Origin of the sequence: Mesorhizobium hunchu, assembly GCF_040081975.1 — a bacterium.
Lineage (GTDB): Bacteria > Pseudomonadota > Alphaproteobacteria > Rhizobiales > Rhizobiaceae > Mesorhizobium > Mesorhizobium hunchu.
Window position 1 is genome coordinate 334,959 of sequence record NZ_JBEBMG010000001.1, and the last position, 55,502, is coordinate 390,460.

General features: G+C 65.1%; 59 protein-coding genes (1 of these 59 only partly in view). 26 read left to right on the plus strand and 33 right to left on the minus strand.

The window, feature by feature from the left end; genetic code table 11:
* Nucleotides 1-57 precede the first annotated feature (57 nt).
* The 4 genes from ABMA46_RS01660 to ABMA46_RS01675 all read left to right on the plus strand — a co-directional run bounded on the left by ABMA46_RS01660 (nt 58) and on the right by ABMA46_RS01675 (nt 4,358).
* A complete protein-coding gene (locus ABMA46_RS01660; RefSeq protein WP_348997539.1) occupies nt 58-813 on the plus strand; it encodes a gluconate 2-dehydrogenase subunit 3 family protein in 756 nt (251 codons plus the stop codon).
* A gap of 6 nt (nt 814-819) precedes the next feature.
* Entirely contained in the window at nt 820-2,586 is a 1,767-nt protein-coding gene (locus ABMA46_RS01665; RefSeq protein WP_348997540.1) for a GMC family oxidoreductase, read from the plus strand.
* Nucleotides 2,583-3,812 (plus strand): c-type cytochrome, encoded by a 1,230-nt coding sequence (locus ABMA46_RS01670; protein WP_348997541.1) that lies wholly within the window; start codon nt 2,583-2,585, stop codon nt 3,810-3,812. Before ABMA46_RS01665 ends, ABMA46_RS01670 begins: the two co-directional genes overlap by 4 nt.
* Before the next feature lie 120 nt (nt 3,813-3,932).
* Nucleotides 3,933-4,358 carry an OsmC family protein gene (locus ABMA46_RS01675; RefSeq protein ID WP_348997542.1) on the plus strand — a complete coding sequence of 142 codons (426 nt, stop codon included), beginning with the start codon at nt 3,933-3,935 and terminating at the stop codon, nt 4,356-4,358.
* Between the two features lie 73 nt (nt 4,359-4,431).
* Here ABMA46_RS01675 and ABMA46_RS01680 read toward each other — a convergent pair whose 3' ends face one another.
* The 7 genes from ABMA46_RS01680 to ABMA46_RS01710 all read right to left on the minus strand — a co-directional run bounded on the left by ABMA46_RS01680 (nt 4,432) and on the right by ABMA46_RS01710 (nt 9,929).
* Complete coding sequence (locus ABMA46_RS01680) at nt 4,432-5,067, minus strand: YceH family protein (protein WP_348997543.1); 636 nt, start codon at nt 5,065-5,067, stop codon at nt 4,432-4,434.
* Between the two features lie 54 nt (nt 5,068-5,121).
* Entirely contained in the window at nt 5,122-5,796 is a 675-nt protein-coding gene (locus tag ABMA46_RS01685; protein ID WP_348997544.1) for a hypothetical protein, read from the minus strand.
* Between the two features lie 98 nt (nt 5,797-5,894).
* The gene (locus ABMA46_RS01690; protein WP_348997545.1) at nt 5,895-6,674 is read right to left on the minus strand and encodes a succinate dehydrogenase iron-sulfur subunit; all 780 of its coding nucleotides are present in this window, start codon (nt 6,672-6,674) and stop codon (nt 5,895-5,897) included.
* Between the two features lie 12 nt (nt 6,675-6,686).
* Nucleotides 6,687-8,519, minus strand: a complete 1,833-nt coding sequence (sdhA, locus tag ABMA46_RS01695; protein WP_348997546.1) for a succinate dehydrogenase flavoprotein subunit — start codon at nt 8,517-8,519, stop codon at nt 6,687-6,689.
* A 2-nt stretch (nt 8,520-8,521) separates the two neighbouring features.
* Nucleotides 8,522-8,905 carry a succinate dehydrogenase, hydrophobic membrane anchor protein gene (gene sdhD / locus ABMA46_RS01700; protein ID WP_348997547.1) on the minus strand — a complete coding sequence of 128 codons (384 nt, stop codon included), beginning with the start codon at nt 8,903-8,905 and terminating at the stop codon, nt 8,522-8,524.
* Between the two features lie 7 nt (nt 8,906-8,912).
* Nucleotides 8,913-9,326, minus strand: a complete 414-nt coding sequence (gene sdhC / locus ABMA46_RS01705) for a succinate dehydrogenase, cytochrome b556 subunit (RefSeq protein ID WP_348997548.1) — start codon at nt 9,324-9,326, stop codon at nt 8,913-8,915.
* 210 nt (nt 9,327-9,536) lie between these two features.
* Entirely contained in the window at nt 9,537-9,929 is a 393-nt protein-coding gene (locus tag ABMA46_RS01710) for a hypothetical protein (RefSeq protein WP_348997549.1), read from the minus strand.
* Between the two features lie 258 nt (nt 9,930-10,187).
* On the opposite strand from ABMA46_RS01710, the gene ABMA46_RS01715 reads away from it, so the two are divergent.
* Nucleotides 10,188-10,538, plus strand: a complete 351-nt coding sequence (locus tag ABMA46_RS01715) for a hypothetical protein (protein ID WP_348997550.1) — start codon at nt 10,188-10,190, stop codon at nt 10,536-10,538.
* On the opposite strand, the gene ABMA46_RS01720 is transcribed toward ABMA46_RS01715, so the two are convergent.
* Both ABMA46_RS01720 and ABMA46_RS01725 read right to left on the minus strand, forming a co-directional pair.
* Nucleotides 10,522-11,724 carry a GGDEF domain-containing protein gene (locus tag ABMA46_RS01720; protein WP_348997551.1) on the minus strand — a complete coding sequence of 401 codons (1,203 nt, stop codon included), beginning with the start codon at nt 11,722-11,724 and terminating at the stop codon, nt 10,522-10,524. The two genes, ABMA46_RS01715 and ABMA46_RS01720, sit on opposite strands and share 17 nt — an antisense overlap.
* Before the next feature lie 74 nt (nt 11,725-11,798).
* Nucleotides 11,799-12,992, minus strand: coding sequence for a GGDEF domain-containing protein (locus ABMA46_RS01725; protein WP_348997552.1), 1,194 nt, complete (start codon nt 12,990-12,992; stop codon nt 11,799-11,801).
* A gap of 140 nt (nt 12,993-13,132) precedes the next feature.
* Between ABMA46_RS01725 and ABMA46_RS01730 the strand changes: the two genes are divergently transcribed.
* On the plus strand, nt 13,133-13,441 hold the full coding sequence (locus ABMA46_RS01730) for a hypothetical protein (RefSeq protein ID WP_348997553.1): 309 nt from the start codon (nt 13,133-13,135) through the stop codon (nt 13,439-13,441).
* Between the two features lie 94 nt (nt 13,442-13,535).
* On the opposite strand, the gene ABMA46_RS01735 is transcribed toward ABMA46_RS01730, so the two are convergent.
* Complete coding sequence (locus ABMA46_RS01735; protein ID WP_348997554.1) at nt 13,536-13,937, minus strand: hypothetical protein; 402 nt, start codon at nt 13,935-13,937, stop codon at nt 13,536-13,538.
* A gap of 296 nt (nt 13,938-14,233) precedes the next feature.
* A complete protein-coding gene (locus ABMA46_RS01740) occupies nt 14,234-15,172 on the minus strand; it encodes a tyrosine recombinase XerC (protein ID WP_348997918.1) in 939 nt (312 codons plus the stop codon).
* A gap of 70 nt (nt 15,173-15,242) precedes the next feature.
* Here ABMA46_RS01740 and rimM point away from each other — a divergent pair, with 70 nt between their 5' ends.
* Nucleotides 15,243-15,869 carry a ribosome maturation factor RimM gene (rimM, locus tag ABMA46_RS01745; protein WP_348997555.1) on the plus strand — a complete coding sequence of 209 codons (627 nt, stop codon included), beginning with the start codon at nt 15,243-15,245 and terminating at the stop codon, nt 15,867-15,869.
* Nucleotides 15,866-16,567, plus strand: coding sequence for a tRNA (guanosine(37)-N1)-methyltransferase TrmD (gene trmD / locus ABMA46_RS01750; RefSeq protein ID WP_348997556.1), 702 nt, complete (start codon nt 15,866-15,868; stop codon nt 16,565-16,567). The genes rimM and trmD overlap by 4 nt, the downstream gene beginning before the upstream one ends.
* Here trmD and ABMA46_RS01755 read toward each other — a convergent pair.
* Together ABMA46_RS01755 and ABMA46_RS01760 are read right to left on the minus strand one after the other, a co-directional pair.
* Nucleotides 16,560-17,309, minus strand: a complete 750-nt coding sequence (locus ABMA46_RS01755; RefSeq protein WP_348997557.1) for a sulfite exporter TauE/SafE family protein — start codon at nt 17,307-17,309, stop codon at nt 16,560-16,562. The two genes, trmD and ABMA46_RS01755, sit on opposite strands and share 8 nt — an antisense overlap.
* A 32-nt stretch (nt 17,310-17,341) precedes the next feature.
* A complete protein-coding gene (locus ABMA46_RS01760) occupies nt 17,342-17,587 on the minus strand; it encodes a hypothetical protein (RefSeq protein WP_348997558.1) in 246 nt (81 codons plus the stop codon).
* A gap of 75 nt (nt 17,588-17,662) precedes the next feature.
* On the opposite strand from ABMA46_RS01760, the gene rplS reads away from it, so the two are divergent.
* From rplS to leuC, 8 genes are all read left to right on the plus strand, one after another.
* Nucleotides 17,663-18,184: a 50S ribosomal protein L19 gene (gene rplS / locus ABMA46_RS01765; protein WP_348997559.1), complete on the plus strand. Its 522-nt coding sequence runs from the start codon at nt 17,663-17,665 to the stop codon at nt 18,182-18,184.
* Nucleotides 18,185-18,387: 203 nt separating this feature from the next.
* Nucleotides 18,388-18,807, plus strand: coding sequence for an organic hydroperoxide resistance protein (locus ABMA46_RS01770; protein ID WP_348997560.1), 420 nt, complete (start codon nt 18,388-18,390; stop codon nt 18,805-18,807).
* Nucleotides 18,804-19,292, plus strand: coding sequence for a MarR family winged helix-turn-helix transcriptional regulator (locus ABMA46_RS01775; protein WP_348997561.1), 489 nt, complete (start codon nt 18,804-18,806; stop codon nt 19,290-19,292). Before ABMA46_RS01770 ends, ABMA46_RS01775 begins: the two co-directional genes overlap by 4 nt.
* A 177-nt stretch (nt 19,293-19,469) precedes the next feature.
* A complete protein-coding gene (locus tag ABMA46_RS01780; RefSeq protein ID WP_348997562.1) occupies nt 19,470-20,270 on the plus strand; it encodes a transporter substrate-binding domain-containing protein in 801 nt (266 codons plus the stop codon).
* Nucleotides 20,271-20,329: 59 nt separating this feature from the next.
* Complete coding sequence (locus ABMA46_RS01785; protein ID WP_348997563.1) at nt 20,330-21,139, plus strand: amino acid ABC transporter permease; 810 nt, start codon at nt 20,330-20,332, stop codon at nt 21,137-21,139.
* 72 nt (nt 21,140-21,211) lie between these two features.
* Nucleotides 21,212-21,862, plus strand: coding sequence for a class I SAM-dependent DNA methyltransferase (locus tag ABMA46_RS01790; RefSeq protein WP_348997564.1), 651 nt, complete (start codon nt 21,212-21,214; stop codon nt 21,860-21,862).
* Between the two features lie 77 nt (nt 21,863-21,939).
* The gene (locus tag ABMA46_RS01795; RefSeq protein ID WP_348997936.1) at nt 21,940-22,068 is read left to right on the plus strand and encodes a hypothetical protein; all 129 of its coding nucleotides are present in this window, start codon (nt 21,940-21,942) and stop codon (nt 22,066-22,068) included.
* A gap of 67 nt (nt 22,069-22,135) precedes the next feature.
* Nucleotides 22,136-23,545, plus strand: a complete 1,410-nt coding sequence (leuC, locus tag ABMA46_RS01800) for a 3-isopropylmalate dehydratase large subunit (RefSeq protein WP_348997565.1) — start codon at nt 22,136-22,138, stop codon at nt 23,543-23,545.
* A 126-nt stretch (nt 23,546-23,671) separates the two neighbouring features.
* Here leuC and lpdA (ABMA46_RS01805) read toward each other — a convergent pair whose 3' ends face one another.
* The 13 genes from lpdA (ABMA46_RS01805) to ABMA46_RS01865 all read right to left on the minus strand — a co-directional run bounded on the left by lpdA (ABMA46_RS01805) (nt 23,672) and on the right by ABMA46_RS01865 (nt 37,409).
* Complete coding sequence (lpdA, locus tag ABMA46_RS01805) at nt 23,672-25,075, minus strand: dihydrolipoyl dehydrogenase (protein ID WP_348997566.1); 1,404 nt, start codon at nt 25,073-25,075, stop codon at nt 23,672-23,674.
* Between the two features lie 21 nt (nt 25,076-25,096).
* On the minus strand, nt 25,097-25,849 hold the full coding sequence (locus ABMA46_RS01810) for an SDR family oxidoreductase (RefSeq protein ID WP_348997567.1): 753 nt from the start codon (nt 25,847-25,849) through the stop codon (nt 25,097-25,099).
* Entirely contained in the window at nt 25,846-26,340 is a 495-nt protein-coding gene (locus tag ABMA46_RS01815) for a hypothetical protein (protein ID WP_348997919.1), read from the minus strand. Before ABMA46_RS01815 ends, ABMA46_RS01810 begins: the two co-directional genes overlap by 4 nt.
* A 26-nt stretch (nt 26,341-26,366) precedes the next feature.
* Nucleotides 26,367-26,771, minus strand: coding sequence for an MAPEG family protein (locus ABMA46_RS01820; RefSeq protein WP_348997568.1), 405 nt, complete (start codon nt 26,769-26,771; stop codon nt 26,367-26,369).
* A 55-nt stretch (nt 26,772-26,826) separates the two neighbouring features.
* Entirely contained in the window at nt 26,827-28,110 is a 1,284-nt protein-coding gene (gene odhB, locus ABMA46_RS01825; protein ID WP_348997569.1) for a 2-oxoglutarate dehydrogenase complex dihydrolipoyllysine-residue succinyltransferase, read from the minus strand.
* 39 nt (nt 28,111-28,149) lie between these two features.
* On the minus strand, nt 28,150-31,137 hold the full coding sequence (locus tag ABMA46_RS01830; RefSeq protein WP_348997570.1) for a 2-oxoglutarate dehydrogenase E1 component: 2,988 nt from the start codon (nt 31,135-31,137) through the stop codon (nt 28,150-28,152).
* A gap of 105 nt (nt 31,138-31,242) precedes the next feature.
* Nucleotides 31,243-32,154, minus strand: coding sequence for a succinate--CoA ligase subunit alpha (sucD, locus tag ABMA46_RS01835; protein ID WP_348997571.1), 912 nt, complete (start codon nt 32,152-32,154; stop codon nt 31,243-31,245).
* A gap of 16 nt (nt 32,155-32,170) precedes the next feature.
* On the minus strand, nt 32,171-32,665 hold the full coding sequence (locus ABMA46_RS01840; protein WP_348997572.1) for a DUF1579 family protein: 495 nt from the start codon (nt 32,663-32,665) through the stop codon (nt 32,171-32,173).
* Between the two features lie 4 nt (nt 32,666-32,669).
* The gene (locus tag ABMA46_RS01845; RefSeq protein ID WP_348997573.1) at nt 32,670-33,041 is read right to left on the minus strand and encodes a cupin domain-containing protein; all 372 of its coding nucleotides are present in this window, start codon (nt 33,039-33,041) and stop codon (nt 32,670-32,672) included.
* Nucleotides 33,042-33,044: 3 nt separating this feature from the next.
* Nucleotides 33,045-34,238, minus strand: coding sequence for an ADP-forming succinate--CoA ligase subunit beta (gene sucC, locus ABMA46_RS01850; protein WP_348997574.1), 1,194 nt, complete (start codon nt 34,236-34,238; stop codon nt 33,045-33,047).
* Between the two features lie 33 nt (nt 34,239-34,271).
* The gene (mdh, locus tag ABMA46_RS01855) at nt 34,272-35,240 is read right to left on the minus strand and encodes a malate dehydrogenase (protein ID WP_348997575.1); all 969 of its coding nucleotides are present in this window, start codon (nt 35,238-35,240) and stop codon (nt 34,272-34,274) included.
* Nucleotides 35,241-35,526: 286 nt separating this feature from the next.
* Nucleotides 35,527-36,732 carry a cell division protein ZapE gene (gene zapE / locus ABMA46_RS01860; protein WP_348997576.1) on the minus strand — a complete coding sequence of 402 codons (1,206 nt, stop codon included), beginning with the start codon at nt 36,730-36,732 and terminating at the stop codon, nt 35,527-35,529.
* 134 nt (nt 36,733-36,866) lie between these two features.
* Entirely contained in the window at nt 36,867-37,409 is a 543-nt protein-coding gene (locus ABMA46_RS01865; protein ID WP_348997577.1) for a protease inhibitor Inh/omp19 family protein, read from the minus strand.
* Between the two features lie 296 nt (nt 37,410-37,705).
* Between ABMA46_RS01865 and ABMA46_RS01870 the strand changes: the two genes are divergently transcribed.
* The 5 genes from ABMA46_RS01870 (at nt 37,706) to ABMA46_RS01890 (ending at nt 42,785) form a co-directional block, all read left to right on the plus strand.
* On the plus strand, nt 37,706-37,867 hold the full coding sequence (locus tag ABMA46_RS01870) for a DUF1328 domain-containing protein (protein ID WP_348997578.1): 162 nt from the start codon (nt 37,706-37,708) through the stop codon (nt 37,865-37,867).
* Nucleotides 37,868-37,999: 132 nt separating this feature from the next.
* Nucleotides 38,000-38,884, plus strand: coding sequence for a diaminopimelate epimerase (gene dapF / locus ABMA46_RS01875; protein ID WP_348997579.1), 885 nt, complete (start codon nt 38,000-38,002; stop codon nt 38,882-38,884).
* On the plus strand, nt 38,884-40,182 hold the full coding sequence (gene mtaB, locus ABMA46_RS01880) for a tRNA (N(6)-L-threonylcarbamoyladenosine(37)-C(2))-methylthiotransferase MtaB (protein WP_348997580.1): 1,299 nt from the start codon (nt 38,884-38,886) through the stop codon (nt 40,180-40,182). The genes dapF and mtaB overlap by 1 nt, the downstream gene beginning before the upstream one ends.
* 8 nt (nt 40,183-40,190) lie before the next feature.
* Nucleotides 40,191-42,092, plus strand: a complete 1,902-nt coding sequence (gene ftsY, locus ABMA46_RS01885; RefSeq protein WP_348997581.1) for a signal recognition particle-docking protein FtsY — start codon at nt 40,191-40,193, stop codon at nt 42,090-42,092.
* Between the two features lie 27 nt (nt 42,093-42,119).
* Nucleotides 42,120-42,785, plus strand: a complete 666-nt coding sequence (locus ABMA46_RS01890) for a septation protein A (RefSeq protein WP_348997582.1) — start codon at nt 42,120-42,122, stop codon at nt 42,783-42,785.
* Between the two features lie 4 nt (nt 42,786-42,789).
* Here ABMA46_RS01890 and lysA read toward each other — a convergent pair whose 3' ends face one another.
* The 3 genes from lysA to argH form a co-directional block, all read right to left on the minus strand.
* The gene (gene lysA / locus ABMA46_RS01895) at nt 42,790-44,058 is read right to left on the minus strand and encodes a diaminopimelate decarboxylase (RefSeq protein ID WP_348997583.1); all 1,269 of its coding nucleotides are present in this window, start codon (nt 44,056-44,058) and stop codon (nt 42,790-42,792) included.
* A gap of 34 nt (nt 44,059-44,092) precedes the next feature.
* Nucleotides 44,093-44,305 carry a hypothetical protein gene (locus tag ABMA46_RS01900; protein WP_348997584.1) on the minus strand — a complete coding sequence of 71 codons (213 nt, stop codon included), beginning with the start codon at nt 44,303-44,305 and terminating at the stop codon, nt 44,093-44,095.
* 91 nt (nt 44,306-44,396) lie between these two features.
* On the minus strand, nt 44,397-45,797 hold the full coding sequence (argH, locus tag ABMA46_RS01905; protein WP_348997585.1) for an argininosuccinate lyase: 1,401 nt from the start codon (nt 45,795-45,797) through the stop codon (nt 44,397-44,399).
* Between the two features lie 32 nt (nt 45,798-45,829).
* On the opposite strand from argH, the gene tlpA reads away from it, so the two are divergent.
* From tlpA to ABMA46_RS01930, 5 genes are all read left to right on the plus strand, one after another.
* Complete coding sequence (gene tlpA / locus ABMA46_RS01910) at nt 45,830-46,528, plus strand: thiol:disulfide interchange protein TlpA (protein ID WP_348997586.1); 699 nt, start codon at nt 45,830-45,832, stop codon at nt 46,526-46,528.
* 146 nt (nt 46,529-46,674) lie between these two features.
* Nucleotides 46,675-47,985 (plus strand): sn-glycerol-3-phosphate ABC transporter substrate-binding protein UgpB, encoded by a 1,311-nt coding sequence (gene ugpB / locus ABMA46_RS01915; protein ID WP_348997587.1) that lies wholly within the window; start codon nt 46,675-46,677, stop codon nt 47,983-47,985.
* Nucleotides 47,986-48,049: 64 nt separating this feature from the next.
* Entirely contained in the window at nt 48,050-48,934 is an 885-nt protein-coding gene (gene ugpA, locus ABMA46_RS01920) for a sn-glycerol-3-phosphate ABC transporter permease UgpA (protein ID WP_348997920.1), read from the plus strand.
* A gap of 34 nt (nt 48,935-48,968) precedes the next feature.
* Nucleotides 48,969-49,817: a sn-glycerol-3-phosphate ABC transporter permease UgpE gene (gene ugpE, locus ABMA46_RS01925; RefSeq protein WP_348997921.1), complete on the plus strand. Its 849-nt coding sequence runs from the start codon at nt 48,969-48,971 to the stop codon at nt 49,815-49,817.
* A 36-nt stretch (nt 49,818-49,853) separates the two neighbouring features.
* The gene (locus tag ABMA46_RS01930; RefSeq protein WP_348997588.1) at nt 49,854-50,915 is read left to right on the plus strand and encodes a sn-glycerol-3-phosphate import ATP-binding protein UgpC; all 1,062 of its coding nucleotides are present in this window, start codon (nt 49,854-49,856) and stop codon (nt 50,913-50,915) included.
* 100 nt (nt 50,916-51,015) lie between these two features.
* Here the strand turns inward: ABMA46_RS01930 and ABMA46_RS01935 are convergent, their stop codons facing one another.
* From ABMA46_RS01935 to lpdA (ABMA46_RS01950), 4 genes are all read right to left on the minus strand, one after another.
* A complete protein-coding gene (locus ABMA46_RS01935; RefSeq protein ID WP_348997589.1) occupies nt 51,016-52,098 on the minus strand; it encodes an ABC transporter ATP-binding protein in 1,083 nt (360 codons plus the stop codon).
* Nucleotides 52,095-53,663 (minus strand): ABC transporter permease, encoded by a 1,569-nt coding sequence (locus ABMA46_RS01940; RefSeq protein WP_425475673.1) that lies wholly within the window; start codon nt 53,661-53,663, stop codon nt 52,095-52,097. Before ABMA46_RS01940 ends, ABMA46_RS01935 begins: the two co-directional genes overlap by 4 nt.
* 166 nt (nt 53,664-53,829) lie before the next feature.
* Nucleotides 53,830-54,837: an iron ABC transporter substrate-binding protein gene (locus ABMA46_RS01945; protein ID WP_348997590.1), complete on the minus strand. Its 1,008-nt coding sequence runs from the start codon at nt 54,835-54,837 to the stop codon at nt 53,830-53,832.
* Between the two features lie 246 nt (nt 54,838-55,083).
* A protein-coding gene (gene lpdA / locus ABMA46_RS01950) for a dihydrolipoyl dehydrogenase (RefSeq protein WP_348997591.1) crosses the window boundary here: on the minus strand, nt 55,084-55,502 show its 3' portion. Its footprint extends 979 nt past the window's final position; only the last 419 of its 1,398 coding nucleotides appear in the window; its start codon lies beyond the right edge, outside the window; the stop codon is at nt 55,084-55,086.

Sequence of the window (55,502 nt, forward strand, 5' to 3'; positions counted from 1 at the left end):
CCGCGAACATCACCCATCCGGCCGTTCGCGCCGGACAGGCAAGCGAGGGGGCAGCCGATGCCAGATTCCCCGTCCGTTCGGATTTCACGCCGAACCCTTCTCTCCAGCGTAGGCATTGCGATCGTCGCCACAGCCACATCGGCGAGCGCGCGCTCCCTGTCGGGAGCCCTGCCCTGGCAGGCCTTCAGCGCCGATCCGCCCGATATCGTGAAGTCTGTGGGCTGGACCTATTTCAGACCCGAAGAGGCGCGGGCGATCGAGGCGATCGTCGACCGGCTGATCCCGGCCGACGACCTCAGCATCGGCGGCAAGGACGCCGGCTGCGCGGTCTATATCGATCGCCAGCTCGCCGGCGATTTCGGCGATTCGGCGCGCCTCTACATGAAGGGACCGTTCAAGCCGGGAACGCCGACGCAGGGCTATCAGAAGGATGAGACGCCGGCCATGCGTTACCGGGCAGGGTTGGCTGCGCTCGACGCCTGGGTCAAGCAGAACAGGGGCGGCAAGAGCTTCGCCGAACTCTCGCCGGAAGACCAGGACGCACTGCTCAAGGACATGGAGGCGGGCAAGGTCGAGCTGCCGAACGGCGTCGACGCCAAGGCGTTCTTCACGCTGGTGCTGGGCAATACGATGGAAGGGTTCTTCGCCGACCCGATCTACGGCGGCAATCGCGACATGGTATCCTGGCGCATGCTGGGCTTCCCCGGCGCGCGCTACGACTATCGCGACCACGTCTCCAAGCACAACCAGCCCTACCCGCTGCCGCCGGTCTCGATCGCCGGGGCGCCGGAATGGATGGGCAAGAAGGGATAAGCCGCGATGACCAGAATACTTCCCAAGAAGGACGTGGTGATCATTGGCCTCGGCTGGACCGGATCGATCCTCGCGCATGAGCTGACCGACGAAGGACTGGACGTCGTCGCCATCGAGCGCGGACCGTGGCGCGACACGGCGACCGATTTCAACATCGGCTACGCGCAGGACGAGTTGCGCTACGCGATCCGCCGCGACCTCTTCCTGCAGCCGGTGGTCGAGACCTTCACCATGCGCAACAACCCTGACGAGGAAGCGCTGCCGATGCGCGACTTCGGCTCGTTCCTGCCCGGCAACGGCGTCGGCGGCGCCGGCGTGCATTGGAACGGCCACACCTGGCGCTTCTGGGATTCGGACTTCCGCATCCGCAGCCATCTGGCCGAGCGCTACGGCGAGCAGAAATTCGCCGGGCTGGAGCTGCAGGACTGGGGTGTGACCGGTGCGGAGATGGAAAGCGCCTACGATCGCTTCGAATATCTGTGCGGCATCTCGGGCAAGGCCGGCAACATCAAGGGTCAGATCCAGGACGGCGGCAATCCCTTCGAAGACCCGCGCGAGCGCGACTACCCGCTGCCGCCGATGGAGATGACCTATGCGCCGACCATGTTCGCGGAAGCGGCACGCTCGATCGGCTGGCATCCGTTCCCGACGCCGTCGGCGAACCTGTCCAAGGATTATGTCAACCCGCTCGGCATCGCGATGGGCCAGTGCACCTTCTGCGGCTTCTGCGAGCGCTTCGGCTGCGCCAACTATTCGAAGGCCAGCGCCCAGACGACGATCCTGCCGCTCTTGATGAAGAAATCGAACTTCGAGGTGCGCACCAACAGCGAAGTGCTCAAGGTCGACCTCGACGGCTCGGGCAAGATGGCGCGCGGCGTCACCTATATCGACACGTCCGGCGAGGAATTCTTCCAGCCGGCGGAGATGGTGCTGATCTGCGCTTACGCGCTGCACAATGTCCGCATGATGATGCTGTCGGGCATCGGGAAGATATACGACCCGGCGACCGGCCAGGGCACGGTCGGGCGCAACTACTGCTACCAGACCAATGCCGGCACGAAGGTGTTCTTCGACGACAAGAACTTCAATCCCTTCGTCGCCGCCGGCGCGCTCGGCCAGACGCTCGACGATTTCAACGGCGACGCTTTCGACCACGGCGCGGTCGATTTCGTCGGCGGCTCGGGCATGAACTGCATTCCCACGAACGGACGCCCGATCGGCAATCGTCCCACGCCGAAGGGCACACCGGGCTGGGGCTCCGAGTGGAAGAAAGCGACGGTCGCCGCCTACAAGGGCACGCTGGGCTTTTCCATTCAAGGTTCCAGCTATCCGCAGCGCACCAACTATCTCGACCTCGACCCGACCTATACCGACCGCCACGGCCGGCCACTGATGCGCATGACGTTCGATTTCCCCGACAACGACATCCGCATGTCCAACTATTGCTCGGACCGGATGGAGGAGTTGGCGAAAGCCCTTGGTGGCAAGCACTACGAGGTCGGCCGCGCCAAGAAGGGCTGGAACTCGGTGCCCTACCAGAGCACCCACAATACGGGCGGCGCGATCATGGGCACCGACCCGACGACAAGCGCGCTCAACAAATACCTGCAGAGCTGGGACGTGCCGAACGTCTTCGTTATCGGCGCCTCCGCCTTCGCCCACAATGCCGGCAAGAACCCCACAGGCACGGTCGGCGCGCTGGCCTTCCACGCCGCCGACGCCATTCGCCGGCAATATCTGAAGAACCCCGGACAACCCCTGGTGCAGGCATGAAGAGCAAATTCGTCACGCTCACGCTCGCCGTCGTCGCCGCTTTTGCCGGCCACGCCGCGCAGGCATCCGACCAACTGGCGGACAAGGTGATCCGCGGCCGCTACCAGGCGGTCCTCGGCGATTGCGCCGCCTGTCACACCAGGCAGGATGGAAAACCCTTCGCCGGCGGCGAGCCGCTGCAGACGCCCTTCGGCGTGCTGGTTCCACCCAACATCACGCCGGACCGCGAGACCGGCATCGGCGCCTGGTCCGAGGAGGATTTCCGCAATGCCTTGAAGACAGGCATCGGCCACAGCGGCAAGCGCCTCTACCCGGCTATGCCCTATCCCGCCTACACGAAAATGCCGGACGGCGACATAGCCGACCTGTGGGCCTATATGCAGACGCTGGAGCCGGTTCATAACCCCGTCGAGGCGAACCAGCTTCCCTTCCCGTTGAACATCCGCACTCTGATGGCAGCCTGGAACGGCATCAATTTCACGCCCGAGCCGTTCAGGCCGGACCCCAACCAGTCCGACGAATGGAACCGCGGCGCCTATCTGGTCCAGGGACCGGGCCATTGCGGCACCTGCCACTCGCCGAAGACCCTTCTCGGCGCCGACAAGACCAGCGAAGCGCTGCAGGGCGCGTCGCTGCAGGGGTGGTATGCGCCCGCGATCACCGGCGACACCGTCCACGGCATCGGCGGCTGGAGCGAGGACGAACTCGTCCAGTACCTGAAGACCGGCACCAACGGGCACACGATCGCATCGGGTCCGATGGCCGAGGCGATCGAGGCTTCGACTTCGCAGATGAAAGACGCCGACCTCAAGGCCATCGCCGTCTATCTGAAGTCGGTGCCGCCCACCGGCGGCGCGATGCCCCAGCCGATCTCGGCCGACGACGCGCAGATGAAGACCGGCGCAGCGATCTACCACGCCACCTGTTCGGCCTGCCACGGCATGGACGGCAAGGGCGCCGGCCAGCTCTTCCCCGGCCTCGCCGACAACGCGATCCTGCGTCAGCCGAGCATCGAGACACCCGCGCGGCTCGTGCTGGCCGGTGGACAGGCGGTGCACACGGGCGCGATGCAGACCACGCCCGCCATGCCCTCGCTCGCCTGGCGCCTGGACGACGACCAGGTCGCGGCCGTGCTGACCTATGTCCGCAACAGCTTCGGCAACGCCGCGCCGCGCGTTTCGGCCGGCGACGTCGCGAGCGTCCGCAAGTCCCTACGCGACCAATGAAGGGCTAAGGGCCTGGTCCGGCGATGCCCGGATCAGGCAGGATGATGGTCATCGCGGCGCCGCGCGCTATAGTCTAGGGGACCGCGTTTCAGTTTGGAAACGACAACCAGGGAGACCATCATGGACCGCACCGCAACTGCCGTCTGGCAGGGCAATCTCAAGGAAGGCAAGGGCACCCTCGACACACAGAGCGGCGCGCTGAACGAGGCTCCCTATTCCTTCAAGATGCGCTTCGAGGACGAAAGCGGCAAATCCGGCACCAACCCTGAGGAGCTGATCGCCGCGGCACATGCCGGCTGCTACGCCATGCAGCTCTCGCATTTCCTGGCCGAGAACGGCACGCCGGCCCAGAGGCTGGAAGCCAAGGCCGCCGTCAGGCTGGTTCCGGGCACCGGTATCACCGAGAGCAATTTGACTCTCGTAGGAACGGTTCCGGGGATCGATGCGCAAAAGTTCAAGGAACTGGCGGAGAAGGCCAAGGCCGAATGCCCGGTCTCCAAGGCGCTCGGCGCGATCAAGGTCGGTCTCGACGCCAGGCTGGCCTGACCGGGACGGCGTTTCGGCTTTGGAAGGCGGCGCCCCTGCCGCCTTCCTGCATTGAGGCCAGCCTTTCGTGCGTTCAGCCGCCCAGAGCGTCGAGCCGCGCCGTCAGCGCCGCCACCTGCTGCTCCAGCGCTTCGATGCGCGCTTCGAGCTCCGAAGCGGGCACCGTGGCTGCCGCATGTTGCGGCGCGAGCATGGACACATCAACGTCTCCGCTCAGCAGATGCGCATAGCGGTCCTCCCGCTGGCCAGGCCCGCGGCCGATCTCCTTCACCAGCGGCGGGCGCTTGCCGATCAACATATCGAGCTCGGCCCTGAGAGCTTCCGCCGAGGCAAATCCCGCCATCCGCTCGGATCGCGCCAGCAATTCGTGGACGGTCTGGGGGCCGCGCAGCAGAAGCAGGCCGAGGATCGCCGCCTGCGGTCTGGTCAGCGAGAAACGATTCTGGGCGAGATGCTCGTACCGCTCGACCCGGGAACCGAACACCTGCCGCACAAGACCCTTCTGCTCCAGCGTCTTCAGCGCCCGGTGGACCTCCATCGGTTCCAGGGTCACCACCGGCTCGCGCGCCGTCTTCTGGTTGGCGGCCGCCTGCGCCGCGTTGAGTGTGAGCGGATAGACGTCCGGCGTCAGTTCCTTCTTCTCGATGAGGCAGCCGAGCACCCGGGCCTCGGCGGGGGAAAGGACTGGAAAATCGCTAATGTCATCCATAGGCGCTCTTTCGCAAAACCGGTTCGCGCCGGCAAGGCCGTCAGTGCGAAGTCTCTATAAAGGCGAGAACCGTTCTTCGACGGCTTGGGCATGAACTCGGATGGCGCCGTCATCCATTGCTTTGAAACGCGAAAGCAACGACACGTAATCTACTGCGAGAAACGTGACGAGATCGCCTTCAACCGACGAAGCGAAGCGATCTCGCTCTGCGCGATGCAAGGCAATTCGATCCGCTGCGATTGGCCTCTCGCCCGGCCAGGCGCAGGGCTCGGCGTGCAGGTAGACCAGAACGGCACGCTTTCCTCTCCGCCGTGCCTGGGTGGCGATGCCGAAAGCGTGCTTTACCAATTGTGCTGCATCAAATCTTTCGAACCGACCGATGCCCGCCGCGATCGCATCGCGCTGCGCCTGGAAGCGATCCAGTCCATCGCCCCAGACAGGCCTGAAATAGCTGTCGGAAAAGAGTCCCGGCTTGGCCCCGCGAAATGGTTCGTAGCGTTTCGATTCAATCCCAACCAGAAGGTCCGGCGTCTCGATCACCGCATCGAGCCAGGGATGCAGCCCGCCGCGCCAGGGAAACCGCAGGCACTGTTCGAGGCGAAGGCTGGCCGGTTGGGAAACGGGTAGACCCAGCGCTTCAAGCACCGGCTCCGCATCGTCGAGAAACAGACCCAGGGCATTGGCAGCGAGGGCGGCCGACGACTCCGGATGGGCGAATTTGCCGTCCAATTCCTTTCCGGCAGCGTTTTCGTAGAATCCAAGGATACGAGCGCTATCCAGATGCGGCAGGACCGCCTGCCGGAGGATTTGCCGCTCCGCCGCGGAGATCAGACCCGTCTCTCCACCATCATCTTCTTGATCTCGGCGATCGCCTTGGCCGGGTTGAGGCCTTTCGGACAGGTCTGCGCGCAGTTCATGATCGTATGGCAGCGATAGAGCCGGAACGGGTCTTCCAGATTGTCGAGCCGCTCGCCCTTGGCTTCGTCTCTCGAGTCGATCAGCCAGCGATAGGCCTGCAGCAGCGTCGCCGGGCCGAGATAGCGCTCGCCGTTCCACCAGTAGCTCGGGCACGAGGTCGAGCAGCAGGCGCACAGGATGCACTCGTAAAGGCCGTCGAGCTTCTCGCGGTCCTCGTGGCTCTGCAGCCATTCCTTGGCGGGTTCGGGCGAGACCGTATGCAGCCACGGCTCGATCGAGGCGTGCTGGGCGTAGAAATTGTTGAGGTCCGGCACCAAGTCTTTGATGACCGGCATGTGCGGCAGCGGATAGATCTTCACAGGACCGGAAATGTCGTCGGCACCCTTGGTGCAGGCCAGCGTGTTGCCGCCGTCGATGTTCATGGCGCAGGAGCCGCAGATGCCCTCGCGGCAGGAGCGGCGCAGCGTCAGCGTCGGGTCGACCTTGTTCTTGATCCACAAGAGCGCGTCCAGCACCATCGGCCCGCAATCGTCCATGTCGACGAAATAGGTGTCGACGCGCGGGTTTTCGCCGTCGTCCGGGTTCCAGCGATAGATGCGATACTCGCGCAGGTTCGTCGCGCCTTCGGGCTTCGGCCACGTCTTGCCCTGCTTGATCTGCGAGTTTTTGGGAAGAGCGAGTTCGACCATGATTTTCGCTCCTTAATATACCCGCGCCTTGGGCGCGATCTTCTTGGGGTCGATGCCGCCTTCCGAAAGCGGCAGCGTCGTCTCGGCATGCACCGGCCGGTAGCTCAGCTTCACCTTGCCGTCGGGCGAAAGGCGGGCCAGCGTGTGCTTGCGCCAGTTCTTGTCGTCGCGCTCGGAGAAATCCTCGCGGGCATGGGCGCCGCGGCTCTCCTTGCGGGCCTCGGCGCCATAGACGGTGCAGATGGCGTTGGCCATCAGGTTTTCCAGTTCCAGTGTCTCGACCAAGTCCGAATTCCAGATCATCGAGCGGTCGGTGACGTGGAGGTCCTTCAGTTCGCCCCAGATCGCCGAGATGCGCTTGCAGCCGTTCTCCAGCGAGTCCTGCGTGCGGAACACCGCCGCATCCTCCTGCATGGCGCGCTGCATCTTCTCGCGCAGCACGGCCGTCGGTTTCGAGCCGTTGGCGTGGCGCAGCCGGTCGAAGCGCTCCATGATCTTGTCGACCGACGCCTCGTTTGGCGACGGGATGGGCGCGTCGCGGTCGATGACCTGGCCGGCGCGGATCGCCGCGGCGCGGCCGAACACGACGAGGTCGATCAGCGAGTTGGAGCCGAGCCGGTTGGCGCCGTGAACCGAGGCGCAGCCGGCCTCGCCCACCGCCATCAGGCCGGGTGTGACCTGGTCAGGATCGTCCTTCGTCGGATTCAGCGCCTCGCCCCAGTAGTTGGTGGGAATGCCGCCCATATTGTAGTGCACGGTCGGCAGAACCGGGATCGGCTCCTTGGTGACGTCGACGCCGGCGAAGATCTTCGCGCTCTCCGAGATGCCCGGCAGCCGCTCATGCAGCACGGCCGGGTCGAGGTGGTCGAGGTGGAGGAAAATATGGTCCTTGTTCTTGCCGACTCCCCGTCCTTCGCGGATTTCCAGCGTCATGCAGCGCGAGACGACGTCGCGGGAAGCAAGATCCTTGGCCGACGGCGCATAGCGTTCCATGAAGCGCTCGCCCTCGGAATTGACCAGGTAACCGCCCTCGCCGCGCGCGCCCTCGGTGATCAGGCAGCCGGCACCGTAGATGCCGGTCGGGTGGAACTGCACGAATTCCATGTCCTGGAGGGGAAGGCCCGCCCGCGCGGCCATGCCGCCGCCGTCGCCGGTGCAGGTATGCGCCGAGGTGGCGGAGAAATAGGAGCGGCCGTAGCCGCCGGTCGCCAGCACCACCATCTTGGCGGAGAAGCGGTGTATGGTGCCGTCGTCCAGGTTCCAGGCGACGACGCCCGTGCAGGTGCCGTCCGGATCCATGATCAGGTCGAGCGCAAAATACTCGATGAAGAACTGCGCGTGGTGCTTCAGCGACTGGCCGTAGAGCGTATGCAGGATGGCGTGACCGGTGCGGTCCGCCGCCGCGCAGGTGCGCTGCACGGGCGGGCCGTCGCCGTAGTTCATCATGTGGCCGCCGAACGGCCGCTGGTAGATTTTTCCCTCTTCGGTACGTGAAAAGGGCACGCCGTAATGCTCAAGCTCGTAAACCGCCGCCGGCGCCTGGCGCACCATATATTCCATGGCGTCGACGTCGCCCAGCCAGTCGGACCCCTTGACGGTGTCGTAGAGGTGCCACTGCCAGCTGTCCGGCCCCATGTTCTGGAGCGAAGCGGCAATGCCGCCCTGCGCGGCGACCGTGTGCGAGCGCGTCGGAAAGACCTTGGTGATGCAGGCGGTGCGCAGCCCCTGTTCGGCCATGCCGAGCGTGGCGCGAAGGCCGGCGCCACCGGCACCGACGACGACGACGTCGAACTTGTGGTCGACATAGGTGTAGGCGGTGGCCGCCTTCTTCTCTTGTCCGGCCATGCTCAGCCTCCGAATGCCAGCTTGGCGAGCGCGAAAAGCGAGACGACGCCGATTGCTATGGTGAAGAACGTATTGAGGATGAAAAGCGCCAGCTTGCCGCCCTCGCCATGTACGTAGTCCTCGATGATCTCCTTCATGCCGAGGCGCATATGGTCGAGGCTGACGACCAGGAACAGCGCCACGATCAGCGTCACCCACGGCTGCGACAACGACGCGCGAACCTCGGCGTAGCCGGCGCCTTTCAGCGAGACGATCCAGCCGATGACGAACAGCGACAGCGGAATGAGCGCGATCGACGACAACCGCACGCGCCAGAAATGGTCGGTGCCTTCATGCGCGGAGCCGAGGCCGCGGACCTTGCCGAGAGGGGTTCTCATGTCACGCATGGCAGCCTCACGCGATGGAAAGGTAGACGGCCCAAACGATGAGCGTCAGCAGGATCGAGCCGGCGAGCGTCGCCCAGGCGATTTTCGAAGCAGTGTGCTTCTCCAGGCCCGCCCCGGTATCCCAGACCAGATGGCGCAGGCCGCCCAGCATGTGATGGAACATCGCCCAGGTGTAGCCGATGAGGACCAGCTTGCCGAACCAGGAGCGCACCAGCCAATCGATAAAGCCGAACTGGCTTTCGGACGTCGCCGCCGCAACCAGCCACCAAGCCACCAGGATCGTGCCCACATAGAGTGCGCCGCCGGTGATGCGATGCAGGATCGACATCGTCATGGTGATCGGCCAGCGATAGACGGTGAGGTGAGGCGAAAGCGGTCTTGCACGCATGGCCGGACCTCGGGTGGCTGGTGATTGGCTCATGGCTCCCCCAGTGGCGGCGTCCCTTCCGCGCCGGACGGAAAGCGGCATGACCATTTCCGAAGGCGACATGGGACTGCGGTTTTCTAGACCTCTTTTTGCACCGCGTCAAAGCCGGAAAACCGTTTCGGCAACGTCATTTAATCTGATTTATTCAGCGCAGCCGCGTTCAATCGTTTTGATCCGCTCCCGCATTGCACCCCTGCCGCCTCTTCAGCGCTTGCAGGTCAGCGGACGGTGGCCGCTCTTCATGATCAGCGCATCGCGGCCATCGAGCACGACCGCGTCGTGGTCCACGCCGAATCGGCTCCTCTGGTTGGCGGGAGAGGCGAGAAACTCCTCGCCGCCGCCCTCGGAATCCACCAACCGGATGGAACTGCCGAGATTCTCGATCGTCATGGTGACGCCGTTCGCGCAGGAATAGGTGGCGGTGCGAGGCTGCGGAGACCTGTCTTCCGTCACCAAGATGGCCGGCGAGCCGTCGGTCAGTGTTTTGGCAACCGGCTTGGGCTTCTCCGTCTTCTGCCCTGGCTGCGAAACGCAGGCCGCGATGAAAAACGGAATGAGCAACACCGGCGCCAACCGGACTGTACGGCTGAACGCCATGACCTGTCCTCCTGCCGCAACCTAGCCGCCACGAGTCGGCGAGATCAAGCGCCGGGGCGGCCATGGAAGCACGTTCCACAGCCTGCTGCGACTGCCGCAGGCCCAGGCGTTCCGGCCTGCCGGACGGCGGGCGTTAACCATGTTTGTTCATCAGCAGGGCCTTGCCGGTCCGTACCTATTAACAAAGGTTAAGAAAACGTTAATCTGATGCCGGAATGGGCTAGGTCGCCAGCCCAGATCGTCACCAGGAGACGCGCCATGCGCTCACATACCGGATTTGTTGCCGCCGCCGCTCTGCTTGCCGGGTCGATGGCCTTCGCCGCGTCGGCCGGCGCCGGGACTCGCGACCACGTCTATGCCGATTCGTTCGGCAACCTCGTCATCGAAAGCGCGGCCGGTTACAAGCGCATCCTCGTCGGTGAAGGCAAGCTGGCGAAGGAATTGTCTGCCTATGTCGACGCCGGCCAGCCCAAGATCGACTACTACGAGGATTCCGACGAGCGGGTGGAGCGCCGCGACTGCTACCGTCCGCCCGTTTTTGTGAAGGGCCGGTCCTATATGTATGGCCTTTCCGACGGCGAGATGCCCGAGCTCAGCCCCTGCCGCTAGAGCCGTTCCCGATCAACTCGGCGGCTGACTCGATGGCGACCCGAACCTGGTCGCGTCCGCCTTGCTTCGCCGCATAGAGCGCGCGGTCGGCACGCTGCATGAGTTCGGCTATGCCGTCGCCGGGCAGAAGCTCGGTGACGCCGAAGCTTGCCGTGCAGCGATGATCGGGCGGCAGTCCGTCGATCGGCAGGGAACCGAAGGCGCTGCGCGCGCCTTCGGCGAACAGGCGCGCGGCGGCGAGGTTGGTGCCGGGCAGCAGGACAGCGAACTCCTCGCCGCCGATTCGTCCGGCGACGGGATTATCGCCCGCTGTCTGACGAAGCAGGGCCGCGAATCGTTCGATCACACGATCGCCGCAGGCGTGGCCGAAACCGTCGTTGATCGCCTTGAAATGATCGAGGTCCGCGATCGCCAGGGCGACCGGCAGGTGCCGGCGCGCGGCGTCCCGCAGAGACAGCTCCGCGTGATGCTGGAAGCCGCCGCGATTGAACAGGCCGGACAAGGCGTCGGTTTCAGAGCGCGAAGTCGCCTGCGCCAGCGCGTCGCGCACCAGCATGATCAGCATCAGCAATGCCAGCGCCAGCGCCAGTACGGTACCGACGGACTGCGAGATCATGGCGTAGGGGGTTTGATGGTAAGCTTGGGGGTCTACACCCCAGCCTCCCAAGGCATGAGCCACAAACGGCTTTGCCAAAAAATGCGCTCCGTTGACGGCAAGCACCGCCATCAGGAACCGGTCGAGCCGGGTCCAACCGGACCTGCCGCGCCAGATGATGCCGACGCCGACGAATTGCATGACGGCGTAGGGAAACTGATAGGCCATCATGCGTGTCAGCGACTGCCGTTCCATGTCCTGCGTCAGCCATACCGCGAAGGCGGTGATGATCATGAAGACGGCCATCGGCCACATTGAGAGCGAGACGGCGTATTTGCTGGCCAGCGCCATATTGAAGACGATCGTCGCCAGAAGGAAGATGGCGAAGGCTACCGTTACCGCCAGGTCCGTCTCACGCAATGTCGTTATGGCGAGCTCCATGCCTAAATAGACCATGCCGATGCCGTAGGCTGCGGCAAGGTGCAGCGCGGGCCGCCGTGCGCCCTCATAGGCGGCGACAGCCAGAAAGGCCGCCGCGAGCAGCCCCGCGACGAGCAGATTGATCCCGAGGATGAGGTCCGCGCCGTCCATACTGCGTCGATACACCATAAACGGGCGAAGATCGGGTTAACGCGGCGTGAGGGGTTGCTCCGGCTTCGGGACTGTCAGCCGGCAAGAGCCAGATCAGGCGGAGGCGCGGGTGGCCGTTCGTAGGAAAGGCGCACGCTGTCCCTGCCGCTTTGCTTGGCCTTGTAGAGCGCTTCGTCGGCGCGGCGCAGCAGCGGCGCGAGCAGCTCCGCGGCGGAGCGGGCGGCGACGCCGAAACTCGCCGTCACGCGTGTTGCCGCAGGCAGTCCGTCGATCGTCTCGGCGGCGAACGCCTGACGCACCGCCTCGGCGAAGATCTGTGCCGAGGCGAGGTCGGCGAGCGGCAGGAGGACTGCGAATTCCTCGCCGCCAAGCCGGCCCGCGACCCCTCGCGCGCCGGCGGCCTGCCTTAGCCGGGCCGCGAACGCCGTGATGACACGATCTCCCGTGTCGTGACCGTGGGCATCGTTGATGGTCTTGAAGTGATCGAGATCGGCAAGGATCAGCGAGACGGGAAAGCCGAGCCGGGCGCAGCGGTCGAGGAGACCGGCGCACCGCTCCTCGAAGCCACGTCTGTTGAGCAGCCCGGACAGCGGGTCGGTGAGCGAATCGGCCCGCAGCGCGGTCACGGTGTCCAGCGCCGCCGTCGTCAGCAGGGTGAGCGCCAGCATCAGCGACAGAAGCGCGTGCGATAAAAGCGCCGTCGTCCAATAGGTCGAGCCGTAGAAATCGGCGTAGGACACGAAAGTCCCGTGCGCGGCCACGACCAGCAGCGTTCGCAGGACGAAATTGGCGGCGATCAGCAGCATCAGCCAGAACAGGAAACGGTCGGCCACGCTCGCCCTGGGAATCCGCCTCAGTTCGGCGGCGACGACGAGGCTTATGCTGCCGAAGGCGAAATTGACCACCAGTATGCGCCATGTCAGGCTTGGCTGGACGATCAGGAACCAGGCGAACGCGCCAAGACCAAGGATGGCCGGAATGCCGATGCCGAGCCAGGGTACGTGCTTCCGATAGCGCACGACGATGGCGCCGCCGACGAGGCCGACGCTCGCCATGAAGGCGATCGCGGACCCGAGCTTGGTCGCGACGAATCCGGTCGGCAGCATGAAATACTGCAGAAGGAAGCCCGTCGCCGCGCAGCAATAGCCTGCGGACAGCGCGGCGAGGTGGGTCTCGGCGCGCTTGTGCAGCCACAACACCAGGAAGGCGCCGGCCAGGACCAGCGTGATTCCCGGATTGAGCAAGGCGATCAACAGGCCTGTGTCCAAGAAATCCGCCTCGGGTTCCGTTGCGGAAGACCCTAGACTCCGGGCGCAAACAAGGCGTTAAACTGACGCTTCCCAACCCGCCGCCGCAGGAACCAGCGACCGGCGCCGGCGTTCCAGCCGCAGACCACGGAGACCGACGCATGGCGAACACCATCACCCTGACAGACCACGAGGAAATCCGCGACTGGGCGGCGGGCCGGGCGGGCCATCCCGCGATCGTGGACGTCTCGCCCGAAGCCGGCACCCAGCCCTTGCTGCGCATCGTCTTCGGTGAGGAGTCCTACGAGGATGTTGACCGGCCGGAGCGGCCGCCGAATGCGGGCGGCTACGATCTGGTGGAATGGGACGACTGGTTTGAGATCTTCGACAAGGAAAAACTGGCGCTGGTGGTGGCCGAGGAGCAGCCCGGTCTTCGAGACAGTTCCTACGAAATCGTCCGGCTTCCCTGAACCTCAAGAGCTGCGTCCGGCGCTTTCCGTGTTAGCCAACGAAAAAAGGCCCACCATATGGCGGGCCGTCGTCTTCTGTATACCGGGCAACCGCCTACTGGGCAGGCGCCGGCTGGGTCGTGCCGCTGTCTGCCGGCGGGTTGGCCGGAGCGGTCGAATTGTCCGCCGGAGGTGTCGCCGGGGCAGGTTCGGCCGGAGCGGGGGCCGTCGAGTTGTCTGCAGGTGGCGTAGCCGGGGCAGGCGCCGGCGCCGGAGCGGTCTCGCTCGCTGCCGGAGGTTCAGCAGGGGCAGGCGGGCCGCTACGCCCGAAGACGTAGTAGGCGACGACAGCCAGAACGACGATCACCAACGCGATCAGCCAGCCGCTACCGCCGCCCCGCGGCTGCACCACTGTCCTGTTGTCGACGACCGGGTCTCCAGGACCAAGCGGTCTCGTCGGATCGAGCGGATCGCTCAGACGCGGATCGTTGGGATCCATGTTGACGGGGTTGGCCATGTGGTCCTCCGTGAAAAATGCAATCGGGCACGCAAATCAACGCGCGAGACCCGATCGGGTTTCACGGGAACGTGAAAATAGGTGGAAGGAAGAGCCGCTTCGGCAGCGTCAACGCGTGCGACGGCAAGGAACATGACGCACAGTGCGCCTAGGAAAGCCAGCACATTGAGCGCCGTGAGCAGCTTCAGAGAAACCAGCGAGGCGCGGTCGGCGAGATGGGAAACCCGGTTCATGGCACGATGATAGAAAGCAAAAGCGGCTGAAGCGTTAACCGTCACCGCGAAATTGTCCTCGTCTCAGGCACGCGGATGCGCGCGCTCGTAGACTTCCAGCAGCCGGGCGGCGTCGACGCCGGTATAGATCTGAGTCGTCGACAGGCTGGCGTGGCCGAGCAGTTCCTGGATGGTCCTCAAATCACCGCCGCGCCCGAGCAGATGCGTGGCGAAGGAGTGCCGCAGCGCATGCGGCGTCGCCGTATCCGGCAGGCCGAGCGCGGAACGCATCCGCGCCATCTCACGCTGGACGATGGCGGGATTGAGCGGTCCGCCGCGCGCGCCCCGGAAAAGCAGGCCGTCTGGCGTCAGATGATAGGGGCACAGCCGGCGATAATCCGCGACCGCCCGCAGGGCGACCGGCAGCACCGGAACCAGCCGCGTCTTGCTACCCTTGCCGGTGACGCGCAAAATGCCGTCGCGCGGCGAAGCGAGTTCGGCCGCCGTCAGGCCCAGCGCCTCGGAGATGCGCAGGCCGCAGCCGTAGAGAAGCGTCAGCACCGCCGCGTTGCGCGCGGCGATCCAGGGTTCTTCGGCAAGTTGTTCGCTGGTCGCCACGACACGGCGCGCGTCAGCGGCCGTCAGCGGCTTGGGCAGCGACTTGGGCTGTTTCGGCGCACGCAGCGCGGCCGCACCCGCGGCGTTCGCCAGGCCGCGCCTTTCGAGGAAGCGCAGGAGCGAGCGCACGCCGGCCAGGCTGCGTCCGAGCGTGCGGGCGCCGACGCCGCCATTGCGCCGCGATGCCAGGAAGGCGCGCAGGTCGGCCGATTTCAGGTCGGCGATGTCGGCGACGTCCGGCGGGCCGCCGCAATGGCCGGTCAGGAACTGGAGGAACTGGCGCGTGTCGCGCTCATAGGCCTCGACCGTCTCGGGCGACAGTCGCCGCTCGTTGGCGAGCGTCTTCAGCCAGTTCTGGCGCGCAGCCTGGAGGTCGGATCTGGCGGAGACGAGGAATTCCTGCATTGGCAGAGACAGGCCGGTTGAATAAACAAGCATCTCCCGACCCGGTTACCAAGCGGTGAAGCTGAGGCCCATGCCCCAATCGAAAAATCCCGTCCAGATGGCTGTCATCGGCGCCGCCCACGGCATCAGGGGCGAACTGCGGGTCAGGAGCTTCACGGCCGATCCGCTGGCGTTGGGCGACTACGGACCGCTCCACGCAAGGGATGGCCGCGTCTTCGAGGTCAGGGAAATCCGGCCGGCAAAGGACGTGGTCGTCGTACGCTTCGATGGCGTCGGGGACCGCAATGCCGCCGAGGCGCTGACCGGGACCGAACTGTTCGTCGATCGCTCGGCGCTGCCCGACGACGGCGACGAGGACGATTTCTACCATGCCGATCTCGTTGGACTTTCCGTCAGGGACGACAGCGGCGCGGTGATCGGCAGGGTCGCGGCGGTCCAGAATTTCGGCGGCGGCGACCTTCTCGATCTGACGCTGACTGGCCGCAAAGGCGTGCTGATCCCCTTCACCAAGTCGGCGGTGCCGGAGGTTTCCGTGTCCGGCGGCTTCATCCGCGTCGATCCCGTTGCGGCGGGACTGACGGAAGAGGACGAGGAACAGGGCGATGGTGCGGGCCGGGAAAAAGCCGTTTCCGGCCGCAGCGGCTTCGACACGAAACGGCGGCCGCGCGGGCCGAAGAAGACCGGAGGTGACCGGTGACGTTCCGCGCCTCGGTGCTCACCCTCTATCCGGAGATGTTTCCCGGCGCGCTCGGCCTGTCGCTGGCGGGACGGGCGCTGGAGACAGGCACCTGGTCGCTGGAGGCGATCCAGATCCGCGATTTCGCCACCGATCGTCATCGGACCGTGGACGACACGCCGGCCGGCGGCGGCGCCGGCATGGTGATGCGCGCGGACGTTCTGGGACGCGCGGTCGATCATGCGTCGCCGCAAGGCGATCCGCGGCCGCGCCTTTTGATGAGCCCGCGTGGCAAGCCGCTGACGCAGGCAAAGGTGCGGGAATTGGCGGCGGGCCCCGGCGCGGTCATCCTGTGCGGACGGTTCGAGGGTGTCGACCAGCGCGTCATCGACGCGCGGGGGCTCGAAGAGGTCTCCATCGGCGATTTCATTCTCTCCGGCGGCGAACCGGCCGCCCTCGTCCTGCTCGACGCCGTGGTGCGGCTGCTGCCCGGCGTCATGGGCAACGAAGCCTCCGGCGAGGAAGAGAGCTTCGAGAACGGACTGCTGGAGCATCCGCACTATACGCGGCCGCAGGACTGGGAAGGACGGACGATCCCGGACGTGCTGACGTCCGGCAACCACGCGAAGATCGCGGCATGGCGGCGCGGCGAGGCGGAGCGGCTGACGGCCGAGCGGCGGCCCGATCTGGCTGGGCGACCGTCAAAGCCCGCTACTTGACGAAGTAATAGACCGCCAGCAGCAGGCCGACGGCGATGACCGAGAAGCGCATGACGCTCTGGGGAACCCGCTTGGCGATCCACACGCCGCTCCAGCCGCCGATGGCCACCCCCGGAATCATCACGACAGCCTGCGGCCAGGCGACCACGCCGCCGGCGACGAAGACGATGATGGCCACCGCGGCGATCACCATGGCCAGCATGTTCTTCAGCGCGTTCAACCGGTGATAGTCGCCGGCCTGCGACAGGCCGAGGGAGGCCAGCATCATCACGCCCATGCCGGCGCCGAAGAAGCCGCCGTAGATGGCGGTGACGAACTGCATCGCAGTTCCGAAGGCCGAGCCTACGGAGGCGTGCTGCCCGGGCCTGGGTTTAGGCTTGAGGTAGGGACCGGCGGCGAACAGCGCCGTCGCGGCCAGAAGCAGCCAGGGCACCAGGGTGCGGAACTGCGGGTTGTCGAGTTGCAGCAGGATCCAGGAGCCGAGCAGCGAGCCGACGACGGAAGCGACGGCAAGCGCGATCGCGCCGCGCCAGAACGTCTTGAAATCCTCCCAATAGGCGAGGGTGGAGGTGATATAGCCGGGAAACTGGGTGATCGACGACGTCGCGTTGGCGACCACCGGCGGCACGCCGACCAGCGTGAGAGCCCCGAAGGAGAGGAAGGTGCCGCCGCCGGCCACGGCGTTGATCATGCCGGTCAGCACGCCGGCGCCGAACAGCAGAACGATGATGGATATGGTCACGAGCCGGTTCCAGATTGCAGGGTGCGACCCGTTTAGGTACACGATCCGGCGGGCGCAAGCGGCATTACCGGCTTCCGGCAGGTCCAGAAAAGAAGCCTCCCGGCCGACACGGGTACAAAAAATCCGGTCGCGAAGGCGTGACAAACGGGCAATTTCCCTGTATGTGCCCGCCCGATCCGGTCGAATGCGGCCGGCCCGTCAACAATGGCGGTGAAATCGCCCCTGTCGAAGGTCTGCCGCAAGGCGCGATCGACGGCATAGCCGAACGGCTCCGACACCGGGATTTCCCGGAGGATCTGCACGGCGAGCGCGGACGCTCTGACTGTCGGAAGAACAAGAAGTGGATTTTTGAGATGGACATCATCCGTCAGCTCGAGGCCGAGCAGGCCGCCAAGATCGAAGCCAAGCGCAAGCTGCCCGAATTCCAGCCCGGCGACACCGTGCGCGTCAACGTGCGCGTCACCGAAGGCTCGCGTACCCGCGTCCAGGCCTATGAGGGCGTCGTCATCGCCCGCGCCGGCTCCGGCCTGCACGAGAACTTCACGGTCCGCAAGATTTCCTATGGCGAGGGCGTGGAGCGCGTGTTCCCGGTCTATTCGCCGATGGTCGAGGGCGTCGAGATCGTGCGCCGCGGCAAGGTGCGCCGCGCCAAGCTCTATTACCTGCGCGATCGCCGCGGCAAGTCGGCCCGCATTTCCGAGAACACCGGCGTGCGCGCCCGCAAGCTGAACGAGGCCGAGCGCGAGGCGCTGGCCGCCGAGAAGGCAAAGATCGAGGCCGAGAAGGTCGCCGCCGCCGAGGCGCTGGCCGCCGAGAAGGCCGCGCAGGACGCCGCCGAGGCGAAGGCTGCCGAGGCGAGCGCCGCCGCCGAATAAGCGGGTTCCCGATCAGACGATCAGGGCGGCTTCGGCCGCCTTTTTCATTTGGCTGGCGCGTTTATGGACGAGTTCGGCAGCGCCGGCCGCTCGAAGCCCTCGACCGGATGGAATCCGATGATCCCGGCACCGACATCCTGTCAGTTGACATCTATTATTTAGCGTACTAAACATTAGTGCATTAATCAAAAGAGGAAAACATCATGTCCGTACTTTATTCCACGCAGGCCCGTACCCACGGCGGCCGCGCCGGCCATGTCGAAACGACCGACGGCCTGCTCAACATCGATCTGGCCACGCCGAAGGAGCTTGGCGGCCCCGGCGGAGCGACCAATCCCGAACAGCTCTTCGCCGCCGGCTACGCAGCCTGCTTCGAGAGCGCCCTTCGGCTCGTCGCCAGCAGGCAGAAGGCGCCGCTGGAAGATGTGACGATGATCTCGACGGTCGCGCTGCTGCCGAATGGCCAGGGCGGCTTCGTGCTCGATGTCGCGCTGGAGGCGCAGACGAAGGGTGTTGACCAGGCCGCCGCCGAGGCGCTTGTATCGGCCGCGCACCAGATCTGCCCCTATTCCAATGCGCTTCGCGGCAATGTCGACGTGAAGCTGACAGCGAAGGCCGCATGACAGGCACTGTAGCAGACGAGGCGAGACAGGTGCCGGCCGAGGAGGCCGGCTTCCTGCGGCTCGACCAGCATGTCTGTTTCGCCCTTTATACGGCGAGCGGATTGATGACGCGCATCTATCGCCCGCTGCTGGAGCCGCTCGGCCTGACCTATCCGCAATATCTCGCCATGCTGGCGCTGTGGGAACGCTCACCGAGCACGGTAAGCGAGGTGAGCGAGAGGCTCGGCCTCGAGCCGGCGACGCTGACGCCGCTGCTGAAGCGACTGGAACAGGCCGGCCTCATCACGCGCCGGCGCGACGAGACCGACGAGCGCCGCGTCCTGATCGAACCGACGGACGAGGGCCGCGCCCTGCGGGAAAAGGCGAAGGCCGTGCCCCGCGACCTGTCCTGCGCGATCGGCACTGACCAGGCGGAGCTTGCCGAACTACGCCGACTTCTGGGCGATTTCATCGACAGGCTGAAAGGCGCGACGTCACGAGAATAGCGCTCCGCATCGCCGGATATGCGGCGACGCTCTGCCGTTGGCGCCGTCCATGTTGATGCTACGTGATTCCGTCGCCGGCCAGCGGTCGGGCATCGTCGGTGCTTGCAAGGCGGCGCGGGGCCGCTAAAGTCGGCAGGGATTTGCCGCATTGGCGGCCGAACGCTTTCGGAGAGCCTGATGACCAAGCCAAGATTGCTGCTGGCGGTGCTGCTTGCCTGCCTGTTCGCGCCGATCGCCGCCCTGGCGGCAGACGGCCTGCCGGACCTCGCCGGCCGCAAGGTGGTCGTGGTGACGGAGAACGCCTATCCGCCGCTGCAGTTCGTCGACCCCAAGAGCGGCAAGCAGATCGGCTGGGAATACGACGCGATGAATGAGATCGCCAAACGGCTCAATTTCAACGTGGAATACCAGAACACGTCCTGGGACGCGATGATCCAGGCAGTCGCCGACAAGCAGTACGACATCGGCATGACCGGCATCACCATCAACGACGAGCGCAAGGCCAAGGTCGATTTCTCCGATCCCTACATGCGCAACGAGCAGTTCATGCTGGTGCGCGGCGACGAGACCCGCTTTACCGACGCCAAAAGCTTCGCCGCCGTCAAGGACGCGCTGATCGGCGCGCAGGCGGGAACCTCTCCGTTCTACACGGCCGTCTATGCCGTGCTCGATGGCAACGAACAGAACCCGCGGATAAAGCTGTTCGAGACCTTCGGCGCTTCCGTGCAGGCGCTCAAGACCGGCGACGTCGACACGGTGCTGACCGACTCCACCGCCGGCAAGGGCTACGTCGCGGCGTCGGACGGCGGGTTGAAGCTGATCGGCGGGCCGCTCGGCACCGAGGATTTCGGCTTCATCTTTCCGAAAGGATCGGACCTCGTGGCGCCCGTCAACCAAGCGATCGCCGCGCTGAAAGCCGACGGGACGTTCGAGGCGCTCAACAAGAAATGGTTCCTCGACTACACGATGGGCGAGTAAGCGGCCGTCTTGACCATCGATCCCCTCCATAAATCCTGCGACACCGTCATTTTTTGACGATGGCGCCCACATCGAAGCCTACATTCCCGTGGTGGCTGGCGGCGGCGGTGGCCATCGCCGTCGTGGCCGGGCTGGCGATCGCGTCGTCCGATCTTTATTCTCAGGTTTTCTCGACCGTCGCGGCAGGCATCGGCGTGACGATCTTCGTCACCATCGTCGCCTTCGTGCTGGCTTCGCTGCTCGGGCTCGGCATCGCGCTGATGGCGTTGTCGTCGTCGCGCTGGCTGATCCAGATCGCGCGCTTCTATGTCGAGATCATTCGCGGCGTGCCGATACTGGTCTTGCTGTTCTGGATCGCCTTCGTCGGCGCGCCCGCCTTCGTCGCCGGATGGAATTTCGTCACGCAGCCCTTGCAACAGGCCGGACTGACTGGCCCGTTGATGGTGCGCGACGTCTCGCTACTGTGGCGCGCCGTCATCGCGCTCACCATCGGCTATTCCGCCTTCATCGCGGAAGTGTTCCGCGCCGGCATCCAGTCGGTCGAGGCCGGACAGGTCGAAGCGGCCAAGGCGCTCGGCCTGTCGCGCTTCCAGCGTTTCCGGCTGATCGTCTTCCCGCAGGCGATCCGCACCATCCTGCCGCCGCTCGGAAACGATTTCGTCGCGATGGTGAAGGACTCCTCGCTGGTGTCGGTGCTCGGCGTCGCCGACATCACCCAGATGGGCAAGATCTACGCCGCCGGCTCTTTCCGTTTCTTCGAGACCTATTCGATCGTCGCCTATATCTACCTGATCCTCACCGTCGGCCTGTCACTGGCGCTGCGCGCGCTGGAGAAGCGGATGCGGCGCGCCTATGAGGTCCAACGGTAATTTCTTCCACTGCCCGCATTGACGGCAAGGCGCCCAGCGCCGAGGCTGGCAGAAGAAGGTTCGGGAGGAACAGTGGTGAAACCAGGCACCATCGTCGACAAGGCCAACGAAGCGCTCGATTCGGTCTATTCCGCGGACTCGCCGCAGGCCGTAGCGAAAGCCTACGCCGACTGGGCCGCCAGCTATGACAGCGAGACGGCGTCACTCGGCTACCTCCTGCCCTTCCTCATCACCGCCTGGGTGGCGCGTCACGTGTCGGCTGGAGAGGGACCGTTGCTCGATGCCGGCTGCGGCACCGGGCTGACCGGACCGCAGATGACGGCGCTGGGCTATACCGACCTCGCCGGCCTCGACCTTTCGAACGAAATGCTGACAATTGCCGCCGGGCGCGGCAGCTACAATGACCTGAAGCAGGCGACGCTGGGCGAGCGATTGCCCTGGCCGGACAATCATTTCCGCGCCTTCTTCTCGACCGGCGTGTTCACCATGGGTCATGCGCCTGCATCCGGCCTGCGCGACCTGGTGCGGATCACGCGCAGGGGCGGCCACGCCGTCTTCACCGTCCGCGACCAGGTTTTCGAAAAGGGCGGTTTCCAGGCTGTTTTCGACGAGTTGGAGCGGGACGGCAGGTGGCGCCCGGTGGAAGTCAGCCCCTGGTTCCGCTGTTATGCGGTGGCCGAGCCTGAGGCCCGGGTGAAGACGTTCGTGTTCGAGGTCCTGTAGCCTTCGAGGCAGGTTTGCCGGATATGCGACCCGGGAGCCCGGTATCGGCTTGATTGCCGTGCCGTCAAAAGATTGCTATGGACGCGCTCATGGAAGAGCTTTTCGGCGACCCCGCCTATAAGAAGTTCGTGCTGCAGGACCGCAAGCGCCTGCCGGCACGCTTCTTCGCGCGGGTCACCGGCGCCCCGACCAGCCGACTTCGCTGATCCCGGATCACCGCGCCCCGCCGCGCCAGCGGCACTCTTCCATTCTCGAATCGACGGATTTACGCAAATGAGCGCACCGCGCACCCTCTACGACAAGATTTTCGACGACCATGTGGTCGACCGCCAGGACGACGGCACCTGCCTGTTGTGGATCGACCGCCACCTCGTGCATGAAGTGACCAGCCCGCAGGCCTTCGAGGGCCTGCGCATGGCCGGCCGCAAGGTGCGTCACCCGGAAAAGACGCTGGCCGTGGTCGACCACAACGTGTCCACCTCGCCCGACCGCGTCAACGGCATCAAGAACGAGGAAAGCCGCGTCCAGGTCGAGGCGCTGGCGAAGAACGCCGCCGATTTCGGCGTCGAGTACTATTCCGAGAAGGACCGCCGCCAGGGCATCGTCCACATCATCGGTCCGGAGCAGGGCTTCACCTTGCCGGGCATGACGATCGTCTGCGGCGACAGCCACACTTCGACCCACGGCGCCTTCGGCGCGCTGGCGCATGGCATCGGCACCTCGGAGGTCGAGCACGTGCTGGCCACCCAGACGCTGATCCAGAAGAAGGCCAAGAACATGCTGGTGCGCGTCGACGGCCAGCTTCCGCCCGGCGTCACGGCCAAGGACATCATCCTCGCCATCATCGGCGAGATCGGCACGGCCGGCGGCACCGGCTATGTCATCGAATATGCCGGCGAGGCGATCCGCTCGCTCTCGATGGAAGGCCGCATGACGGTCTGCAACATGTCGATCGAAGGCGGAGCCCGCGCAGGCCTGATCGCGCCGGACGAGACCACCTTCGCCTATGTCAAGGACAAGCCGCGCGCGCCGCAGGGCGCGGCGTGGGATGCAGCAGTCGATTACTGGAAGACGCTGAAGACGGACGAGGGCGCGCATTTCGACAAGGTGGTGGTGCTCGACGCCGCCGCGCTGCCGCCCATCGTCACCTGGGGCTCCTCCCCCGAAGACGTCGTGGCCGTCACCGGCATGGTGCCGGACCCGGACGGGATCGAGGACGAGAACAAGCGCAATTCCAAGAAGCGCGCTCTGGAATATATGGGCCTCGCCGCAGGCACCAAGATCACCGACATCGCGCTCGACCGCGTCTTCATCGGCTCCTGCACCAACGGCCGCATCGAGGATTTGCGGGCCGTAGCGGCGGTGGCCAAGGGCAAGCATGTCGCACCGACCGTCAACGCCATGATCGTCCCGGGCTCCGGCCTGGTGAAGGCGCAGGCGGAAGCCGAAGGGCTGGACAAGATCTTCATCGAGGCCGGCTTCGACTGGCGCGAGCCGGGCTGCTCGATGTGCCTTGCCATGAACGACGACCGGCTGGCGCCGCATGAGCGCTGCGCCTCGACCTCCAATCGCAATTTCGAAGGCCGGCAGGGTTTTAAAGGCCGCACCCACCTCGTCTCGCCGGCCATGGCGGCGGCGGCGGCGATCGCCGGCCATTTCGTCGACATCCGCGACTGGAAATAATCGCAGGCCGCCGGTCTGCGTTCACGATAAAGGCCCGGTCGATGCCGGGCCTTTTGCTTTGCGATGATCAAGGCATTTGCAAACAGCCGGACTGCTCGCTGTCCTGGCGCCAGCTCGGATGCGCGATCAGATATGGATCGGCTTGAAGAAAGTTGCGAGTGCCGCCTCCTTCACCGCTTCCGACATGGTAGGATGCGCATGACAGGTGCGGGCGAGGTCTTCCGACGAGCCGCCGAACTCCATCAGCACCGCAGCCTCGTGGATCATCTCGCCGGCACCGAAGCCGACGATATGGACGCCCAGCACCCGGTCCGTCTGCTTGTCGGCCAGGATCTTCACGAAACCGTCCGTGTGCAGCATGGCGCGTGCCCGGCCGTTGGCGGTGAAGGGGAATTTTCCCACCTTGTAGTCGATGCCCGCCTTCTTCAGCTCTTCCTCGGTCTTGCCGACCGAAGCGACTTCCGGGCTGGTGTAGACGACGCTCGGGATCACCTCGTAGTTCACATGCCCCGCCTGCCCGGCGATGCGCTCGGCCACGGCGACGCCCTCGTCCTCGGCCTTGTGCGCCAGCATCGGCCCCGCCACCACGTCGCCGATCGCCCAGATGCCCGGCACGTTGGTCTGCAAATGGCCGTCGGTCTTGACGCGGCCGCGCTCGTCCACCTCGACGCCGGCCTCCTTGAGACCCAGCCCGTCGGCATAGGCGCGCCGGCCGGTGGCGACCAGCACGACATCGGCCTCGATCGTCTCGGCATCGCCGCCCTTCACCGGTTCGAAGGTAACGCTGGCGCCTTTCTTGTCCCTGGTGACGGCGGTGACCTTCGATCCGAGCTTGAACTCGAAACCCTGCTTGGAAAGCAGGCGCTGGAACTGTTTCGATACCTCGCCGTCCATACCGCCCAAGATGGTGTCGAGGAACTCGACCACGGTCACCTTGGCGCCAAGCCGCGCCCACACCGAGCCGAGCTCCAAGCCGATGACGCCGCCGCCGACCACGATCAGCCTTTCCGGCACTTTTTCCAGCACCAGCGCGCCGGTGGAAGACACGATCACCTTCTCGTCGATGTCGACCTTAACGCCCGGAATGCCGGCAACCTCGGAGCCGGTGGCGACGACGATGTTCTTCGCCTCGATCTCCTGGACCTTGCCGTCCTCGCCGGTGACGGAAATCTTGCCGGCGCCGAGCACCTTGCCGGTACCGCGGAAGGAATCGATCTTGTTCTTCTTGAACAGGAAGGCGACACCGTTCACGTTCGCGGCGACGGTCGTGTCCTTGTGCGCCATCATCTTCTTCAGGTTCAGCTTCGGCGCCACCTCCACGCCCAGCGTGTCGAAGGCATGACCGGCCTCGGCAAACATCTCGGAAGCGTAGAGCAACGCCTTGGAGGGAATGCAGCCGATGTTGAGGCAAGTGCCGCCGAAGGTCGCGTTCTTTTCGACCACGGCGACCTGTAGACCGAGCTGCGCCGCCTTGATGGCGCAGACATAGCCTCCGGGTCCGGAACCGATCACCACAACGTCGTAAGCCATGTTTTTTCCTTCCAGTGACTGTCAGCGGCCGCCGCTCACGTCGAGCAGCGCGCCGGTTGTATAGGATGCTTCGTCGGAAAGCAGCCATAGCACGGCCGCGGCGATTTCTTCGGCGCGGCCTTCCCGGCGCATCGGGATGAGCCCGCGCAAGCGCTCCAACCGATCGGGCTGGCCGCCGGAAGCATGAATCTCAGTATCGATCATGCCCGGCCGCACCGCGTTGACACGCACGTCCTCCGTCGCCACTTCGCGGGCGAGACCGACGGTAAAAGTGTCGATGGCGCCCTTGGAGGCGGCGTAATCGACATATTCGCCGGCGCTGCCGAGCGTGGCAGCCACCGAAGACAGGTTGACGATCGCGCCGCCCTTGCCGCCATGCGCGGTGGACATGCGCCTGACCGCCTCGCGCGCACACAGGATGGAGCCGATCACGTTGACGCGGAACATGCGCTCCAGCCGCGCGCTGGACGCGTCCGCGAGCCGGGCTTTCATGTCGACGACACCGGCATTGTTGACCAGCCCGTCGAGCGCGCCGAAACGGCGATCGACGGTTTCGAACAGAGCCGTGATGTCCGCTTCGTCGCCGACATTGGCCTGGATGGCAAACGCTTCGCCGCCGCCTTTTTCCACCTGCTGGACGACGGCCTCGGCAGCGGACCGGTTCGAAGCGAAACTGAATGCGACGCGCCAGCCGCGCTGCGCGGCCAGTCGGACCGTGGCGGCGCCGATGCCGCGGCTGCCGCCGGTGACCAGAAGCGTCTTTTGCCGGCTCATTCCTGGCATCCCTGCAGCGCGAACACGTCCCACGGAACCTTGGAAAATCCATGCTCGCCATGAGCGGCCGAAAGGCGCAGCGACGGGCCGAGATCGGGAAAGATCAGGGTCGGCGGCGCATCCGCCCCCTGTCCCGGCAGCAGCGCGATGGTGCCGCGCTCGTCCGAAGTATAGATCACGCCCTGCCAGACGGTGCAGGCGGTGAGTTCCGCGCCGGTGACGTCGCCCTCCGGGCACCTATACATCAGCGTGCCGCGCGGCCTACGCGCATCGTCGTCGCTCCACTCGACGATGCCGTCGAGCACCGTGGCGTTGTCGAGCACCATGCGGAAGCTGTTCGTCACCGTGGCGGATTCTCCGGCCGGCCGGAAGTCGATCCCCGCCGCCTGTCCAGGATCTCCGTAGACGGCAAGCTCGATCGGGCAGGCGGCTTGCGCCGGCACAACGCCGAGCGCCATCGCACAGGCCACAAACACCTCAGCCGATCGCATCGCGGACATCAGGCGCTCACGCATGCTCACGCCATCAGTTGCCAGAGCATCATCACCAGGCCGACGATCGAGATACACCAGGCCAGCGTTCTCAGCACAGGCACGCCGAAGGCGTAGAGCGGCAGATAGACCACGCGCGCGAGCAGCCACACCCAGGCGCCGGTGGCGGCGATGCCGCCGGCCTTGCCGGTGATCGCGAGCGCCAGCGCCAGCGCGATGTAAGCCGGGTAAGTCTCGAGCAGGTTTTCCAGTGCCCGCTTCAGACGGCCAGCCACCGGATTGCGCGATTCCTGCTCCTGGTCGCGCGGCCCGAGCAGGTAGGACGGGCCGAGGTCGTAGATCGAAACGGCCTGCAGGACGATCTGGGCAAGCAGGAGCACCACGCTCCATGCCAGCACGTGGATTTCGGTCGATGCGGCGGCGGCTTCCATCACTGCCTCCTGTCCGGCGTCATGCGACGCCTGTTGGCGGCCTCGGGATCAGGACCTACAGATCGAGCACCAGCCGTTCCGGATCCTCGAGGCTTTCCTTGACGCGCACCAAGAAGGTCACCGCTTCCTTGCCGTCGACGATGCGGTGATCATAGGACAGCGCGAGATACATCATCGGGCGGATCACCACCTGCCCGCCGAGCGCCACCGGCCGTTCCTGGATCTTGTGCATGCCGAGGATGCCCGACTGCGGCGCATTCAGGATCGGCGTCGACATCAGCGAGCCGTAGACGCCGCCGTTGGAGATGGTGAACGTGCCGCCCTGCATGTCGGCGACCGACAGCTTGCCGTCGCGGGCAGCCACGCCAAGCCTTCCGATTTCCTTTTCGATCTCGGCGATCGACATCTGGTCGGCATCGCGCACCACCGGCACGACGAGGCCTTTTTCGGTGCCGACCGCCACGCCGATATGGGCGAAGTTCTTGTAGATGATATCGGTGCCGTCGATCTCGGCGTTGACTGCGGGAATCTCCTTCAGCGCATGAGTGACGGCCTTGGTGAAGAAGCCCATGAAGCCGAGCCTCACACCGTGCTTCTTCTCGAAGACGTCCTTGTATTTCGAGCGCAGGTCCATCACCGCCTTCATGTCCACCTCGTTGAAGGTGGTGAGCATGGCGGCGCTCGCCTGCGCGTCCTTCAGCCGGCGCGCGATGGTCTGGCGCAGCTTGGTCATGCGTACGCGCTCCTCGCGCGGCGCGTCGTCGGCCGAGGACGGAACACGTGCCTGCGCGGGTGCTGCCGGTTCCTTAGGCGTTTCGGCCGGCTGCGAAGGCGCGCCGCGGGCGATGGCGTCGAGCACGTCGCCTTTCAGCACTTGGCCGCGCTTGCCCGAGCCCGAAACCTGATCGGCCGAAAGATTGTTCTCCGCCAGAAGCTTCGCGGCCGAAGGTGCCGGCGGCATGGAGCGCTCTTCCACCGGACCCTCGCCAGCGGTCTTTGCCTGCTGCGCGGCGGCTTCCCTGGTCGTGGCGGCAGCCGTCGGGGCCGACGCCTGCGCGACTGCGGTCTCCTGCTTCGGAGCAGGCGCCTTCGCGCCTACGCCATCCGCGGAGATCGATCCGAGCAGCGCTCCGACCTCGACCGTCTCGCCCTCCTTGACGACGATCTCGGCCAGCGACCCGGCGCCGGGCGCCGGAACCTCGATCGTCACCTTGTCGGTTTCCAGTTCGACCAGCGGTTCGTCCGCGGCGACCGCGTCTCCCACCTTCTTGAACCACTTGCCGACGGTCGCTTCGGTGACCGATTCGCCCAGCGTCGGGACTTTGATTTCGGTGGCCATTGTCGTTTCCGTTGTTGGAGGTTTCGTCTGCGAGCGGCCTCAGCCGCCCAGCGAATCTTCGAGCAGCGCGGAGAGCTGCGCCAGATGCTTCGACATCAGGCCGGTCGCGGGCGAGGCCGAAGCCGGCCTGCCGGTGTAACGCACGCGCTGATGCTTGGCGTCGATATGGGCGAGCACCCATTCCAGGTAAGGGTCGATGAAAGACCAGGCACCCATGTTCTTGGGCTCTTCCTGGCACCACACCATCTCCGCATTGCGGAAGCGCGACAGCTCGGTGATCAGCGCTTTGGCCGGGAACGGGTAGAGCTGCTCGACGCGCAGCAGGTAGATGTCGTTGATGCCCCGCTTCTCGCGTTCCTCGTAGAGGTCGTAGTAGACCTTGCCCGAGCACAGCACGACGCGGCGGATCTTGGAATCCTTCACCAGCTTGATCTGCTGGTCCGGCAGCATCTGCGCGTCGTCCCACAGAAGACGGTGGAAGGCGCTTTCGCCGGCCATTTCCGACAGAGTCGAGACCGCCCGCTTGTGCCGCAGCAGCGACTTCGGCGTCATCAGGACCAGTGGCTTGCGGAAGTCGCGCTTGAGCTGCCGGCGCAGGATGTGGAAATAGTTAGCCGGCGTGGTGACGTTGGCGACCTGCATGTTGTCTTCGGCACAAAGCTGCAGGTAGCGCTCCAGGCGCGCCGAGGAATGTTCCGGCCCCTGGCCCTCGTAGCCGTGCGGCAGCAGGCAGACCAGGCCCGACATGCGCAGCCACTTGCGCTCGCCCGACGAGATGAACTGGTCGAATATGACCTGCGCGCCATTGGCGAAATCGCCGAATTGCGCTTCCCACAGCGTCAGCGCCTTGGGTTCGGCAAGCGAATAACCGTATTCGAAGCCGAGAACCGCCTCTTCCGAGAGCATCGAGTTGATGACCTCGTAACCGGCCTGCGCGGGCGAAAGATTGTTGAGCGGGATGTAGCGCGTCTCGTCCTTCTGGTCGTAGAGGACCGAATGCCGCTGCGAGAACGTGCCGCGCTCCGAATCCTGCCCCGACAAGCGGATCGGGTTGCCGTCGAGCAGGATCGCGCCGAACGCCAGCGCCTCGGCGGTCGACCAGTCGATGCCTTCGCCCGATTCGATGGCGTGGCGGCGATTGTCGAGGAAGCGCTGGATCGTCTTGTGCGCCTCGAAGCCTTTCGGCACTTCGGTGAGCTTCTTGCCGATCTCCTTCAGCGTCTTGAGCGGCACGGCCGTCTTGCCGCGCCGCAGCTCGTCCTGGCTGTCGGCGGTACGCAGGCCCGACCAGGCACCGTCCAGCCAGTCGGCTTTGTTGGGCTTGTAGGACTGACCGACCTCGAATTCGGTTTCGAGATGGGCGCGCCAGTCGGCTTTCATCTTGTCGAAATCGTCCTGCGTCAGCAGCCCTTCGCCGATCAGCTTGTCGGCATAGAGCTGCACCGTCGTCTTGTGGCCGCGGATCGCGCGGTACATGACCGGCTGCGTGAAGGCTGGTTCGTCGCCCTCGTTGTGGCCGAAGCGGCGGTAGCAGAACATGTCCACGACCACCGGCTTGTGGAACTTCATGCGGAACTCGGTCGCCACCTTGGCCGCATAGACGACCGCTTCGGGATCGTCGCCGTTGACGTGGAAGATGGGCGCTTCGATCATCTTGGCGACGTCGGACGGATAGGGCGAGGAGCGCGAGAAGCGCGGATTGGTGGTGAAGCCGATCTGGTTGTTGATGATGAAGTGCAGCGTGCCCGCCACGCGGTGGCCGCGCAAGCCCGACAGGCCGAGCATTTCCGCGATGACGCCCTGCCCGGCGAAGGCCGCGTCGCCGTGCAGCAGCAGCGGCATCACCTTGGCGCGCTCTTCCAGCGGCACCATCTCCTCGCGTCCGCGCCCGAAGAGCTGGTCCTGCTTGGCGCGCGCCTTGCCCATCACCACAGGATCGACGATCTCCAGGTGAGACGGATTCGCGGTCAGCGACAGATGCACCTTGTTGCCGTCGAACTCGCGGTCCGACGAGGCGCCGAGATGGTACTTCACGTCGCCCGAGCCCTCGACGTCGTCGGGAGCGTAGGAACCGCCCTTGAACTCATGGAAGATGGCGCGGTGCGGCTTGGCCATCACCTGGGAGAGCACGTTGAGCCGGCCGCGGTGCGCCATGCCGAGCACGATCTCCTTCAGGCCGAGTTGGCCGCCGCGCTTGACGATCTGCTCCAGCGCCGGGATCAGCGATTCGCCGCCGTCGAGACCGAAACGCTTGGTGCCCTTGTACTTGACGTCGATGAACTGCTCGAAGCCCTCGGCTTCGATGAGCTTCGACAGGATCGCCTTCTTGCCCTCGGCGGTGAAGGAGATCTCCTTGTCGGCGCCTTCGATGCGCGCCTGGATCCAGCCCTTCTCCTCGGGGTCGGAAATGTGCATGAACTCGACGCCGAGCGTCGAGCAGTAGGTGCGTGTCAGGATTTCCAGCATCTGCCGGATGGTGCCGAATTCGAGCCCCAGCACGTTGTCGAGGAAAATCGGTCGGTCGTAGTCCGCCTCGGTGAAGCCGTAGGTCTCGGGCGACAGCTCGTTGTAGTCTTCCGGCGGCGTGGCGATGCCGAGCGGATCGAGATTGGCGTGCAGGTGGCCGCGCATCCGGTAGGCGCGGATCATCATGATGGCGCGCACGGAGTCCCGCGTGGCCTGATGGACCTCGTCGTCGGACATCATGTGGCCGTTAGCGGCCGCCTTGTCCTTCACCTTCTTCTCGATGACCTTCTCGACGAGCGGCCAGTTGCCGTCGAGCGCGGAGACGAGTTCGCCGTTCGCGATCAGCGGCCAGGAGGGCTTCGCCCATGACGCGCCGCGCGCGTTCTTGCGGACGTCTCCGGCATCGTCCTTCAGCGCGGCGAAGAACGCCTGCCACTCGGGATCGACGGACGACGGATCGTCCTCATAGGCGGCCTGGAGCTGCTCGATGTAATCGGCATTGCCGCCATAGAGGAAGGAGGTGATCTCGAATTGGTCGTTGGCCTGATCTTGTCGTGCCATCTTTTGCTCGGAGCTTCGGCTCCGTCTCCTGCTTGCGGCAGTCGGTACTAGGCAGTTGGCAGTCGCATCATGAAGACGACTGCCCATTGCCGACTGCCCATTGCCTCATCCCTTGATCGCTTCCATGAGCGTCGTGCCCAGTCGCGCCGGCGACGGCGAAACCTTGATGCCGGCCGATTCCATCGCCGCGATCTTGTCTTCAGCGCCGCCCTTGCCGCCGGAGATCACCGCGCCTGCATGGCCCATCGTGCGTCCCACGGGCGCCGTGCGGCCTGCGATGAAACCCGCCATCGGTTTCTTCCGGCCCTTCTTCGCCTCGTCCTTGAGGAACTGCGCGGCGTCCTCTTCGGCCGAGCCGCCGATCTCGCCGATCATGATGATCGATTCTGTGGCCGGATCGGCCAGGAACATCTCCAGCACGTCGATGAACTCCGTGCCCTTGACCGGATCGCCGCCGATGCCAACGGCGGTCGTCTGGCCAAGGCCGACATTGGTAGTCTGGAACACCGCTTCATAGGTAAGCGTTCCCGAGCGCGAAACAACGCCCACCGACCCCTTGCGGAAGATGTTGCCCGGCATGATGCCGATCTTGCATTCGTCCGGCGTCAGGATGCCGGGGCAGTTCGGCCCGAGCAGCCGAGACTTCGACTTTTCCAGCCGCGCCTTGACGCGCACCATGTCGAGCACCGGAATGCCTTCGGTGATGCAGACGATGAGGGGGATCTCGGCATCGATCGCCTCGATGATCGCCTCGGCCGCGCCTGCCGGCGGCACATAGACCACCGAAGCGTCGGCGCCGGTCTTTTCCCTGCCTTCGGCGACGGTCGCGAAGATCGGCAGGTCGACCTCCCTGTCGCCGGCCTTGCCGTGCCAGGTCTCGCCGCCCTTCTTCGGGTGGATGCCGCCGACCATCCTGGTCCCGTGATAGGCCAGCGCCTGCTCGGTGTGGAACGTGCCGGTCTTGCCGGTCAGGCCCTGGACCAGGATCTTGGTGTTCTTGTCGACGAGAATGGACATGCCTGGACCTTCTTGCTCAAAAAATTGTTCGGGAAGGCGAAACACGCCGGAAGGTGCCCTTCGCCATGTCTTGCCAGTCATCGGAACCGGCGCGCTTGAACTGCAGATTGGTGCGGTATCCGTCAGCCGCGTCGACCATGTAGGTCATGCGCGCCGCGCCCCGTGGCGACGAGCGCTCCAGAACCAGTGTATCGCCGTCCCATGAGCCGGTCGCCGGGCTTGCCGGGAAAAAACCCATCGAATCGAAGGCGAACATCTTGGTAAGCCCGTCGGCCTGATCGAAGCCGAAGACGTTGTGCGCTGCAAAGCTTTCCCGGCCGTCGCGGACCTGCCGATAGCGCTGCATCACGAACAGACCGCCGAACTCGACGACCGTCTCGACCTCGGCCCTTGCCGGACCGGCAGGCGCCCACTGCGTGGCCGACATTTCTTCCTCGCCGCGCCACGTGCCGACCAGCGCCTGCAGGCGCTGGTGACCGGGGGAAAGCGTCTGGGAAGGGTTGGCGTTCATGGCACTAGAGCCGCTTCAGCTCGGTGACGGTAAGATCGCTCTCGGCGTTACCGGTGTTGAGCGTCGTCGCCGGCTCGAACATCAGCACCACAGGCTCGCTGGTCAGTGAACGCGGCCGATGCTCGACGCCGCGCGGCACGACTATGAAGTCGCCTTCGCCGAGTTCGACCGAACCGTCGCGGAAATCGAGGGCGATCCCGCCGCGCAAGACGAGGAACGCCTCGTCTTCGGCCTCATGCACATGCCAGTCGAAGACCTCTCCGAACTTGGCGACCTTGGCCTGGCTGTCGTTCACGTCGCCAGCGATATGCGGATCGAAGACCTTCTCGATCGTCTGATCCGCCGCCTGGACGAGATTGATCTTGCGGGGAGGCATTGCTCAGCCTTTCACTGCCGCCACGATCTTCTTCGCCGCGTCGTCGAGATCGTCGGCGGAGGTGACGTTGAGTCCGCTCTCGCGGATGATCTTCTTGCCGAGTTCGACATTGGTGCCCTCGAGGCGAACCACCAGCGGCACCTTCAGCCCGACTTCCTTCACCGCCGCGACCACACCCTCGGCGATGATGTCGCACTTCATGATGCCGCCGAAGATGTTGACCAGGATGCCCTTCACCGCCGGGTCTGCGGTGATGATCTTGAACGCCGCCGTGACCTTCTCTTTCGAGGCGCCGCCGCCGACGTCGAGGAAGTTCGCCGGTTCGGCGCCGTAGAGCTTAATGATATCCATCGTCGCCATGGCAAGGCCGGCGCCGTTGACCATGCAGCCGATGTTGCCGTCGAGCGCGACGTAGGCGAGGTCGTATTTCGACGCCTCGATCTCCTTCTCATCCTCTTCGGTCGTGTCGCGCAGGTCGACGACGTCCGGATGACGGAACAGCGCGTTGTTGTCGAACGACACCTTGGCGTCCAGCAGCCTGAGCCGACCGTTCTTCATGACGATCAGCGGGTTGACCTCGAGCAGGCTCATGTCCTTTTCGACGAAGGCCTTGTAGAGCGCCGGGAATACCAGCGCGCCGTCGTCGGCTGCGCCGCCGGTAAGCTTCAGCGCCGCGTTGATCGCTTTGACATCGGCGTCGGTGACGCCCTTTTCCGGATCGATCGCCACGGTGACGATCTTCTCCGGCGTGTCATGGGCGACAGTCTCGATGTCCATGCCGCCCTCGGTGGAAACGACGAAGGCGACGCGGCCGACCGAACGGTCCACCAGGATCGACAGATAGAGTTCGCGGTCGATGTCAGCGCCATCCTCGATATAGAGGCGGTTGACCTGCTTGCCGGCGGGGCCGGTCTGCTTGGTCACCAGCGTATGCCCGAGCATCTCGTTGACGTTGGCGACGACCTCGGCCACCGACTTCGACAGGCGAACGCCGCCCTTGCCGTCGGGTCCCAGTTCCTTGAACTTGCCCTTGCCGCGTCCGCCGGCGTGAATCTGGCTCTTCACCACATAGAGCGGGCCGGGCAGCTTGCCGGCGGCGGCCTCAGCCTCGTCCTTCTTCATGACGGGCACGCCGTCTGCGACCGGCAGGCCGTAACCTTTCAGAAGCTGCTTGGCCTGGTATTCGTGAATGTTCATGGCTGGCGCCCTCTTCTGGCTTCGGAGGCTACGTTACTTGCTGCCGAGTTGCGGCGCGATGCCCGTGCAAGCCTCGGTCAGGCTCTGCACCGCGGCAAGCGACTTCTCGAACATGACCTGCTCGGCCTTGCTGAAGTCGAGCTCGATGACGCGCTCCACGCCGCCGGCGCCGATCACCACCGGCACGCCGACATAGGTATCCTTGACGCCGTACTGGCCGTTGAGATGGGCGGCGCATGGCAACACGCGCTTCTTGTCCTTCAGGTAGGACTCGGCCATCGCAATGGCAGAAGAGGCGGGCGCGTAGAAGGCCGAGCCGGTCTTGAGCAGGCCGACGATCTCGCCGCCGCCCTTGCGGGTGCGTTCGACGATGGCGTCCAGCTTCTCCTGGCTGGTCCAGCCCATCTTGACGAGGTCGGGCAGCGGAATGCCGGCGACGGTTGAGTAGCGCACCATCGGAACCATGTCGTCGCCGTGACCACCCAGCGTCATGGCCGACACGTCCTCGACCGAAACCTTGAATTCCTCGGCCAGGAAATAGCGGAAGCGCGCCGAGTCCAGCACGCCGGCCATGCCGACCACATGGGTCTTGGGCAGCCCGGAGAACTTCTGCAGCGCCCACACCATCGCGTCGAGCGGATTGGTGATGCAGATGACGAAGGCCTTGGGCGCATACTTGCGGATGCCGGCGCCCACCTGCTCCATCACCTTGAGATTGATGCCGAGCAGGTCGTCGCGGCTCATGCCGGGCTTGCGCGGCACACCGGCGGTGACGATGCATACATCCGCGCCCTCGATGCCGGCATAGTCGTTGACGCCGGTATAGCCGGCGTCGAAACCTTCCACTGGGGAGGATTCGGCGATGTCCAGTCCCTTGCCCTGCGGAATGCCCTCGGCGATGTCGAACAGCACCACGTCGCCCAGTTCCTTCAGGCCGATCAGATGGGCCAGCGTGCCGCCGATCATGCCCGAGCCGATAAGCGCTATCTTGTTGCGTGCCATGTCAGGATCGTTTCCCTTGAAAGACGGCGCCGTGTGCGCCTGAGGAGGATCGGAACGGCGGGAAGGCCGCGAAATTTCGCCGCACCCCATACCGCCACGATGCTTGAAATTCAACCGGTTATTTCAACCCAAGCAAATTCAATCGGTTAGATGAACTTTGGCTTACGTAAACGTCAAAGTTCATCGTCATATACGTTTTAGCAGACCCTCTTTCGCTCCAGAAGATATATACTGGGCAATGACGCATTTGTGACGAGCCGCGCCAGCGACACCGGTCGCCGGCCGGTCAGGCAGAGGCCGCCGTGGCCCGCGCCGCGGCGCCGCCGTCTTTCTGATGCCGGCTCTCCCAGTCCTCCAGCCAGTCGCAGCTCTGCATCTCGATCAGGCGCGAGGCGGTGCGGTCGAATTCGAAGGCTTCGGTGACGCCGGCACGCCCGGCATAGAGCCGGTCAGGCGGCGCTTCGGCGCTGATGATGGCCCGCATCTTCTTGTCGTAGAGCGTGTCGACCAGCAGGATGAACCGCTTGGCGGCATTGCGCCGCGTCTGGTCGAGCACCGGCACGTGATCGATGAGGATGGTGTTGAAACGCTCGGCGATCGCCAGATAGTCGCGCGCGCCGAGCGGCGCATCGCAAAGCTCGGCGAAGGAAAAACGCGCCGACCGGCCGGCGGCGCGCGGCACCGCTACCTTGCGGCCCTTGACGGCGATCGTCGCTTCCGTTTCCACACCGTGCGAGACAGCCGCCCAGGCCTGGTCCATCTCCCGTTGCGCGGCAGCGTCGTCGGGCGTGAGATACACCGGCATGCGCGCGAGCTTGTCCTGCCGGTAGTCCTTCTGCGAATCCAGCGCCACGATATCCGCATTGCGCTCCAGAAGGGCGATGAAGAGCAGGAAGAGCTGGCGGTTCAGCCCGTCCCTGTAGAGATCGTCGGGCGCCACGTTCGAGGTCGCAACCAGCACGACTCCGGCGGTGAACAATGCCGAGAACAGGCGCGACAGGATCATGGCGTCGGCGATGTCGGTGACCGAGAATTCGTCGAAGCACAGCACCCAGGCCTGATCGGCAAGCTGGCGCGCCACCGGCGGGATCGGATCGTCTTCCCTGACCGTGCCCTCCTTGCGCGCCGCGCGGTGCTTCTGGATACGGTCGTGGGCGTCTGCCATGAAATCGTTGAAATGGACACGCCGCTTGCGCCGTACCGGCACGAGCTCGAAGAACATGTCCATCAGCATGGTCTTGCCGCGGCCGACGCCGCCGTGGATATAGAGCCCCTTGACCGGCTCTTTTGTCTCGCGCTTGCGGGCGAACAGCCATCCGAGCGCGCTCGACTTGTGGGCCAGTCGCTTGGCCGCGATCTCGTCGATCAGCCGATCCAGGCGATCGGCGATCTTTTCCTGCTCCGCATCGCGCGCGATCGCGTTCGTCTCGGCCAGATGATCATAGCGCTGGCGAACCGTCGCGCGGGTCTGGAGGCCATCACGCAAGTGCATGCGAGGTCCGTGCGGTCTTTGAGGTGAAGCTTGGAGTATCCCGAAGCCAGCCGGAATCGGCTGGCTTCGCGTCAATGCGGTCGATGAAATCAAGCCGGGCAGCGGAGGTCGCGTTCATCAGAACGCCCGCTGCCCTAGCGTGTCAGTGAGATCGGCTGACCGTTGGACGTCTGGCCGTCGAACTTCTCGCCGCCGGTGGAGTAGAGCCGCGCCAATGTCCCGCCGTCCTGATCGAAGAGGGTGAGTTGCTTGCCGGAGACGTTCCAGGACTTCACGCTGTCCATAGGCGACGGACAATGCAGCGGCCCGGCGCGATAGCCTGAGCCGAATTTTGTCTGCGGCGTCGCCACCTTGCAGCTCTGGCCGGACACGTTGACGTTCCACACGCCCGCCACGCTCGACGGCGTCAGGTCAGCGGCGGCGGCCGGCGGCTGGCCGCTCGGCGGCAGCGACGCCACCTGCGTGCCCTGGCCCGGAGCAGACGGAAACTGCGAGGGATCCGCCGTTCCCGGCTGGGCGGGCGGCGGCAGCTGGCTCGACGAAACAGTTCCCGACGGTGCGGCCTGAAGCGGCGCGGGCTGAGCGGAGTCCATCGACGAGAAGCGCGTGCTCGAACAACCGGCCACCGCGACAGCCGTCATGGAAACAGCCACCAGGCCCAGTCTCGAAAAGATCATTGTTACCTCCGTGACCCGGCCGGGCCTTCCGTCATCAAGCATTTCCTCACCAAGATGGTGAAGGTGGCAGAATTTCAACCCGATATGGTTAAAATAGGGTTTGCCGAAAAATCTGTTGCAATTTTGCCGCGATCACGCGGACGCCGTTCGAGACCGTCGGCTATTCCGACCGGCCGTACACCCGATTTGGCGCGGGCCGGCGACACAGCGTCGAAGCCCATGGCGGCCGGATGGAACCGCCGGGCACCGCATGCGTTTTCCCGCATCGCAAATATCCCATCATCGAGGAACTTCGCATGGTCAAATGGATCATCATTCTTCTGATCGTCGCCGCGGCTGCGAGCCTGCTGGGCATGCCGGCGCTTGCGGGTGCCGCAGCCACCGGCGCGCGCGTCCTGATCGGCATCGTTCTCGTCATCTTCCTGCTGGTGATCCTCGGCGTCTTCGCAGTGACCTGACCGGAGCCGAACCCCGTTACTGAACCCCGGACCCGAGCCATTGTCCGGATCGGCACGAAAGCTGTCGTCGCACTGGTAATTCCCGGCCGTTTCCGCCATATAGCGCCAAACGCTGGACGAGAACCGGGTGCGATGGCAGCGACCGTCCCTTTCGCCAAGATGAACGGAATCGGCAACGAGATTATCGTCGCTGACTTGCGCGGCCGCGCCGATCGCGTGACGGCCGCCGCCGCCGTTGCGCTCGCCGCCGATCGGGCGACCCGGTTCGATCAGATCATGGCGATCCACGATGCGCGCTCACCGGGCACCGCTCATTTCATCGACATTCTCAACGCCGACGGCTCGTCGGCACAGGCCTGCGGCAACGGCATGCGCTGCGTGGTGCAGGCGCTCGCCGCCGAGACCGGCGAGAAGACTTTTGCCCTTGAGACGCGCGCCGGTATCCTCAACGCCGTCGAGCACGAGGACGGGCTGATCTCGGTGGACATGGGCCGGCCCCGCTTCGGCTGGCGCGACATTCCGCTGGCCGAGGAGTTCCGCGACACGCGCATGATCGAACTGCAGATCGGCCCCATCGACGCCCCGGTGCTGCACTCGCCTTCGGTCGTCTCGATGGGCAATCCGCACGCGATCTTCTGGGTCGACCGCGACGTCTGGTCATACGATCTCGACCGGTTCGGGCCGATGCTGGAAAATCATCCGATCTTCCCCGAACGGGCGAACATCACCATCGCCGAAGTCACCTCGCGCGATTCGATAATCATCCGGACGTGGGAGCGTGGCGCGGGCCTAACCAGAGCCTGCGGTTCGGCTGCCTGCGCCGCCGCGGTCGCCGCCGCCCGGACGAATAGGACCAGCCGCTCCGTCACCGTCACCGCGCCCAGCGGCGGAAAGCTGGCGATCGAGTGGCGTGACGACGACCACGTGATCATGACCGGCTCTGCCGAATGGGAATTCGGCGGCACGTTCGATCCGGCGACAGGCGCCTGGACGCGCGACGCGGAAAGCGCCGCCTGATGGCTACCGACGCAAAGGGCGTAGAGGTCGTCACCTTCGGCTGCCGCCTGAACACCTATGAATCGGAGGTGATGAAGCGCGAGGCTGAAGCGGCCGGGCTGGCCACGCTCAAGGACGGCGCGATCATCTTCAACACCTGCGCCGTCACCGGCGAAGCCGTGCGGCAGGCGAGGCAATCGATCCGCAAGGCGCGGCGCGAGCATCCGGGCGCGAAGATCATCGTCAGCGGTTGCGCCGCCCAGACCGACCCGGCGAGCTTCGCCGCCATGGACGAGGTGGACCTCGTGCTCGGCAACGAGGAGAAACTGAAGGCGCATAATTACCGCGCCTTGCCGGATTTCGGCGTCAACGCCTTCGAGAAGGCGCGCGTCAACGACATCATGTCGGTGCGCGAGACGGCCTCGCATATGGTCGACGCCATCGAGGGCAGGGCGCGCGCCTTCGTCCAGGTCCAGAACGGCTGCGACCACCGCTGCACCTTCTGCATCATCCCCTACGGCCGCGGCAATTCGCGTTCGGTGCCGATGGGCGGCGTGGTCGAGCAGGTGAAGCGGCTGGCCGGCAACGGCTACGCCGAGATCGTGCTGTCCGGCGTCGACATGACTAGCTACGGCGCCGACCTGCCGGGCGCGCCGAAACTCGGCAAGCTGGTCAGGACGATCCTGCGCCAGGTTCCCGACGTGAAGCGCCTTCGCCTGTCTTCCATCGATTCCATCGAGGCCGACGAGGACCTGCTGGAGGCCGTCGCCACCGAAAAGCGGCTGATGCCGCATCTGCACCTGTCGCTGCAATCGGGCGACGACATGATCCTGAAGCGCATGAAGCGCCGCCATTTGCGCGATCAGTCGATCCGCTTCTGCGAGGACGTTCGCGGGCTCAGGCCCGGCATCGTCTTCGGCGCCGACATCATCGCCGGCTTCCCCACCGAGACCGAAGCGATGTTCGAGAACTCGCTGAGCATCGTCGAGGAATGCGGACTGACCCACCTGCACGTCTTTCCCTTCTCGCCGCGCGAGGGGACGCCTGCCGCCCGCATGCCGCAGGTCAGGCGCGAGGTGGTCAAGCAACGCGCGGCACGACTCCGCGCGGCGGGCGAGAGAGCCTATCAGCACCATCTCGCCGGACTTGACGGCACGCACCAGTCGATCCTGATCGAGCGGGAAGGCCTCGGCCGCACCGAGGGTTTTACGCTGGCCGCTATTCGATCGGGCCAACCGGGCGAGATCATCGAGGCGACCGTCACCGGCCATGACGGCGCGCGGCTTCTAGCAGCGCCGGTGGCGGCACGGGCGGCCTGAGGAACGGCATGGCATTCGGTTTCATCAAGAAGGTCTTTTCCTTCGGCAAGAAGGAAGTCGTCGAGGAGAAGATCGACGAGACGGCCCCACTGCCGCCGCTGAATTTCGACGCGCTGAAACCCGCACCGGCGGATGAGGCTGCGCCCGATACCATGCTCCCCTCTGAGGGGAGGATGGTCGCGGAGCGGTTGGAAGAGGCAGGTGACGCGGCAAAGGGCTTGGAAACGCCGGGCCTGGCCGAGACAACCCCCTCTGGCCCTTCGGACCTCCCTCTCGAGGGAGGAGAGATACCCGCGCCAGTCGAACTGTCGCAAGCCGAGCCCGAGCCCGAACCTGCGCCGCCGTTGCAAGAGCATGTGACGCAAGCGCCGGAACCCGTTCCATCGGAAATCCCGGCAAAGCCCGAGCCCCAGGAGCCGGAAGCTCCTGCGCCCGTACCGGCGGAACCCGCACCTCAGGAAATTCCAGCCGAACCCGCGTCGGAACCGGAAACGCCACAGCCGGTCGAACCCGCCCCGGACCGTCCGTCGAAGCCGGTGGAAGTTCCCCCTCCGTCGCAGCCGAAACCCCAACCGCAGCCGATCGAAATAGCGCCGGGACCGTCGGTCGAAGTGCCGTCCGCGCCGCCGCAGGAAGACCCTGCGCAGCAACCGGCCGAGGTGCCGGCCGAACCTGTGCCGCCGGAAGCACCCGCGCCGTCGCCGTCTGCCCATTCGCGGGATGAAGGCGAGAGGCAGCATCGGCCTCCTCAGAACGGATCGGTTCAGCCCGCGGACCTCGCGCCCGTGCAGCCCTCTGTTCCAATGGAAGCGCCGACGCGCGATGCCGCCGCTCTTCCCCCATCCGACCATCTGCCCGTGAGCGAGGACAGGGAAACCGCCGCCAAGCCACCGCCGGCCTCTCCTGCGAACGGAAAGGATGCGGTCAAGGTCACCGTCGCCAAAAAGGTCGAGCAGAAGGCCGAACCGGTTGCCGCGCCGGAGCTCGTGGCGAAAAAATCCTGGTTCCAGCGGATGCGCGAGGGGCTGTCGCGCTCGTCGCGCGAGCTCACCGGCAACATCGCCGGCGTTTTCACCAAGCGCAAGCTGGACGAGGACACGCTGCAGGATCTGGAGGACATCCTCATCCGCGCCGATCTCGGCGTCGAGACGGCGTTGCGCGTCACTGATTCGCTCGCCTCCAGTCGCTATGGCAAGACCATCGCCGACGACGAGGTTCGCGCCGTGCTGGCGGAGGAGATCGGCAAGGTGCTGACGCCGGTGGCGCAGCCGCTGGAACTCGATCTGTCCCACAAGCCGCATGTCATCCTCGTCGTCGGCGTCAACGGCACGGGCAAGACCACGACCATCGGCAAGCTCGCGGCCAAGCTGACCGAGGGCGGCCTTTCGGTCATGCTGGCGGCCGGCGACACCTTCCGCGCCGCCGCGATCGAGCAGCTCAATATCTGGGGCGAACGCACCCGGTCGCCGGTCGTCGCAAGCAAGCTCGGCGCCGACGCCGCCGGCCTCGCCTACGATGCCTTCGAGAAGGCGAAGGAAGCCGGCACCGACGTGCTCATCATCGACACCGCCGGCCGCCTCCAGAACAAGGCCGAGCTGATGGCGGAACTCGAAAAGATCGTGCGCGTGCTCGGCAAGCTCGATCCAGAGGCGCCGCACACCGTGCTCCAGACCGTCGACGCCACCACCGGCCAGAATGCGCTCAACCAGGTCGAGATCTTCCGCAACGTCGCCGGCGTGAATGGGCTGGTGATGACCAAGCTGGACGGCACGGCGCGCGGCGGCATCCTCGTCGCCATTGCTGCGAAACATAGACTGCCGGTCTATTTCATCGGCGTCGGCGAGCAGGTCGACGACCTCGAACCCTTTTCCGCCAGCGACTTCGCCCGCGCCATCGCCGGCGTGGCGTGAGGCCGGCCATTTCAAGATCAGGAAGCCATGAGCGACCCAATCCTCGAACGCGATCCCGCCGACCCGCAAAAGGCGAAAAAGGAACCCGTCAATCCCATACTCAAGCTGGTGTTGGAGCTTGGGCCGCTGATGGTCTTCTTCTTCGCCAACACGCGCGGTGAGTGGCTGGCGAAGAAGTTTCCGGCGCTGGCGGAGCTGGGCGGGCCGATCTTCATCGCCACCGGCCTGTTCATGGCGGCCACCGCCATCGCGCTGCTGGCGTCATGGATCCTGATGCGTACGCTGCCGATCATGCCACTGGTATCCGGCATCGTCGTCTTCGTCTTCGGCGCGCTGACGCTCTATTTGCAGGACGACGAGTTCATCAAGATGAAGCCCACCATCGTCAACACGCTGTTCGGCGTCATCCTGCTCGGCGGGCTGGCCTTCGGGAAGTCGCTGCTCGGCTACGTCTTCGATTCGGCCTTCCATCTCGACGCGGCAGGCTGGAAGAAGCTGACGCTGCGCTGGGGCCTGTTTTTCCTTTTTCTCGCGGTCCTGAACGAAGTCGTATGGAGAAACTTCTCGACCGATTTCTGGGTCGCCTTCAAGGTCTGGGGGACGATGCCCATCACCGTGCTGTTCACCATCAGCCAGATGCCGCTCATCATGCGGCATTCTTTGGACGAGCACGCGCCGGAAAAAGACCGCTAGGCGGCTACGTCAGCCAGTCCGGCATCACGTCGAGGCCGATCAGGTCCTCGTAGCTCCGGCGCGGCCGGATGACGGCGAAGCGGTCGCCGTCGACCAGAACTTCCGGCACCAGCAGGCGCGTGTTGTAGGTGCCTGCCTGCACCGCGCCATAGGCGCCCGCGGTGCCGACCGCAATCAGGTCGCCGGCTTTCAGGCGCGGCAAGTCGCGGTCGAGACCGATATAATCGCCGGTTTCACAGACCGGACCAACGATATCGACCGTCATGCGCGGCGCATCAGGCCCCGCCTGCACCACCGGGCGGATGTCATGGAAGGCATCATACAGCGTGGGCCGGATCAGGTCGTTCATGGCGGCATCGACGACGAGGAAGTTCTTTGCATCGCCTTCCTTCACGTAGATCACTTCCGCGACAAGAATGCCGGCATTGCCGACGATCAGTCGTCCCGGTTCGAACATCACCTTGAGGCCAAGCGGACCGACCCGCTTCCTGACGATCGCCGCATAGGCGTCCGGCAGCGGCGGCGGGCTGTTGTCGGTGCGGTAGGGGATGCCGAGACCGCCGCCGAGATCGACATGCTCGATCGCATGGCCGTCGGCACGCAGCGTGCCGACGAGGTCGACAAGCAGCGCGAAAGCGTCGTCGAAGGGCTGCAAATCGGTAATCTGGCTGCCGATATGAGTATCGATGCCGGTGACTCGGATGCCGGGCAGGGTGGCCGCCCGCGCATAGACCGCGCGCGCGCGCTGCCACGGAATGCCGAACTTGTTTTCCGCCTTGCCGGTCGAGATCTTCTTGTGGGTCTTCGCATCGACATCCGGATTGATGCGCAGCGACACCGGCGCGACCTTCCCGAGCGCCACAGCGCGGGCAGAAAGCAGTTCCAGTTCCGGCTCGGACTCCACGTTGAAGCACAGGATGCCCGCTTGCAGCGCGAAATCCATCTCCCGCGCCGTCTTGCCGACGCCGGAAAAGAGAATCCGGTTCGCCGGGATGCCGGCGGCGAGCGCGCGCCGCAACTCGCCTTCCGAGACGACGTCGGCACCGGCGCCGAGCCGGGCCAGCGTCGTCAGCACGGCCTGGTTGGAATTCGCCTTCATGGCGTAGCAGACCAGCGCGTCGAGGCCGGCGAAGGCATCGCGGAAAACGCGGAAATGCCGCGTCAGCGTCGCCGTCGAATAGCAGTAGAAAGGCGTGCCGACTGCTGCCGCGATGTCGGGGACCGCCACGTCCTCGGCAAAGAGCACGCCGTCGCGATAGTCGAAATGATTCACCGGCTTGGACCCGCTGGATGGAAGGACAGCGCTGTTACTGGATAAGCCTGTCGAGAATGAACGGCTTGTCGGTGACCGGCTTTGCCGGCTCCGGCGGCGGATTGGGATCCTTGGCCTTGACGGCATCCTTGCGGGCCTGGACCGCAGCCTGGTAGGGCGTATCGAGCTGTGATTTGCGTCCGCAGGCGGAAACCAGCATCACGGTCGCCGTAAGGGCCAGTGCGGTGAATATCCTTCCAGCGCTCATCGCTTCGTCCGTCCATCTTATCGGTTTCGACCCGACCACGAGCCGCACAGCCATCGCCTATAGCCGAGTTTCGTTCTCATTGCACCCGGCTTCAAGCCTTGGCGAGACGCTTCTTCCAATAGCGCACCTGCCGCCGCACCTCGACCGGCGCGGTGCCGCCGAAGCTTTTGCGGCTGGCGACCGATTTCTGCACCGACAGCACCGAAAAGACGTCGCCGGTGATGGCCGGATGGATCGATTGAAGCTCCTCCAGCGACAGCTTCTCCAGACCGACCTTCTTGCTCTCCGCCAGCGCCACCGCGCGCCCGGTGACGTGATGCGCCTCACGGAACGGCATGCCGAGTTCCCTGACCAGCCAGTCGGCGAGATCGGTAGCGATCGAATAGCCGGCGCCGGCCGCCTTCTTCATCGCCGACGTGTTGATTTCGAGGTCGCCGACCATGCCGGTCATCGCCGCCAGCATCAGGTCCAGCGTCTCGGCAGCGTCGAACACCGCTTCCTTGTCCTCCTGCATGTCCTTGGAATAGGTCAGCGGCAGGCCCTTCATGACGGTCAACAGGGCGATCAGGTTGCCGTTGATGCGGCCCCCCTTGGCGCGCACCAGCTCGGCCGCGTCCGGGTTCTTCTTCTGCGGCATGATGGAGGAGCCGGTCGAGAAGGAATCGGAAAGCCGAACGAAGCCGAACTGCGGCGTCGACCAGATGACGATCTCCTCGGCCAGCCGCGACAGATGCGTGCCGCAGATCGCCGCGACCGACAGGAACTCCAGCGCGAAGTCGCGATCCGAAACGCTGTCGAGCGAGTTGCGGGTCGGCTCGCGAAAGCCCAGCGCTTTCGCCGTCGCTTGCCGGTCGATGGGAAAGCCGGTTCCGGCAAGTGCGGCCGCGCCCAACGGGCTTTCGTCCATGCGTTCGATGGCGTCGCGCACCCGCGAAAGATCGCGTGAAAACATCTCGACATAGGCCATGCAATGATGGCCGAAAGTGACCGGCTGCGCCGCCTGCATGTGGGTGAAGCCGGGCATGACCGTCGCGGCGTGCTCCTCGGCCCGGTCGAGGAACGCGGCGATCAGTCCTTTCAGGGCCTCGGCGATGCGCAAAAGCTCGTCCTTGACCCACAGGCGGAAATCCACGGCCACCTGGTCGTTGCGCGAGCGCGCCGTGTGTAGGCGCCCTGCGGCAGGGCCGATCAGTTCGGCCAGCCGCGCCTCGACATTCATATGGATGTCCTCCAGCCGCGTGGAGAACGAGAACTTGCCGTCCTCGATCTCTTTCAGGATCGTGTTCAGCCCGTGAGCGATTTTTTCTTGATCGGCCGCCGAAATAATGCCCGTTTCGGCCAGCATGGCGCTGTGGGCGACGGAACCCCTGATGTCCTGGGCGTAGAGCTTGCGGTCGAAGTCGATCGAGGCGTTGATCGCCTCCATGACGGCGGTCGGGCCTGAGGCGAAACGTCCGCCCCACATCTGGTTGCTGGCCTTCTTCTCGCTCATCATAATGACCCTGTTTCGGAAGCGGACTTCAAATGGCAGACGGCAGAAAACTCTTCCCGGCGGCACGGCTCATCCTTATCGCGCTGGTCGCCGGCGCGCTGGTGGGCGCGGTCGCGGTATATGTCAGGGAGAACCATCTTGGCAACGCGGAGCCGCCGGCGAACACGGCAACTGCCGATCCGGACGCCGACGTCGCCTGCGCCGCCAAGGCCGCCAAGGCGAAAACGGTCGCAGCCGCCGCGACAGGGCAGGTCGCCGCCCTGCTGCCGGCCGATCCGCCGCAATCGATGAAGGCACTAGCCTTCGAGGGGCCCGACGGCAAGCCGATGACGATCGCCGACCTTGCCGGAAGAGAAGGGGTCGGCAAGACCTTGCTGGTCAATCTGTGGGCGACCTGGTGCGCGCCCTGCCGCGCCGAAATGCCCGCGCTCGACGCCCTGCAGCAGGAAGTCGGCGGCGACAAGTTCGAGGTGGTGGCCATCAACGTCGACACCGGCGATGACGCCAAGCCGAAGAAGTTCCTGGGCGAGATCGGCGTGAAGAATCTGAAGCTCTATCGCGAGCCGACGCTCAAGCTGTTCGACACCGTAAAAAAACGCGGCTTGGCGCTCGGCCTGCCGGTGACCATGCTGGTGGATGGCGACGGCTGCCTGATCGGTCATATGAACGGCCCGGCGGAATGGTCGAGCTCCGACGCGAAGCGGCTGATCGAAGCGGCGCAAGCCAGCTAAGAAGATCCGCCTTGGCTGGAAACGAAACCGAACCGAACTTCGTGTGAAAGGTCACGCAGCTATAACAAAACTGTTGTGCACCTGTCATAATCCGTCGATACTCCCGCCGCGGGTTCACCTCGCCAACGACAGATCGGGAGAGAGACATGAAGTTTCGCGGCTTTGCGGCCGGTTTCGCCGCCACCTTGACCCTGCTTTCCACCACCTCGGCCTTTGCCGTGACCAAGATCACCTGGTGGCACGCCATGACCGGCGCCAATGCCGAGGTGGTCGACAAGATTTCCAAGGACTTCAACGCCAGCCAGAAGGACTACGAGATCGTTCCCGTCTTCAAGGGCACCTATCCCGAGACGCTGAACGCCGGCATTGCCGCCTTCCGCGCCGGCCAGGCGCCGGACATCATCCAGGTCTTCGACGTCGGCACCGGCGTGATGATGGCGGCCGAAGGCGCGATCAAGCCGGTCGCGGACGTGCTGACCGACGCGGGCTTCAAGTTCGACAAGAGCCAGTACCTGCCCGGCATCGTTGCCTACTACTCCAAGCCCGACGGCACCATGCTGTCCTTCCCCTACAACTCGTCCTCGCCGATCCTTTATTACAACAAGGATATCTTCAAGAAGGCCGGGCTGGACGAGAACACGCCGCCCAAGACCTGGAACGAGGTGTGGGACGACGCCAAGAAGATCAAGGAAAGCGGTGCGGCGGCCTGCGGCTACACGTCGACCTGGCTGACCTGGATCCATCTCGAGAACTTCGCCGCCTGGAACGACGTTCCGTGGGCGACCAACCAGAACGGTCTCGCCGGCGGCACGCCGGAGCTGAAGATCAACGCGCCGATCTACGTCAATCATTTCCAGGCGCTGGCGGACCTCGCCAAGGACGGCACCTTCAAATATGGCGGCCGCACCTCCGAGGCCAAGCAGATCTTTCTGGCCGGCGAATGCGGCATCATGACCGAATCCTCGGGCGGCCTCGGCGATATCGTCAAATCGGGCATGAACTACGGCATCGGCCAGTTACCCTATGACAGCGACGCCAAGGGCGCGCCGCAGAACACCACGCCCGGCGGCGCCAGCCTGTGGGTGATGGGCGGCAAGTCCGATGAGGAATACAAGGGCGTCGCCGCTTTCTTCACCTACCTCTCGAAGACCGAGGTGCAGCAGTACCTGCACGAGAAGTCCGGTTACCTGCCTGTCACGCTCGAAGCCTATGAGGCCACCAAGAAGTCCGGCTTCTATGACAAGAACCCCGGCCGCGAGACGCCGATCCTGCAGATGATGGGCAAGGCGCCGACCGACAATTCCAAGGGCGTGCGCCTGCCTAACCTGCCGCAGGTGCGCGACATCCAGAACGAGGAGTTCGAGAAGATGCTGGCCGGCCAGGAAACGGCCCAGCAGGCGCTCGACAACGCGGTCCAGCGCGGCAACGCCGCGATCAAGGAAGCGACCGGCGGCTGATCGAGGTTGAGTTCGCGCCCACGCTTCCCGGCGTGGGCGCTCCTGGCGAACGAGGACATTCACTCTGGCCCAGCGCGTCGTCTTTCCCAACAAGGTCCTGCCGTATCTGCTGGTGGCGCCGCAGCTCGCCATTACGCTGATCTTCTTCTATTGGCCGGCGGGGCAGGCGCTCTACCAGTCCATGTTGAAGGAGGATCCCTTCGGCCTTAAATCGAAATTCGTCTGGTTCGCGAATTTCCAGAAAGTCCTCGCCGAGCCGGCCTACATCAATTCGATCAAGGTCACGATCGTCTTCTCCGTCGCCACCGCCGCGGTCGCCATGAGCGTCGCGCTGCTGCTCGCGGTGATGGCCGAGAAGGTGGTGCGCAGCAAAGGCTTCTACCGCACGCTGATGATCTGGCCCTACGCGGTGGCGCCGGCCATCGCCGGCATGCTGTTCCTCTTCATGTTCAATCCTTCGATCGGCTCGGTCGCGGTGCTGATACGGCGCATGGGAATCCCGTGGGACCCCGTGCTGAATGGCACGCATGCGATGATCCTGCTCATCGCCGCCGCCGCCTGGAAGCAGATCAGCTACAATTTCCTGTTCTTCGTCGCCGGCCTTCAGGCGATTCCGAAATCGCTGATCGAGGCGGCGGCAATCGACGGCGCGGGCGAAACCAAGCGGTTCTGGACGATCGTCTTCCCGCTGCTCGCGCCGACCACCTTCTTCCTGCTCGTCATCAACACGACCTACGCCTTCTTCGACACTTTCGGCATCGTCCATGCGGTGACCGGCGGCGGGCCAGGCAAATCTACCGAGACACTGGTCTACAAGGTCTACAATGACGGCTTCGTCAACCTGCTCCTCGGCTCGTCGGCCGCCCAGTCGGTGATCCTCATGGTCATCGTCATCGCATTGACCGCCATCCAGTTCCGCTACGTGGAAAGGAAGGTGCACTATGGCTGAACCAACCGCACCCGCCAGCGGGCACGACAGGCTGATGATCGGCCAGTCGGCGGCCGGCATCTACCTCGCCCATGCGATCCTGATCCTCGGCATACTGATCGTCGCCTTCCCGATCTACTACACCTTCGTCGCGTCGACTCACACGCTGCAGACCATCCTGCGCCCGCCGCTGCCGCTGCTGCCGGGCGCCGAATTCTGGGCGAACTACAAGGAGGCGCTGTTCGGAGGTATCGGCCGCATTGGCGGCGTCGACGTCTGGACGCTGCTCTTCAACACGACGGTGATGGCGCTCGGCATCGCCATCGGCAAGATCTGCATCTCGATCCTGTCGGCCTACGCGATCGTGTTCTTCCGCTTTCCACTCAGGATGACCTTTTTCTGGCTGATCTTCATCACCCTGATGCTCCCCGTCGAGGTGCGCATCCTGCCGACCTACAAGGTGATGGTCGATTTCGGACTGATCGACACCTATGCCGGCCTGATCCTGCCGCTGATCGCCTCGGCGACGGCGACGCTGCTGTTCCGCCAGTTCTTCATGACCATCCCGGGCGAGCTTGTCGAAGCCGCTCGCGTCGACGGCGCCGGCCCCTGGCGCTTCTTCTTCGATATCCTGCTGCCGCTCTCGCGCACCAACATCGCGGCCCTCTTCGTCATCCTCTTCATCTACGGCTGGACGCAATATCTGTGGCCGCTGCTGGTGACCAACCATAACGACATGAACACCATCGTCATCGCGCTGAGGAAGATGGTTTCCTTCGCCGATGCCGACACCCAATGGCATCTGGTGATGGTGACGGCGATGCTCGCCATCGTGCCGCCCATCCTGGTGGTGGTGCTGATGCAGCGCTGGTTCGTGCGCGGCCTTGTCGAGAACGAGAAGTGACGAGGATGGTCGCCCCATGACAGAACGGAACGCCTGATGGCCACAGTCGATCTCAAGGACGTCAAGAAGGTCTATCCCGGCGGCGTCGAAGCGGTGAAAGGCGTGTCGATCGCCATTCCCGACAAGGAATTGTGCGTGCTGGTCGGTCCGTCAGGCTGCGGCAAATCCACTTTGCTGCGCATGATCGCGGGGCTGGAAACCATCACCTCCGGCACCTGTTCCATCGACGGCAAGGTGGTGAACGCGGTCGGCCCGACCGAGCGCGACATCGCCATGGTGTTCCAGAATTATGCGCTCTATCCGCACATGAAGGTCTACGACAACATGGCCTACGGGCTGAGGAACCGAGGCACGCCGAAGGACGAGATCGACCGGCGCGTGCGCGACGTCGCCAAGACGCTGGAACTCGCCCACCTTCTCGACCGCCGCCCGCGCGAGCTTTCCGGCGGCCAGCGCCAGCGCGTCGCCATGGGCCGCGCCATCGTGCGCAATCCCAAGGTCTTCCTCTTCGACGAACCGCTGTCCAATCTCGACGCCAAGCTGCGCGGCCAGATGCGCGTCGAAATCAAGAACCTGCAGCGCGCGCTCGGCGTGACTTCCGTCTATGTCACCCATGACCAGCTCGAGGCGATGACGCTGGCCGACATACTGGTGGTGATGAACGGCGGCCTTGTCGAGCAGATGGGCGCTCCGCTCGACATCTACGAGAAGCCGGCCTCGACCTTCGTGGCGTCCTTCATCGGCGCGCCGCCGATGAACCTTCTCTCCCTCGCCGGCGATGGCTCAAACCGCACGCTTGCCGACGGCACGGCCATCGGCGTCGCCGCGCCGGCAGGCGCCGCCACACTCGGCTTCAGGCCCGAGGACGCGGAACTCTCGACGGATGGCGCGACGCCTGTGGGCGCCTTCTTGCTTCCCGTCACTGTGGAGGGCGTGGAACCGGTTGGTGCCGAGAGCTTTCTCCACTGCGCCGCTGGTGGCGGCCGCATCGTCGTGCGCGTCGCCGGCCGCGCCACGGCGAAGCCGGGAGACCGGCTGCGCGTCGTCGCGCAGGCGGAAAAGCTTCACTGGTTCGATCAGGCCGGCAAGCGAGTTTAAGGCCGAGCTCCCTGCCGAGGTCTCGCTGTCTGCTCCCAAGCGTTCGCGACCTTTGATCGTGCCGGCGGCACGATCAATTCGCCTTCGCCAAATTGGTCGCTCACCCCAGCACGTGCGCCTTGCCCGTCACGGAGATCCGTACGATCTCGCCCACGGACGGCGCATCGATGCCCGAATGCTTCAGCAATAGCGGCGTCGATCCGATCGCGGCCGCGTCCGGCGGATCGGGGTTGTTGAGAAGCCGCACCGCGATCGTGCAGACCGCGCCGGCGAATTCGCATTCGCTCACCTCCGCGAACAGCATGTCGGAAGATCCCGACATACCCTGCCGCGCGGTGCGTTTGACCGCGATCTGCTCGGGCCGCAGCATGATGCGGACGGTTTCCTTGTGCACCAGGCCTTCGACAGGAATGCGGCCGAGCCGGCATTCGGCGTGACCGTCGACGACCCGCGCCGCCAGCACGATTGCATCGCCGAGGAATTCCGCGACCATGCGGTCCCTGGGCTTCATATAGAGGTCGCGCGGACTGCCGACCTGCGAGAACGCGCCGTCGCGCATCACCGCGACCTGGTCGGCGAAGGACAACGCCTCGGCCTGGTCGTGCGTGACCAGCACGGTGGTGATGCCCGCCCCTTCCAGAAGCTCGGCCACCGCCTTGCGCATGGAGGAACGCAGGCCGGTGTCCAGCGCCGAGAACGGTTCGTCGAGCAGCATCAGGCGCGGCTTCACCGCCATCGCGCGCGCCAGCGCCACGCGCTGCTGCTGCCCGCCGGAAAGCTCGTGCGGCCGACGCTTTAGGATTCCCTTGTCCAGCCCCACGATATAGGCGAGTTCGGCGATGCGCGCCTCTCGGCCGGCTTCGCCCCGGTCCAACCCGAAGCCGATATTGTCGGCGATCGACAGATGCGGGAACAACGCGCCGTCCTGCGCCACCACGCCGATACCGCGCTGGTGCGCCGGCACGAAACGCGTCTGATCGGCCATGACGTGCCCGTCCAGGGTTATGCTTCCCTCATCGGGTGCCTCGAAGCCCGCGATCAGACGCAGCAGCGTGGTCTTGCCGCAGCCCGACGGCCCGACGATGGCCGTGCGGCTGCCCGAACGCACCTCGAGGTCGACGCCGGCCAGCGCCGTGACCGGACCGTAGCGTTTCTTCAGTCCGGAGATGGCGAGCGCGCTCATCGGCCGGCCATCCGTTTCGACTGGACGTAAAGCAGGAAGGTCAGCGGCAACGACAGCGCCACCATGATCGCCGCATAGGGGGCGGCGGCAGCGTAGTCGATCTCGCCGCTGTAGCTCCAGAAGGCGAGCGCCAGCGTGCGCACGCCGTTCGGGGCCAGCATCTGCGTCGCGGTCAATTCGTTCATGATGCCGAGCGCGGCGAGCGCGATGCCGGCGGCCGCGCCGGGAGCCGACAGCCGCACGGTGGTGGACCACAAGGCCCGCAGCGGCGGACGCCCAAGACTGCCGGCGGCGCGCTCCAGCTCCACCGGCGCCTGCGCGATGGAGGCGCGCAACGACACGACGGCGCGCGGCAGGAACATCAGCGCATAGGCGAACAGGATGGTGAACAGGGTCTGGTAGAGCGGCAGCAGCACCTGTACGGTGATCGTCACCAGCGCCAGCGCCACCACCACGCCCGGCAGCGCGCCGACGATGTAGTTGCAGGCCTCCAGCGCCCGTTGCAACCGGCCCGGCTTGCGGATCGAAAGCCAGGCGATCGGGATCGCGGCAAGTGTCGCGAGCACGCCGCCGGCCACCGCCAGAAAAAGCGTCTGCCCGACCGCCAGCGCGATGTCGCCCCATTGCCAGACCGCGCTGCCGCCCGCCAACAGCCAGCGGCCGATGGTGAGGAACGGCACGCCGAGCGAAAGCAGCGCCGTGACGACCGGAAGCGCCAGCGCGGGCAGGGTAAACCCGCCGAGGCGCGCCCGCCGGCGCATCCGTGCTGCCCCCGATCCTACGCGCGCGTAGCGCTCCTCGCCGCGCACCATCACCTCCACGCCGAGCAGCGCCAGACAACACGCAGCGAGCACGCCGGCCAGCATGTTGGCGGCAGGACCGTTGAAGGTGGACTGGAACTGGTCGACGATGGCCGTGGTGAACGTGTCGAAGCGCACGAAGACGAACAGGCCGTATTCGGCGAGCAGGTGCAGACCGACCAGCAGCGCGCCGCCACACAGCGCCAGCCTCAATTGCGGCAGCACCACGCGCCTGAACACCCGCCACGGACCCAGTCCGAGCGAGGCGGCGCCATCCTCCAGCCCCGGATCGAGTCGGCGCAGCGTCGCCGAGATCGGCAGATACATGAACGGGAAATAGGCGATGACCGAAACCAGCACGCCGGCCCCCAGGCCGTGCATACCGGGCACCAGCGTCACCCAGGCATAGGAATGCACAAAGGCGGGAACGGCCAGCGGCGCAACCGCCAAGAGCGACCAGAAGCGTGCGCCCGGCAGATCCGACCGCTCGGTGAGCCAGGCCAGTGCCACCGACAGCACGGCGCAGATGGGCACCGTTATCACTACCAGCAGGACCGTGTTCACCAGCAACTCGCCGACGCGCGGCCGCACGATCAGCGCATAGCTCTGGGCCCATCCGGTGCGGATGGTCACCCAGACAATGAAGGCGAGCGGCAGCAGTGCGAGCAGCGAGACCGCCGTCGCGGCCAGCGCAATCCAAGGCATAGGACGCCGGCGCGGCCGGGCGCCCGGCATCAAACGCAGCGACGCGCCTGTCGCCGTCATGAACAGGTCCTCGCGAGCAGCAACCGGCCCGCGCCAGAAGGCGGCGGAAGAAGGTGCCGAACAAGGAATGAGCGCATGGGCTTCCTGAAACGTTTCTCCCGCGGTCCGGTTCAGGATCGGGTCCGCGGGAGCGAAGGGCATGACGCCCTTTTATGACGAATGCCGGTTAAAGCAAGCCGGCCGCCGTCATCAGGTCGGTGACCTTCTGGGAGTTGAGGTTGGCCGGCTCGACCTTCGGCGCATCGAGATCGGCCAGCGGTACCAGCTTGGGGTTGGATTCTGCACCCACACCGACGGCGTACTCATACGACGTGCCGTTCTTCAGAACGTCCTGCCCGCCCTTGCCGGCCACCCATTTAAGAAATGCCTGCGCTTCCTTCGGATGCTTCGATGAAGCCAGCACGCCGCCGCCCGAGATCGAGACGAACGCACCCGGATCCTGGTTCTTGAAATAATGCAGGGCAACATTGTTGCTGTTCTCGCCGGTCTTGGCCTGATCGCCGAACCAGTAATAATGGTAGATGATGCCACCTTCGACCTCACCGGCATTGACCGCCTTCATCACCGTGCCGTTGCCACGATAGGCGGTAAAATTCTCCTTCATGGCTTTCAGCCAGTCGGTCGTCGCCTGTTCGCCCTTGAGTTCAAGCAGAGCGCTGACGATGGCCTGGAAGTCCGCGCCGGAGGGTGAGGCGGCCCAGCGGCCCTTCCAGCTCGGATCGGCCAGCTCGAGCAGCGACTTCGGCAGCTGATCTTCCTTGAGCTTGTCCTTGTTGTAGGCGAACACGGTGCTGCGGGCGGCGATGCCGATCCACTTGCCGCTGGCGGGACGGAAATTCTCCGGCACCTCGGCCAGCGTGTCGGCGTCCACCGGCGCGAACAGCCCGGCGTTCTCGACCAGCACCATGGCCGGCGAATTCTCGGTGAGGAACACGTCCGCCGGCGAGGCCTTGCCTTCGGCGACGAGCTGGTTCGAGAATTCGCTGTCGCCACCGTTGCGCAGCGTCACCTTGATGCCGGTATCCTTGGTGAATCCTTCGGCCCATTCCTTGGCCAGGCTTTCATGCTGGGCATTGTAGATGATGATGCCGTCGTCATCGGCCGCCGCCGGGCCTGCGAAAACGCTTGCAGCGGCGAAAGCGACGCCGGCAAACAGGAAGAGGGCTGATTTCATGTCTGTCTCCTGGACCCTTGGGGGTTACGGGCAGTCAGTCCCTAACAATACATGATTTGATCAGTCAAGATTATGTCTTTTCGGGACCGAAGGCCCTTGGACACGTCTGCGTGATGGAGGACGGCGCTCAAAGCCGGGGCGCCTCACCCGGCAGGCCCGAAAACGGGCGCCGGCTTTCGGATGAGGACATGTTGAAACCAAAGACTTGAGGCAAAATGGAGCGAACCTGAGAGATCGCGGCGCGCTTCAGATATGAAGGGCGTGGCCGAGCGCCCGCAGCGCCGCCTCCTGCACCGCCTCGCCGAGCGTCGGATGCGCATGGATGGTGCCGGCCACATCCTCCAGCCGCGCGCCCATCTCTATGGCGAGCCCGAACGCCGCCGAAAGCTCGGACACGCCCTGGCCGACAGCCTGCATGCCGAGGATCAGGTGATTGTCGGCGCGGGCGACGATCCGCACGAAGCCGTCCTCGCCTTGCAGGGTCATGGCGCGGCCATTGGCGCTGAAGGGAAACAGTCCGACCTTGACGTCCCTGCCTGCGGCCTTCGCTTCGTCAGGCGTCAGGCCGGCGCTCACCACCTCCGGGTCGGTGAAGCAGATCGCCGGAATGCAGCGCTTGTCCCAGCCGCGCCTTTCCCCCGCGACGATCTCGGCCACCATCTCGC

Coding starts and splice junctions, on each gene's coding strand:
- ABMA46_RS01660 (WP_348997539.1), top strand. CDS start 58: ATGCCAGATTCCCCGTCCGTTCGGATTTCACGCCGAACCCTTCTCTCC.
- ABMA46_RS01665 (WP_348997540.1), top strand. CDS start 820: ATGACCAGAATACTTCCCAAGAAGGACGTGGTGATCATTGGCCTCGGC.
- ABMA46_RS01670 (WP_348997541.1), top strand. CDS start 2,583: ATGAAGAGCAAATTCGTCACGCTCACGCTCGCCGTCGTCGCCGCTTTT.
- ABMA46_RS01675 (WP_348997542.1), top strand. CDS start 3,933: ATGGACCGCACCGCAACTGCCGTCTGGCAGGGCAATCTCAAGGAAGGC.
- ABMA46_RS01680 (WP_348997543.1), bottom strand. CDS start 5,067: ATGGATGACATTAGCGATTTTCCAGTCCTTTCCCCCGCCGAGGCCCGG.
- ABMA46_RS01690 (WP_348997545.1), bottom strand. CDS start 6,674: ATGGTCGAACTCGCTCTTCCCAAAAACTCGCAGATCAAGCAGGGCAAG.
- sdhA (WP_348997546.1), bottom strand. CDS start 8,519: ATGGCCGGACAAGAGAAGAAGGCGGCCACCGCCTACACCTATGTCGAC.
- sdhD (WP_348997547.1), bottom strand. CDS start 8,905: ATGCGTGACATGAGAACCCCTCTCGGCAAGGTCCGCGGCCTCGGCTCC.
- sdhC (WP_348997548.1), bottom strand. CDS start 9,326: ATGAGCCAATCACCAGCCACCCGAGGTCCGGCCATGCGTGCAAGACCG.
- ABMA46_RS01710 (WP_348997549.1), bottom strand. CDS start 9,929: ATGGCGTTCAGCCGTACAGTCCGGTTGGCGCCGGTGTTGCTCATTCCG.
- ABMA46_RS01715 (WP_348997550.1), top strand. CDS start 10,188: ATGCGCTCACATACCGGATTTGTTGCCGCCGCCGCTCTGCTTGCCGGG.
- ABMA46_RS01720 (WP_348997551.1), bottom strand. CDS start 11,724: ATGGACGGCGCGGACCTCATCCTCGGGATCAATCTGCTCGTCGCGGGG.
- ABMA46_RS01730 (WP_348997553.1), top strand. CDS start 13,133: ATGGCGAACACCATCACCCTGACAGACCACGAGGAAATCCGCGACTGG.
- ABMA46_RS01735 (WP_348997554.1), bottom strand. CDS start 13,937: ATGGCCAACCCCGTCAACATGGATCCCAACGATCCGCGTCTGAGCGAT.
- ABMA46_RS01740 (WP_348997918.1), bottom strand. CDS start 15,172: ATGCAGGAATTCCTCGTCTCCGCCAGATCCGACCTCCAGGCTGCGCGC.
- rimM (WP_348997555.1), top strand. CDS start 15,243: ATGCCCCAATCGAAAAATCCCGTCCAGATGGCTGTCATCGGCGCCGCC.
- rplS (WP_348997559.1), top strand. CDS start 17,663: ATGGACATCATCCGTCAGCTCGAGGCCGAGCAGGCCGCCAAGATCGAA.
- ABMA46_RS01770 (WP_348997560.1), top strand. CDS start 18,388: ATGTCCGTACTTTATTCCACGCAGGCCCGTACCCACGGCGGCCGCGCC.
- ABMA46_RS01775 (WP_348997561.1), top strand. CDS start 18,804: ATGACAGGCACTGTAGCAGACGAGGCGAGACAGGTGCCGGCCGAGGAG.
- ABMA46_RS01780 (WP_348997562.1), top strand. CDS start 19,470: ATGACCAAGCCAAGATTGCTGCTGGCGGTGCTGCTTGCCTGCCTGTTC.
- ABMA46_RS01785 (WP_348997563.1), top strand. CDS start 20,330: ATGGCGCCCACATCGAAGCCTACATTCCCGTGGTGGCTGGCGGCGGCG.
- ABMA46_RS01795 (WP_348997936.1), top strand. CDS start 21,940: ATGGACGCGCTCATGGAAGAGCTTTTCGGCGACCCCGCCTATAAGAAG.
- leuC (WP_348997565.1), top strand. CDS start 22,136: ATGAGCGCACCGCGCACCCTCTACGACAAGATTTTCGACGACCATGTG.
- lpdA (WP_348997566.1), bottom strand. CDS start 25,075: ATGGCTTACGACGTTGTGGTGATCGGTTCCGGACCCGGAGGCTATGTC.
- ABMA46_RS01810 (WP_348997567.1), bottom strand. CDS start 25,849: ATGAGCCGGCAAAAGACGCTTCTGGTCACCGGCGGCAGCCGCGGCATC.
- ABMA46_RS01815 (WP_348997919.1), bottom strand. CDS start 26,340: ATGCGATCGGCTGAGGTGTTTGTGGCCTGTGCGATGGCGCTCGGCGTT.
- ABMA46_RS01820 (WP_348997568.1), bottom strand. CDS start 26,771: ATGGAAGCCGCCGCCGCATCGACCGAAATCCACGTGCTGGCATGGAGC.
- odhB (WP_348997569.1), bottom strand. CDS start 28,110: ATGGCCACCGAAATCAAAGTCCCGACGCTGGGCGAATCGGTCACCGAA.
- ABMA46_RS01830 (WP_348997570.1), bottom strand. CDS start 31,137: ATGGCACGACAAGATCAGGCCAACGACCAATTCGAGATCACCTCCTTC.
- sucD (WP_348997571.1), bottom strand. CDS start 32,154: ATGTCCATTCTCGTCGACAAGAACACCAAGATCCTGGTCCAGGGCCTG.
- ABMA46_RS01840 (WP_348997572.1), bottom strand. CDS start 32,665: ATGAACGCCAACCCTTCCCAGACGCTTTCCCCCGGTCACCAGCGCCTG.
- ABMA46_RS01845 (WP_348997573.1), bottom strand. CDS start 33,041: ATGCCTCCCCGCAAGATCAATCTCGTCCAGGCGGCGGATCAGACGATC.
- sucC (WP_348997574.1), bottom strand. CDS start 34,238: ATGAACATTCACGAATACCAGGCCAAGCAGCTTCTGAAAGGTTACGGC.
- mdh (WP_348997575.1), bottom strand. CDS start 35,240: ATGGCACGCAACAAGATAGCGCTTATCGGCTCGGGCATGATCGGCGGC.
- zapE (WP_348997576.1), bottom strand. CDS start 36,732: ATGCACTTGCGTGATGGCCTCCAGACCCGCGCGACGGTTCGCCAGCGC.
- ABMA46_RS01865 (WP_348997577.1), bottom strand. CDS start 37,409: ATGATCTTTTCGAGACTGGGCCTGGTGGCTGTTTCCATGACGGCTGTC.
- ABMA46_RS01870 (WP_348997578.1), top strand. CDS start 37,706: ATGGTCAAATGGATCATCATTCTTCTGATCGTCGCCGCGGCTGCGAGC.
- dapF (WP_348997579.1), top strand. CDS start 38,000: ATGGCAGCGACCGTCCCTTTCGCCAAGATGAACGGAATCGGCAACGAG.
- mtaB (WP_348997580.1), top strand. CDS start 38,884: ATGGCTACCGACGCAAAGGGCGTAGAGGTCGTCACCTTCGGCTGCCGC.
- ftsY (WP_348997581.1), top strand. CDS start 40,191: ATGGCATTCGGTTTCATCAAGAAGGTCTTTTCCTTCGGCAAGAAGGAA.
- ABMA46_RS01890 (WP_348997582.1), top strand. CDS start 42,120: ATGAGCGACCCAATCCTCGAACGCGATCCCGCCGACCCGCAAAAGGCG.
- ABMA46_RS01900 (WP_348997584.1), bottom strand. CDS start 44,305: ATGAGCGCTGGAAGGATATTCACCGCACTGGCCCTTACGGCGACCGTG.
- argH (WP_348997585.1), bottom strand. CDS start 45,797: ATGAGCGAGAAGAAGGCCAGCAACCAGATGTGGGGCGGACGTTTCGCC.
- tlpA (WP_348997586.1), top strand. CDS start 45,830: ATGGCAGACGGCAGAAAACTCTTCCCGGCGGCACGGCTCATCCTTATC.
- ugpB (WP_348997587.1), top strand. CDS start 46,675: ATGAAGTTTCGCGGCTTTGCGGCCGGTTTCGCCGCCACCTTGACCCTG.
- ugpE (WP_348997921.1), top strand. CDS start 48,969: ATGATCGGCCAGTCGGCGGCCGGCATCTACCTCGCCCATGCGATCCTG.
- ABMA46_RS01930 (WP_348997588.1), top strand. CDS start 49,854: ATGGCCACAGTCGATCTCAAGGACGTCAAGAAGGTCTATCCCGGCGGC.
- ABMA46_RS01935 (WP_348997589.1), bottom strand. CDS start 52,098: ATGAGCGCGCTCGCCATCTCCGGACTGAAGAAACGCTACGGTCCGGTC.
- ABMA46_RS01940 (WP_425475673.1), bottom strand. CDS start 53,663: ATGACGGCGACAGGCGCGTCGCTGCGTTTGATGCCGGGCGCCCGGCCG.
- ABMA46_RS01945 (WP_348997590.1), bottom strand. CDS start 54,837: ATGAAATCAGCCCTCTTCCTGTTTGCCGGCGTCGCTTTCGCCGCTGCA.